Source organism: Pseudomonas sp. AF32, from assembly GCF_022342325.2.
In the GTDB taxonomy this organism is placed as follows: Bacteria; Pseudomonadota; Gammaproteobacteria; order Pseudomonadales; family Pseudomonadaceae; genus Aquipseudomonas; species Aquipseudomonas uvaldensis.
The window spans coordinates 172,348-230,018 of the sequence record NZ_RQJK02000004.1 but is presented as its reverse complement, the minus strand read 5'-3'; the positions used below and the strand labels follow the sequence as shown (position 1 = coordinate 230,018).

At 63.7% G+C, this 57,671-nt stretch carries 29 protein-coding genes (2 of these 29 only partly in view); 14 read left to right on the top strand and 15 right to left on the bottom strand.

Annotated features, from left to right (window positions below; all coding sequences use genetic code 11):
• The 5 genes from EGM97_RS05880 to EGM97_RS05860 all read left to right on the top strand — a co-directional run.
• Positions 1 to 2,061, top strand: the 3' portion of a protein-coding gene (locus EGM97_RS05880) for a non-ribosomal peptide synthetase (protein WP_238964254.1). It extends 1,002 nt beyond the left edge of the window; 2,061 of the gene's 3,063 nt are visible here — the last part of the coding sequence; its start codon lies off the left edge, out of view; the stop codon is at positions 2,059 to 2,061.
• A 55-nt stretch (positions 2,062 to 2,116) separates the two neighbouring features.
• Positions 2,117 to 16,063, top strand: coding sequence for a non-ribosomal peptide synthase/polyketide synthase (locus EGM97_RS05875; protein ID WP_477788782.1), 13,947 nt, complete (start codon positions 2,117 to 2,119; stop codon positions 16,061 to 16,063).
• Positions 16,064 to 16,152: 89 nt separating this feature from the next.
• Positions 16,153 to 26,358 carry a non-ribosomal peptide synthetase gene (locus tag EGM97_RS05870; protein WP_238963013.1) on the top strand — a complete coding sequence of 3,402 codons (10,206 nt, stop codon included), beginning with the start codon at positions 16,153 to 16,155 and terminating at the stop codon, positions 26,356 to 26,358.
• Positions 26,355 to 30,200 (top strand): non-ribosomal peptide synthetase, encoded by a 3,846-nt coding sequence (locus EGM97_RS05865; RefSeq protein WP_238963012.1) that lies wholly within the window; start codon positions 26,355 to 26,357, stop codon positions 30,198 to 30,200. Before EGM97_RS05870 ends, EGM97_RS05865 begins: the two co-directional genes overlap by 4 nt.
• Before the next feature lies 1 nt (position 30,201).
• The gene (locus EGM97_RS05860) at positions 30,202 to 31,854 is read left to right on the top strand and encodes a cyclic peptide export ABC transporter (protein ID WP_238963011.1); all 1,653 of its coding nucleotides are present in this window, start codon (positions 30,202 to 30,204) and stop codon (positions 31,852 to 31,854) included.
• Positions 31,855 to 31,876: 22 nt separating this feature from the next.
• On the opposite strand, the gene fhuF is transcribed toward EGM97_RS05860, so the two are convergent.
• A complete protein-coding gene (fhuF, locus tag EGM97_RS05855) occupies positions 31,877 to 32,566 on the bottom strand; it encodes a siderophore-iron reductase FhuF (protein WP_238963024.1) in 690 nt (229 codons plus the stop codon).
• A gap of 199 nt (positions 32,567 to 32,765) precedes the next feature.
• Between fhuF and EGM97_RS05850 the strand changes: the two genes are divergently transcribed.
• Complete coding sequence (locus tag EGM97_RS05850) at positions 32,766 to 34,469, top strand: ABC transporter ATP-binding protein/permease (RefSeq protein WP_238963010.1); 1,704 nt, start codon at positions 32,766 to 32,768, stop codon at positions 34,467 to 34,469.
• A gap of 24 nt (positions 34,470 to 34,493) precedes the next feature.
• Here the strand turns inward: EGM97_RS05850 and EGM97_RS05845 are convergent, their stop codons facing one another.
• Positions 34,494 to 35,276 carry a DeoR/GlpR family DNA-binding transcription regulator gene (locus EGM97_RS05845; RefSeq protein WP_238963009.1) on the bottom strand — a complete coding sequence of 261 codons (783 nt, stop codon included), beginning with the start codon at positions 35,274 to 35,276 and terminating at the stop codon, positions 34,494 to 34,496.
• A gap of 209 nt (positions 35,277 to 35,485) precedes the next feature.
• On the opposite strand from EGM97_RS05845, the gene EGM97_RS05840 reads away from it, so the two are divergent.
• Both EGM97_RS05840 and EGM97_RS05835 read left to right on the top strand, forming a co-directional pair.
• Positions 35,486 to 36,499 carry a response regulator gene (locus tag EGM97_RS05840; protein WP_275300652.1) on the top strand — a complete coding sequence of 338 codons (1,014 nt, stop codon included), beginning with the start codon at positions 35,486 to 35,488 and terminating at the stop codon, positions 36,497 to 36,499.
• A gap of 3 nt (positions 36,500 to 36,502) precedes the next feature.
• Entirely contained in the window at positions 36,503 to 37,456 is a 954-nt protein-coding gene (locus tag EGM97_RS05835; protein WP_238963007.1) for a GGDEF domain-containing protein, read from the top strand.
• Positions 37,457 to 37,475: 19 nt separating this feature from the next.
• Here the strand turns inward: EGM97_RS05835 and EGM97_RS05830 are convergent, their stop codons facing one another.
• On the bottom strand, positions 37,476 to 38,342 hold the full coding sequence (locus tag EGM97_RS05830; RefSeq protein WP_238963023.1) for a LysR family transcriptional regulator: 867 nt from the start codon (positions 38,340 to 38,342) through the stop codon (positions 37,476 to 37,478).
• A 115-nt stretch (positions 38,343 to 38,457) separates the two neighbouring features.
• Here EGM97_RS05830 and EGM97_RS05825 point away from each other — a divergent pair, with 115 nt between their 5' ends.
• Positions 38,458 to 39,066, top strand: a complete 609-nt coding sequence (locus EGM97_RS05825) for a LysE family translocator (protein ID WP_238963006.1) — start codon at positions 38,458 to 38,460, stop codon at positions 39,064 to 39,066.
• 82 nt (positions 39,067 to 39,148) lie between these two features.
• Positions 39,149 to 40,297, top strand: a complete 1,149-nt coding sequence (locus tag EGM97_RS05820) for a MalY/PatB family protein (RefSeq protein WP_238963005.1) — start codon at positions 39,149 to 39,151, stop codon at positions 40,295 to 40,297.
• A gap of 42 nt (positions 40,298 to 40,339) precedes the next feature.
• Here the strand turns inward: EGM97_RS05820 and EGM97_RS05815 are convergent, their stop codons facing one another.
• Positions 40,340 to 40,744 (bottom strand): VOC family protein, encoded by a 405-nt coding sequence (locus tag EGM97_RS05815; RefSeq protein WP_238963022.1) that lies wholly within the window; start codon positions 40,742 to 40,744, stop codon positions 40,340 to 40,342.
• A gap of 192 nt (positions 40,745 to 40,936) precedes the next feature.
• On the opposite strand from EGM97_RS05815, the gene EGM97_RS05810 reads away from it, so the two are divergent.
• The gene (locus tag EGM97_RS05810; protein WP_238963004.1) at positions 40,937 to 41,794 is read left to right on the top strand and encodes an SDR family oxidoreductase; all 858 of its coding nucleotides are present in this window, start codon (positions 40,937 to 40,939) and stop codon (positions 41,792 to 41,794) included.
• A gap of 178 nt (positions 41,795 to 41,972) precedes the next feature.
• On the opposite strand, the gene EGM97_RS05805 is transcribed toward EGM97_RS05810, so the two are convergent.
• Genes EGM97_RS05805 through EGM97_RS05795 form a run of 3 tightly spaced genes read right to left on the bottom strand, consistent with a single transcriptional unit; the run spans position 41,973 to position 43,452 of the window.
• Complete coding sequence (locus EGM97_RS05805; RefSeq protein ID WP_238963003.1) at positions 41,973 to 42,419, bottom strand: DUF421 domain-containing protein; 447 nt, start codon at positions 42,417 to 42,419, stop codon at positions 41,973 to 41,975.
• Positions 42,420 to 42,426: 7 nt separating this feature from the next.
• Entirely contained in the window at positions 42,427 to 42,945 is a 519-nt protein-coding gene (locus tag EGM97_RS05800; protein WP_238963002.1) for a hypothetical protein, read from the bottom strand.
• 9 nt (positions 42,946 to 42,954) lie between these two features.
• Positions 42,955 to 43,452: a CinA family protein gene (locus tag EGM97_RS05795; protein ID WP_238963001.1), complete on the bottom strand. Its 498-nt coding sequence runs from the start codon at positions 43,450 to 43,452 to the stop codon at positions 42,955 to 42,957.
• 168 nt (positions 43,453 to 43,620) lie between these two features.
• Between EGM97_RS05795 and EGM97_RS05790 the strand changes: the two genes are divergently transcribed.
• Positions 43,621 to 44,232: a Yip1 family protein gene (locus tag EGM97_RS05790; protein ID WP_238963000.1), complete on the top strand. Its 612-nt coding sequence runs from the start codon at positions 43,621 to 43,623 to the stop codon at positions 44,230 to 44,232.
• 3 nt (positions 44,233 to 44,235) lie between these two features.
• On the opposite strand, the gene ligD is transcribed toward EGM97_RS05790, so the two are convergent.
• From ligD to EGM97_RS05770, 4 genes are read right to left on the bottom strand one after another with little or no spacing between them, the layout of a single operon-like run.
• Positions 44,236 to 46,857 (bottom strand): DNA ligase D, encoded by a 2,622-nt coding sequence (gene ligD / locus EGM97_RS05785; protein WP_238962999.1) that lies wholly within the window; start codon positions 46,855 to 46,857, stop codon positions 44,236 to 44,238.
• Positions 46,854 to 48,017, bottom strand: coding sequence for a carboxylate-amine ligase (locus tag EGM97_RS05780; protein ID WP_238962998.1), 1,164 nt, complete (start codon positions 48,015 to 48,017; stop codon positions 46,854 to 46,856). Before EGM97_RS05780 ends, ligD begins: the two co-directional genes overlap by 4 nt.
• A complete protein-coding gene (locus EGM97_RS05775; protein WP_238962997.1) occupies positions 47,989 to 48,990 on the bottom strand; it encodes a methyltransferase in 1,002 nt (333 codons plus the stop codon). The genes EGM97_RS05780 and EGM97_RS05775 overlap by 29 nt, the downstream gene beginning before the upstream one ends.
• A 9-nt stretch (positions 48,991 to 48,999) precedes the next feature.
• Entirely contained in the window at positions 49,000 to 50,406 is a 1,407-nt protein-coding gene (locus tag EGM97_RS05770) for an iron-containing redox enzyme family protein (RefSeq protein ID WP_238962996.1), read from the bottom strand.
• 186 nt (positions 50,407 to 50,592) lie between these two features.
• On the opposite strand from EGM97_RS05770, the gene EGM97_RS05765 reads away from it, so the two are divergent.
• A complete protein-coding gene (locus EGM97_RS05765; RefSeq protein WP_238962995.1) occupies positions 50,593 to 51,963 on the top strand; it encodes a cation:proton antiporter in 1,371 nt (456 codons plus the stop codon).
• Here EGM97_RS05765 and EGM97_RS05760 read toward each other — a convergent pair.
• Positions 51,935 to 52,471, bottom strand: coding sequence for a hypothetical protein (locus tag EGM97_RS05760; protein WP_238962994.1), 537 nt, complete (start codon positions 52,469 to 52,471; stop codon positions 51,935 to 51,937). The genes EGM97_RS05765 and EGM97_RS05760 overlap by 29 nt on opposite strands.
• Before the next feature lie 145 nt (positions 52,472 to 52,616).
• Here EGM97_RS05760 and EGM97_RS05755 point away from each other — a divergent pair, with 145 nt between their 5' ends.
• Entirely contained in the window at positions 52,617 to 52,847 is a 231-nt protein-coding gene (locus tag EGM97_RS05755; RefSeq protein ID WP_238963021.1) for a hypothetical protein, read from the top strand.
• Positions 52,848 to 52,865: 18 nt separating this feature from the next.
• Here EGM97_RS05755 and EGM97_RS05750 read toward each other — a convergent pair whose 3' ends face one another.
• The 3 genes from EGM97_RS05750 to EGM97_RS05740 form a co-directional block, all read right to left on the bottom strand.
• Positions 52,866 to 54,797: a hybrid sensor histidine kinase/response regulator gene (locus tag EGM97_RS05750; RefSeq protein ID WP_238962993.1), complete on the bottom strand. Its 1,932-nt coding sequence runs from the start codon at positions 54,795 to 54,797 to the stop codon at positions 52,866 to 52,868.
• Between the two features lie 143 nt (positions 54,798 to 54,940).
• A complete protein-coding gene (locus tag EGM97_RS05745; protein ID WP_238962992.1) occupies positions 54,941 to 57,271 on the bottom strand; it encodes an ATP-dependent DNA helicase in 2,331 nt (776 codons plus the stop codon).
• Positions 57,268 to 57,671: the 3' end of a VRR-NUC domain-containing protein gene (locus EGM97_RS05740; RefSeq protein ID WP_238962991.1), read on the bottom strand. The gene runs 1,249 nt beyond the window's last position; only the last 404 of its 1,653 coding nucleotides appear in the window; its start codon lies beyond the right edge, outside the window; it ends in the stop codon at positions 57,268 to 57,270. Before EGM97_RS05740 ends, EGM97_RS05745 begins: the two co-directional genes overlap by 4 nt.

The following is a 57,671-nucleotide window of genomic DNA, read 5'->3' as shown; positions in this document are numbered from 1 at the left end:
GCCCCGGCAAAGGTCTGCCTGAACGTACGCCAGCTCCCCGACCGCTTGCAGGCACATCTGGTCTATGACCGCCATGTGCTCAGCGCCGAGGCCGCCGCCTGCCTGGCCGAGCAATGGCAGCAACTGCTGCTGGGGGCTCTGGCCCAGCCCCAACGGGCCTGGGCCCACCTGCCCCTTGGCGGATCGTTCCAGTCGCAGGTGGTGGACGGCGAACCGAATCTGCCGAGCGTCGAACCGCTGACGCTGGTGGAATTGATTGCCCGCCAGGTTCATCAAAAGCCGGACGCCATCGCCCTCAGCGACAAGGACGGCGACCTGACCTACAGCCGCCTCGACGCCTGCGCCACGCACCTGGCCCATCGACTGATCGCGGCCGGTATCGGCCCCGGAGTCCCCGTCGGGATTCTGTTCGCCCGCGGCAACGCGGCAATCGTCGCCATGCTCGCGGTCCTGAAAGCCGGTGGCGCCTATGTACCGATCGACCCGACTTACCCGGCCGACCGACGGGCCTACATGCTCGCCGACAGCGCCATCGACCATATCGTGGTCAGCGCCGAACTGGCCGACAGCGTGCCGGCCAGTCTGCAACGTTTCGTGCTCGATGACCTGACCGTAGAGGATGCCAGCCCCCTGCCGGCCTTGCCGCTGCCGGACGCGAACGACCTGGCCTACCTGATCTACACCTCCGGTTCCACCGGTGCGCCGAAAGCCGTGGAAATCAGCCACGGCGCCCTGAGCTTTTCGACCCAGGTGCGCATGGCCGCCTATGAGACGCCGGTGCGTGCCTATCTGCTACTGTCGTCCTATGCCTTCGACAGTTCGGTCGCCGGAATTTTCTGGACCCTGGCCCAGGGCGGACGCCTGGTGTTGCCTGCCACCGGCGAAGAGCTGGAAATGGCCCGTCTGGCCCAACTGATCGCCGACTACAAAGTCAGCCATGGGCTGTCGCTGCCATCGTTGTATCAGGCCCTGCTCGATCAGTTGCAGCGCAGCGGCGGGGCCGACAGCCTCGCATGCTGGATCGTCGCTGGCGAAGCCTGCCCGCCGCCACTGGTCGCGCAACACGGCAAGACCCTGCCACAAGCCCGCCTGGTCAACGAATACGGCCCCACCGAAGCCACGGTCTGGGCCACCTACGAAGTCCTGGAGCCCAACCGCAGCGTCAGCATCGGGCGTCCGATCGCCGGCATGGACCTGCGTCTGCTGAACGAACAGGACATTGCCTGCGGTGTCGGCGAGCCGGGTGAAATCGTCCTCGCCGGCCCCACCCTGGCCCGTGGCTACCGCAACAAGCCCGAAGAAACCGCCAAAGCCTTCGTCACCCTGGCCGACGGCACCCGCGCCTACCGCACCGGCGACCTCGCCTGCTGGCTGGCGGACGGGCGCCTGGCGTTCCTAGGTCGCAAGGACCATCAGGTCAAGGTGCGCGGCTATCGCATCGAACTGGGGGAAATCGAACGCCAACTATGCAGCCACAGCGACGTACGCGAAGCCGCGGTGATCGTCCAGGAGCATGCCGCCGGCAAGCGCCTGCTCGCCTACATCCTGGCCGCTCACGGCTATGCCCCGGATTCGGAGGCGATCAAACGCTTCCTCGGTGAACGCCTGCCCTCGTACATGGTGCCGGCCCAGGTCCTGACCCTGCCGGCCTTCCCGCGGACGCCCAATGGCAAGCTCGACATCCGCCAGTTGCCCGACCCGGACCAGTTCGACGCCAGCGCTCATGTGGCGCCGCGCAACGCCATGGAAACGACCCTGCAAGCCATTGTTGCCAAAGTCCTGAAGCTGTCGACCGTGAGCGTCACCGACAACTTCTTCGCCATCGGTGGTGACTCGATTCTCAGTCTGCAAGTGGTTGCCCAGGCCCATGAGCAAGGCATTGCGTTGTCGGCCAAGCAAGTCTTCGAACGCCAGACCATCGCGGCCATGGCCGAGGTTGCGCAACCGCTGGCCGCCGACGCCGCCGAGCCCGTGGCCATAAGTACCGAGTTCAGCGCCTCGGGCCTGTCCGATGAGGAAATGCAAGCCCTGATGGCCGAACTGAACGAGGCCGACCTGTGACCGGTTCCTTGCGCCGCCGTGCCGCCGTCGCCCCTATTTACGCAGGACGCTTTCAATGACCACCGAAAAAACCATCAACAATCCAATCGAAGACATTTACCCGCTGTCGCCGTTGCAACAGGGGATGCTCTTCCACTCCCTGCTGCACGAAGATTCCGGCGTCTACCTGATGCAGGATCGCTACCGCATCGGCGGGGCCATCGATGAAGCGGCCTTCCTCGAATCCTGGCGCCAGGTGGTGGCGCTGCACCCTTCCTTGCGTGCCAGCTTCCAATGGAAAAGCCAGAAGCAGCCGGTGCAGGTGATCCATCGGGCAGTCAAGGTCCCGCTGGACACCCTCGACCTGCGCGGGCTGGCGCCCCATGAGCAGGAAGCACGGATCCGCACGCTGTTGGAAGACGAGCAGAAGGTCGGCTTCAACCTGTCGAAGCCACCGCTTATCCGCTTCCGTCTGGTGCGCCTGGGCGACGAGTCTTATGAGTTCATCCGCAGTTTCCACCACATCCTGATGGATGCGTGGTGCATTTCCCTGGTGACCGTGGACTTCCTCAAGGCCTATGAAGCGTTGTGCAACGACCGCACGCCGGAACTGAAAAGCCCGCGGCCGTTTCGCGACTACATCCAGTGGCTGCAACGCCAGGACGCAAGCAAGGCCGAGCAGTTCTGGCGCGGCCAGTTGCAAGGCCTCAACGCCCCCACACCGCTGACCGTGGACAACGGCGTGACACGCGACCGCTACACCGATGCGGTGCTGGTGGACGATCAGCTGATCCACCTGGACGAACAGCAAACCCAGGCGCTGGCGACTTTCTGCCGCCAACGCCGCATCACCCCGAATACGTTCTTCCAGGGGGTCTGGTCGTTGCTGCTGTCGCGCTACAGCGGACAGCGGGACGTGGTGTTCGGCGTCACCGTGGCAGGCCGCCCGGCGGACCTGACCGGTGTGGCCGAAATGATCGGCCTGTTCATCAACACCCTGCCCCTGCGGGTTTCAGTGGACCCGGACGCGACCCTCGGCAGTTGGCTGCAAGCCTTGCAAGGGCTCAACGTCGACATGCGCGACTTCGAACACACGCCGCTGACCGACATCCAGGGCTGGAGCGATTTCCCTCGCGGCGAAACACTGTTCGACAGCATCCTGGTCTTCGAAAACGCGCCCATCGATGAACAGATCCTCGAGGGTGGTTTCCAGTTCAGCCTTGAAGGCATGGACCACAGCGTGCACACCCACTACGGCCTGACCGTGGTGATCCTGCCCGGCGAGCAGCTGGGTATCCGGGTGTCCTACGACCGCGAACGCTTTGACGCCGCCACCGTGCAGCGCCTGCTGGGCCATATCGCCAGCCTAGTGCGCAGCATGTTGGCCGCACCCGACGCGCTGCTGGGCAGTTTCGAACTGCTGGCCTCACAGGAGCGCCAGCAGTTGCTGGGCGAATGGGCGAGCAACCCTCACGCGTTTCCCCTGGATCAAAGCTACGCCGAGTTGTTCGCCGCCCAGGTCGCCCAGCGCGGTGATCAGGTCGCCGCAGTCTGTGCCGGCCAGTCCCTGACCTACGCCGAGCTGGACCAGCGCTCCACACGTCTGGCCCATGCCTTGCGCGAGGCCGGTGTCGGCGCGGACCAGCTGGTGGCGTTGATGGCTCCGCGGGGCCTGGCGCTGTTGACCATGATGCTGGCCGTGTTCAAGGCCGGGGCGGCGATGCTGCCGTTGGAAGTCAATCATCCGCCGGAGCGCCTTCGGGAGATCCTCGGCCTGTCCCGTGCTCCGATTCTGGTGGCCAGCGAAGGTTGCAGCGGCCTGCTCGATCAATTGCTAAGCGGCCTCGACCAGGCACCGCAGGCCCTGTTCGCCGAGACCTGCTGGGCGTCCGGCAACGACGCGCCATTGCCGGCCCTCGGGGGCCCGGACAGCCTGGCCTATGTGCTGTTCACCTCGGGTTCGACCGGTACGCCCAAGGGCGTGATGATCGAGCAACGCGGCATGCTCAATAACATCTTCGGCAAGGTGCCGGCCCTGGGGCTCGGCGCCGAGGACCGTATTCCCCAGACCGCTTCGGTGGCCTTCGACATTTCGGTGTGGCAGTTCCTCGCCGCGCCGGTGCTCGGCGCCACCGTGCATATTCTCCCGGACGAAGTCGCCCACGATCCGCAGCGCCTGCTGCACGTCCTGGCCGAAGAACGCCTGAGCGTGCTGGAAATCGTCCCGAGCCTGATGCGCACTCTGCTTGCGCTGTGTCCGTGCGACCTGCAGTTACCCGACCTGCGTTGGGTATTGCCCACCGGCGAAGCCTTGCCGCCGACCGTGGCCCGGGACTGGTTCGCGCGCTTTCCCGACATCGCCTTGATGAACGCCTACGGGCCGGCCGAATGCGCCGACGACGTGGCGTTCCAACCCATTTTCGAAGCGCCGACCGCCGACGTCAGCCACATGCCCATCGGCCGTCCGACGGCCAACAACCGCTTGTATGTGCTGGATGAAGGCCTGCGCCCGGTCCCCGTTGGCGTGGCCGGGGAAATCTGCATCGGTGGGGTCGGTGTCGGTCGTGGCTACCTGCATGACCCGCAGCGCACCGCCGACGCGTTCATCGATCATCCCCAGCTCGAAGGGCGTCTGTACCGCACCGGTGACCTGGGACGCTGGCGCGCCGATGGCGTGGTCGAATACCTCGGTCGTCGTGACCAACAGGTGAAACTGCGTGGACACCGGATCGAACTGACCGAAATCGAGCACCGCCTGGCGCAGCATCCAAACGTACGCGAAGCCGCGGTCCTGCTGCGGGAAAACACCGTCGGCGAAGCCTGGCTGGTGGCCTACTGGTCGGCCCATGACCAGACCCAGGGCAGCGACGGCCTGAGTGAACACCTGCGGGCGCAACTGCCGCCGTACATGGTACCCGCCGCGTTCGTCTGCCTGGACAAACTGCCGCTGAACAATAACGGCAAGGTCGACCGCAAGGCCCTGGCCGCGCGGGAACTGGACTGGCAGGGCGACACCCGGCAAAGCGTCGCACCACGCAATGAGCTGGAAAACAGCGTGGCGAAGATCTGGGCCGAAGTGCTTGGCCGCGACACCGTGGGGGTGGAAGACAACTTCTTCACCCTGGGGGGACATTCGTTGCTGGCAACCCAGATCGTTGCCCGTCTGCGCAGCCATTTCAAACTCGACCTGCCATTGCGGGTGCTGTTCGAACACCCCACCGTGGCCTTGCTGGCCGTGGCCATCGCAGCCCGCCAGACCCAGGCCGCCGAACCGCAAACACCGGCTATCAGCGCGCCCAAGCCCCTGCCCCGTCCGGCGCTGCTGCCGCTGTCGTTCTCTCAGCAACGGTTGTGGTTCATCGAGCAACTGACACCGGGCACTACGTTGTTCAATATCCCGTTCGCCCTGCATCTCAAGGGTGAACTCGATGTCCAGGCGCTGCATGCCAGCCTGAACGACCTGCTGGTGCGCCATGAGATCCTGCGCACCGGCATCGACAGCGTTGACGGCGTACCCTGCCAGCGCATCAGCCAGACACTGGACATCGCGTTGCCCTTCGAAGACCTGTCGGGCCTGACCGCCACCGCTCGGGCGGGTGCGCAATTCAATGCCCTGCAAGAGACTTTCGAACAGCCCTTCGACCTGGCCTGCCCGCCGCTGCTGCGTGCGCGCTTGCTGCGCCTGGCGCCGGATGAACATGTACTGGGCATTGCCCTGCACCACATGGTTTCCGATGCCTGGTCGGCCACCATCGCCCTGCGCGAACTGGCCCTGGGCTACGAAGCCCGCTGCAACGGTGCCGCCGCCGAGCTGCCCGCACTGCCCGTGCAATACGCCGACTTCGCCCTTTGGCAGCGAGAGCATCTGCAAGGCGCCGAACTCAAGCGTCAGCTGGACTACTGGACCACCACCCTGGATCGTCGCGACGGCGAAGGCAGCCCACTGTTGGCCCTGCCCACCGACCATCCCCGGCCGTCGGTGCAGAGCTACCGCGCCGGGATCGTCCAGCGTGAACTCAGCGCCGACCTCAGCGACCGCGTGCAAGCCTTTGCCAGCCGCCTCGGCACCACGCCGTTCACCGTGTTGTTCGCCGGCTTTGCAGTATTGATGCACCGCTTGAGCGGCGACGCCACCGTGCTCGTCGGCACCCCGGTCACCCATCGTGAACAACCGGGCACCGAAGGCCTGCTGGGTATTTTGCTGAACAACCTGGCGATCCGGGCCGACTTCGAACCGCAAGCGGACTTCACCGCGCTGGTCAAACAGGTGGCCGAACGGCTGCGCAGTGGTCTGCAACACCAGGACCTGCCCTTCGAGCAATTGGTGGACAGCCTGCAACTGCCCCGCAGCCTCAGCCATGCGCCGCTTTATCAGGTGATGGTCGCCCAGCAACTGGCCATGGAATCGCGGTTGCGTTTCCCCGGGCTCGAGTTCGAGGCGCTGGATACCCCGCTGCGCCATTCCGAATGCGACCTGGACCTGCACGTGCTATGCCCGGCCAACGCACCGATCCAGCTGGAACTGATGTTCGCCCTGGACCTGTTCGTCGCCGACAGCGCCCGCCAGACCCTGGCCCGCCTGGAGCATTTGCTGGAGCAGATGCTCGTCGAGCCGCAACGTCCAGTGGCGGCGTTGCCGTTGCTGATGGCGGACGAATGGCAGCGCACCGTGGTCGAGTGGAACCGCACCGAGATGGACGTGCCGCGTGATCTGACGTTCGCCCAGCTGTTCGAACAGCAGGCCGAGCGTACCCCGGAGCGCGACGCACTGACATTTGAAGGACGCAGCCTGAGCTATGGCGAACTGAACCGCCGGGCCAACCAAGTGGCGCACTACCTGCGCGGGCGTGGCGTGGTCGCCAACAGCCCGGTGGCGCTGTGTGTCGAGCGCTCGCTGGAGTTGCTGGTGGGCCTGTTGGGGATTCTCAAGTCCGGAGGCGCCTATGTGCCGCTGGATCCGACCTACCCGGCGGACCGCCTGGCCTATATGCTCGAAGACGCGCAACCGGCGCTGTTGCTCGGTCAAAAAGGGCTGCTGGAACAATTGGGTGCCGGGTTGCCACGTCTGCACCTGGACAGCGACGCGGCCCTGTTCGCCGACCAGCCGGACCATAACCCGGTCCCGCTTTCCGGCCCGCAAGACCTGGCCTACATCATGTACACCTCCGGCTCGACCGGTAAGCCCAAGGGCACCCTGGTCACCCAGGGTTCGGTGGTCAACCTGGCCTGGGCGCGTATCCATGGCCTGTATCGGCGCTACACCGACCAGCCGATGCGTACCAGCTTCAACTACTCCTTCGCCTTCGACAGTTCGGTGGCCGAGCTGATCCTGTTGCTCGACGGCCACAGCCTGTACCTGACGCCGGAAGACGTGCGCTACGACCCCGATGCACTCGCGCAATTCTTCCGCGAGACTCGCCTGGAAGCCTTCGAGTGCACCCCGGCACAGCTCAAGGCCTTGCTGGAAAGCGAAGGCGTGCGACGTGGCGAGGTGTACCTGCCGCGCTTCGTGCTGTTCGGTGGCGACGCGGTGGACGCGCAGCTGTGGCAACGCCTGCCGTCGATCGCCGGCAGCCGTTTCTTCAACACCTACGGCCCGACCGAATGCACCGTGGACGCCACCGGTTGCGCGGTGGACGACTTCCCGCAACGCCCGATCATCGGGCGCCCGATCGCCAACGTGCACACCTATGTGCTCGACGCCTTCCTCAACCCGATGCCGGTAGGCGTACCCGGCGAGCTGCACATTGGCGGTGCCGGGGTGACCCTGGGCTATCTCAACCGCGCCGAGCAGACCGCCAAGGTCTTCATCGAAGACCCGTTCGCATCCCAACCCGGTGCACGGATGTACAAATCCGGCGATCTGGTGCGCTGGCTGCCCGACGGCCAACTCGAATACCTGGGCCGCATGGACCATCAGGTGAAGATTCGTGGTTTCCGCGTCGAACTGGGAGAAATCGAAACCCTGATCGGCGCGCAACCGGGCGTGCGCCAGGCCGTGGTGCTGGCCCGCGAAGACGTCCCCGGCGACAAGCGCCTGGTAGCCTATGTCACCTGTGACGCGCAGGCCGATATCGACGCCTGGCGCAAAGCCATTGGCGCGACCCTGCCCGATTACATGGTGCCGTCGGCATTCGTTGTGCTCGATGAGCTTCCGCTGACCGATAACGGCAAACTCAACCGCAAGGCCTTGCCGGCTCCGGACATCCAGGCCGCACCGGATGCACTGGACCCGCCACGCAGTGGCGCCGAACGGCAACTGGCGGCCCTGTGGTCCGAGTTGCTGAAAGTGCCAGCGGCGCAGATCGGCCGTGACAGCCATTTCTTCTACCTTGGCGGCCACTCGCTGCTGGCGGCGACCTTGTTCGCCCGCCTGCGTCAACAGTTCGCCACGGTGCCACCGCTGCGTGCCGTATTCGAGCACCCGACCCTCGAAGCGCTGGCCGCACTGCTGGGTGCTCCCCTGCAAGACGCACAACCGTCCTTCGCCCCGGCGCCACGCCCGGCGCGGTTGCCGTTGTCGTTCGAACAGCAGCGCCTGTGGTTCCTTGAACAGTTGAGTACCGGTGGCGGCGAGTACAACGTGGTCAGCGCCGTGCAACTGGACGGTGAACTCGATACCCAAGCCCTGCAAGCAGCTCTGAACAGCGTGGTCCAACGCCACGAAATCCTGCGCAGTCGCATCGTGCGCGACACCGACGGCGAGCTGATGCTGGTCGTCGAGCCACAGGTGGATATCCCGTTGCAGGTCACTGCACTGGAGCCAGCCTCCGACGCCGTCTGGCAACACCTGACCGAGGATGCGATCCACGCAGAAACCGGCCGCCCGTTCGATCTCGCTCGGAACGTGCCGGTGCGCGCCACGCTGCTACAGCGCAGCGGCGGCGTCCAGTCGCTGTTGTTGCTTACCGTGCATCACTGCGCCATCGACGATGCGTCCAGCCAGAACCTGCTGGATGAGCTGGGCCGTTTCTACACTGCCCTCTGCCAGGGCACCGCGGCTGCGCTGCCGGACCTGGCCCTGCAATACCCGGACTACGCCCTCTGGCAACGCGAGCCCGCGCAGCAGCGCCTGTTCAGCCAGCAACTGGATTACTGGCGCAACCAACTGGAAGATGGCGATTACCTGCTGGACCTGCCAACCGAGCAAGGCCGTCCCGACCACCTCGCCCCGGCCGCCGGGGCGGTCCAACTGCAACTGCCGCCCGAACTGGTGGCGCGCTTGCGGCGGTTCGCCCAGCAACGGGGAGCCACGCTGTACATGCTGATGCTCAGCGCAGCGCAATTGCTTCTGGGCCGCTACGCCAATCAGCGCGACGTACGGATCGGCAGCCCGGTGGCCCAGCGGCCATTTGCCGAGCTGCAACCTTTGATCGGCTGCTTCGTCAACACCGTGGTCATGCGCGCCGATCTCGATCCGCGCCTGGATTTCGAAGGCTTGCTGAACCAGGTGCGCAACCGCGTACTCGACGCCCAGCAACATCAGGACGTGCCGTTCGACCAGGTCGTTGAACACCTCAAGCCTGCCCGCAACCTCGGCCAGACGCCATTGTTCCAAGTGCTGTTCGCCATGCAGAACGCCGATGCATCGGGCCAGCAATGGCCGCAATTGCAGGTCAGCGAACGTGCGGTGACCGCCCAGGCCACCAAGTACGACCTGAACTGGGAAGTGCACGACGGCGAAGTGCTGTCGGTGTTGCTGGAATATCGTGCGGCGCTGTTCAGTGAAACCACGGCTCGGCGCTGGCTGGCGCAGTGGCAGCAATTGCTGGAAACCATGCTCGAAGCCCCACAGACCCGTCTCGGGGAGTGGACGCCGTTGGCGGCGGCTGAGCGTCAGCACCAACTGGTCGAATGGAACGCCACCGACCGCCACTACAGCGGCCCGACCAACCTGCACACCGCCCTGAGCCAACAGGCGGCCCTGAGCCCCAACGCCCCGGCGCTGGTGTTCGAAGGCCAACGCCTGAGCTATGCCGAGCTGGATCAACGCGCCCAGGCCGTCGCCCGTGCCTTGCGCGCCGCCGGCATCGGCGCCGAATGCATCGTGCCGGTGTGCATGGAACGCTCCGTGGAAATGGTTGTGGCCTTGCTCGGCATCGTCCATGCCGGTGCCGCGTGGCTGCCGCTGGACCCGGAACTGCCGGCTGCACGCCTGGCGTTCCTGATCCAGGACGCCGACGCACAGGTCACCCTGACCCAGGCGCAATGGCTGTCGCGCCTGCCCGCCGGGCACCCGGCCTGGACCCTCGACGCCCTGCCCCAGGCCCCGGCGTTCGAACCGATCAGCGTCGCGGCCAATGACCTGGCCTACGTGCTGTACACCTCGGGTTCCACCGGCCAGCCAAAAGGCGTGATGAACGAACACGGCGCCTTGATGAACCGCCTGTACTGGATGCAGGACGCGTTCCCCATCGGCCCGAACGACCGGGTTCTGCAAAAGACTCCGTACAGCTTCGACGTATCGGTATGGGAGTTCTTCTGGCCGCTGATCACCGGCGCCACCCTGGTGGTGGCCCGCCCGGACGGCCACCGCGACCCGGCCTACCTCAGCCAGTTGATCCAGCAGGAACAGGTCACCACGCTGCACTTCGTGCCGTCCATGCTGCGGGCCTTTGTCGAGGAACCGAGCCTGGTGGACTGCCGCAGCCTGCGCCAGGTGTTCGCCAGTGGCGAAGCCTTGCCGGTGGACCTGGTGCGGCGCTTTATGAGCCAACACCCGGCGGCCCTGGTCAACCTGTACGGTCCGACCGAAGCGGCCATCGACGTGTCGGTCTGGCGCTGCTCGGTGAACGACGTGATCGTGCCGATTGGCAAGCCCATCGCCAACCTGCGCCTGTACATCCTCGATGAGAGCCTGCAACCGCTGCCCATCGGCAGCATCGGCGAGCTTTACATCGGCGGTGTCGGCGTGGCCCGTGGCTATTTGAAACGCCCGGACCTGACCGAGGAACGTTTCCTCGCCAGCCCGTTCGTCGAAGGCGACCGCCTGTACCGCACCGGCGACCGCTGCCGCTTCCTGGCCGACGGCAACATCGAATACCTGGGCCGCCTGGACCATCAGGTGAAGCTGCGTGGCCAGCGCATCGAGCTGGGGGAAATCGACGCCGAACTGCTGGCGCAAGCAGGTGTTCGCGACGCCGCGACCTTGCTGCTGGACCAGCGCCTGGTGAGTTTCTGGTGCGGTGAGGCCGAGGAAGCCACCCTGCGTGCTGCCTTGGGCGAAGGCCTGCCTGCGCACATGCAGCCGAGTCTTTTCGTGCAGCTCGACCGCCTGCCGCTCAACAGCAACGGCAAGCTGGACCGCAAGGCTCTGGCGGCCACGCCGCTGCCGCAAAGCCAGAGCGACCAGCCACACACAGCCCCTCGCAATGCCATGGAGGCGGCGCTCTGCGAGTTGTTCTGCGAAGTGCTCGGATGCCCGCAGGTTGGCATCGACGATCACTTCTTCCAGCTCGGCGGCCACTCCTTGCTGGCGACACGCCTGGTCAGCCGGGTGCGTGAACGCCTGGGCGTTTCCCTGCCATTGACGCAGGTGTTCGCCCAACCGACGGTGTCGGCGCTGGCCGCTCATCTACAGGCACAAGTGCCGGGTGATGGCATCACTCCACAACCACGTCCGGAACGGTTGCCGCCGGGCCTGGCCCAGCGCCGGTTCTGGATGCTCAGCCGCCTGGTGCCCGACTCCCGCGAATACCACATGCCGTTCGCCCTGACGTTGCGCGGCGAACTGCAGGTCCAGGCGTTGCGCGAGGCGTTCGAACAGCTCAGCCAGCGTCACCTGGTGCTGCGCAGCCGGATCGTCGAGGTCCAGGGCGAGCCACAGTTGCTGATCGATCCGCAGGGCCCGGCGCTCGCGGTGACCTCAGTACCGACCCAGGACTGGGCCTCGGCTTGTGCCAAGGCACAGGACGAACTGATGGCGCCGTTCAACCTGGCCGCCGCCGCGCCATGGCGCGCGCACCTGTTGCAGCGCCAGGACAGCGACGAGAACCGCCTGCTGGTCTGCCTGCACCACAGCGCCACCGATGGCTGGGCCATGCAACTGCTCATCGACGAGCTGACCCAGGCTTATGCCGCCGGCTTGCGTGGACAGGCTCCCGCCTGGACACCGCTGGAGATCGATTACGTCGATTTCGCCCTGTGGCAACAGCACCCGGATACCCAGGCACAGCGTAACGCCAGCCTGGAATACTGGAAAAACCATCTGGGCCAGGACAACTATCAACTGGACCTGCCCATCGACCATCCGCGCGGCGCCGAAGCCGACCGTCGGGCCCGACAGTTGATCGTCAGCCTGGGCACCGACCGGGCCGACGCCATCCGCCGGTTCGCCCGGCAACGCGGCACCACCACCTATGTGGTCCTGGCCACCGCCTTGAGTGCGCTGCTGGCGCGCTACAGCGGGCAACGGGACATTCGTCTTGGCACGCCGGCCGACCAGCGTGACCAGGCGCAATCCCAGGCCTTGCTGGCCTGCCTGGTCAACACCCTGGTGATCCGTAGCGAGGTCGACCAGCGTGCGCCGGCCGAGCGACTGCTTGCCAGCCTCGAAGCCGACCTGCGCGCGGCCCAGGCCCACGCCGACCTGCCTTTCGCTACGCTGGTCAGCACCGTAGCCCAGCATCGTGACCTGAACCGCACGCCACTGTTCCAGGTGCTGTTCTCCCTCAACTACGGTCGCGTGGACAGCAGCCAATGGCCGGGGCTGGAGGTCGAAGAGCAGACCTTGCCGGTGGTCGATGCCAAGTTCGAACAGAGCTGGGAAGTCCAGGACGACGGCAGCGACATGACGCTGGCGCTGGAATACCAGGCGGCATTGTTCGACGAGACGACGATGCAGCGCTGGAGTGCGCAGTGGTGCGCATTGCTCGATGCAATCGTCGCGACACCGGAGCGCACGTTGATCGAGCTGTTCCCGCAGCAGCAGGATCAGCCGCAACTGGACCGCTGGAACGCCACCGACCGTCACTACAGCGGCCCGACCAACCTGCACACGGCCCTGAGCCAACAGGCGGCCCTGAGCCCCAACGCCCCGGCGCTGGTGTTCGAAGGCCAACGCCTGAGCTATGCGGAGCTGGATCAACGCGCCCAGGCCGTCGCCCGTGCCTTGCGCGCCGCCGGCATCGGCGCCGAATGCATCGTGCCGGTGTGCATGGAACGCTCCGTGGAAATGGTTGTGGCCTTGCTCGGCATCGTCCATGCCGGTGCCGCGTGGCTGCCGCTGGACCCGGAACTGCCGGCCGCACGCCTGGCGTTCCTGATCCAGGACGCCGACGCACAGGTCACCCTGACCCAGGCGCAATGGCTGTCGCGCCTGCCCGCCGGGCACCCGGCCTGGACCCTCGACGCCCTGCCCCAGGCGCCGGCGTTCGAACCGATCAGCGTCGCGGCCAATGACCTGGCCTACGTGCTGTACACCTCGGGTTCCACCGGCCAGCCAAAAGGCGTGATGAACGAACACGGCGCCTTGATGAACCGCCTGTACTGGATGCAGGACGCGTTCCCCATCGGCCCGAACGACCGGGTTCTGCAAAAGACTCCGTACAGCTTCGACGTATCGGTATGGGAGTTCTTCTGGCCGCTGATCACCGGCGCCACCCTGGTGGTGGCCCGCCCGGACGGCCATCGCGACCCGGCCTACCTCAGCCAGTTGATCCAGCAGGAACAGGTCACCACGCTGCACTTCGTGCCGTCCATGCTGCGGGCCTTTGTCGAGGAACCGAGCCTGGTGGACTGCCGCAGCCTGCGCCAGGTGTTCGCCAGTGGCGAAGCCTTGCCGGTGGACCTGGTGCGGCGCTTCATGAGCCAACACCCGGCGGCCCTGGTCAACCTGTACGGTCCGACCGAAGCGGCCATCGACGTGTCGGTCTGGCGCTGCTCGGTGGACGATACCATCGTGCCGATTGGCAAGCCCATCGCCAACCTGCGCCTGTACATCCTCGATGAGAGCCTGCAACCGCTGCCCATCGGCAGCATCGGCGAGCTGTACATCGGCGGTGTCGGCGTGGCCCGTGGCTATTTGAAACGCCCGGACCTGACCGAGGAGCGTTTCCTCGCCAGCCCGTTCGTCGAAGGCGACCGCCTGTACCGCACCGGCGACCGCTGCCGCTTCCTGGCCGACGGCAACATCGAATACCTGGGCCGCCTGGACCATCAGGTGAAGCTGCGTGGCCAGCGCATCGAGCTGGGGGAAATCGACGCGGCCCTGCTGGACCTGCCGGCGATTACCGGCGCCTGCACGCTGGTCATCGATAACCGTTTGGTGGCGTTCTACAGCAGCCGCGCCGCGCAATCGAACCTCGACACGGTGTTGGCGGCCCAGTTGCCGGCCTACATGGTGCCTTCCGTATGGGTCCAGGTACCGGCGTTGCCCCTGAACAGCAATGGCAAGATCGACCGCAAGGCCCTTGCGGCGCTGCCTTTGCCCCAAACCCAGAAAGACTACGCGGCACCGCGCAATGACCTGGAGCGTCTGCTTTGCCAGTTGTTCGGCGAGCTGCTCGGCGAAACCTTGACCGGTGGTCAGCAGGTCGGCACCTCGGACAGCTTCTTCGCCCTGGGCGGAGATTCGATCCTTGGCTTGAAACTGATCTCCCGTCTGCGCGAGCAGGGCTATTCCCTCACGCCAAGGGACCTGTTCCGCTCGCCGACCCCGGCGGCACTGGCCCAGGTGACCACCGCCCTGCTGACCCAGGCCGAACAGGGTGACGTGACCGGCGCGATGCCGTTGATGCCGTTGCACCAGTGGTTCTTCGATCAACAGCAACCCCAGGCCGCCCACTGGAACCAATCGGTGCTGGCCGACAGCGACCGCCGTCTCGACGCGCCTGTCGTGCAGGCCACATTGGATCGCTTGGTGGCCCACCATGACGCCCTGCGCTTGCGCTTCAGGCAGGTCGAGGGGCAATGGCAAGCACAGATCGCTCCAGTCGCGCCTGCACAATTGACCTGCTGCGAGCATCCCGAACAACTGCTGGAAGTCGCCCAGAGCCTCGACCTGGAAAACGGCCCCTTGTTTGCCGCGGCGCTGCTGGAAGGCACACCGCAACGCCTCTACCTGGTGGCTCATCACTTGGTGGTCGATGCCGTCTCCTGGACGCCGTTGCTGGAGGATTTCCAGCAGTTGTACCCGGCGCTGGAGCGTGGCGAGAACCCGACGCTGCCGGCCAAGACCACCTCCTACCGCCAATGGGCGGAGCGTTTGCAAGCCCATGCCGCCAAGGTCGGGACCGAACAGCGCTACTGGAGCAGCCAGCCGGGTGCAAACCCGGCGCCTGTTGCCTCCGTGGCCGAACGGCAGACACTGTCAGCCCGTTGGGATGCCAGCCGTACCCACCAATGGCTGACCGAGGCCCACGCGGCGTATCGCACGCAACCGGAAGAACTGTTGATCGCCGCCCTCGCCGCGACGCTGGCCGAGGTCGAAAGCCGCAACGACATCGTGGTGGACCTGGAGCGCCACGGTCGGGATGCGCCGTTCGACGGCCTGGACGTCAGCCGCACCGTCGGCTGGTTCACCACGTTGTATCCACTGCGGGTGAACGCCAGCGGAGCCCCGGGCGATCAGGTGCGTAACGCCAAGGAGGCCTTGCGCGCCGTGCCGGGCCAGGGCCTGGGTTACGGGTTGCTGCGCCAGCGCGGCGAGCTGCCGGCAAGCCACGGCGACGTGCTGTTCAACTACCTGGGCCATGAGCAAGCGCCCGAGGGCTGGTTGCGCCCCAGCGGCCTGACCCCGCCAGCGGACGTGGCACCGGCCAACCGGGTGTCCCACGCCCGGGAAGTGGTGGCCTGGTTGGAGGACGGCGTGTTGCGTGTCGAGTGGCACAGCGTCACGCCTGCCGCCGACCGCCACCTGCCCGCTCGCCTGCTGGAACGTTTGCAGACGTTGGTCGAGCACTGCCTCGATCCACAGGCCGGTGCGCTGATGCCATCGGACTTCCCGCTGGCCAAGGCGCTGAACCAGAAATCCCTGGACAAGTTGCTGGGCAAGCTCAAGACCAAACCGAATTCCCAAAGCTAGCGAGCGATGCCGCCGCGGGGTCAACGACCACCGCGGCCCCCTGACTGACGCTCACTGTCTTTAAAGCCTTTGAAATGGACCAAGCAAGCATGAACAACATCGAAGACATCTATTCCCTTTCGCCGACCCAGCACGGCCTGTTGTTCCACAGCGTCTACGAACCGGATTCGCGGGTTTACTACCAGCAATTGAGCCTGGAAATGAACGGACCGCTGCAACTGAACGCGTTTCGCGGCGCCTGGCAGGCATTGATGCAGCGCCATGCCGTGCTGCGCAGCGCCTTTCTCTGGGAAGAGCTGGACGATGCCTACCAGGTGGTGCAACAGGACGTGGAGCTGCCCCTGACCGAACTGGACTGGCAAGACCGTGCCGAGCACCAGGCCGCCCTGGAGCAGCTGGCGCTGGAACAACGCGCCCAGCCCCTGGAGTTGAACGAGTCGCCACTGATGCGGGTGTGCCTGGTACGCTTGGCGCCCGAGCGCTGGCATCTGATCTGGACCTTCCACCACATCCTCATGGATGGCTGGAGCGTGGGCATTGCGGTTCAGGAGTGGCTGGCCTTCTATTACGAACAGGCTCACGGCCGCCCCGCCAACCTGGCACCGACCCGGCCTTATCGTGACTACATCGCCTGGCTTGCCGAGCAGGACATGGCCGCCACCGAAGGTTTCTGGCGCGAGCAATTGCAGGATGTCAGCGAGCCGACCCCGCTGCCGCATTTCGCCGAACGCCGGGCCGCGCCGTCGGGAGCCCCCTTCGCCGAGCGGGAAAGCCGATTGGACGCCAGCGAAACCGAGCGACTGTCGCAGTTCGCACGTCAGAATGACCTGACCGTCAACACCCTGATCCAGGGCGCCTGGGCCCTGCTGCTCGGCCAGCACGCCGGGCGTGACGACGTGGTCTATGGGGTCACTGTCGCCGGCCGTCCGGAAAATCTGGCCGCGGTGGATGGCACCGTCGGACTGTTCATCAATACCCTGCCGCTGCGGGTGCAGTGGTCCGAGGGCCCGACGTTGGTCAACTGGCTGCAACAGCTGCAGCAAAGCAACAGCGACTTGCGCCACCACGCCTATCTGCCGCTGGGCAAGCTCAAGTCGATGACGCGCATTGCCGCTGAACAGGCGCTGTTCGATTCGATCCTGGTGTTCGAGAACTTCCCGGTCACCGATGCCCTCAACCAGGACACCGGCGGCCTGAGCTTCAGTGCCCCGGCCAATGACCAGCAGGTCGATGGACTCACCCTCACCCAGGGTCGCAACCACTTCCCGCTGTCGCTGATCGTGATGCCGGACAAGCAGTTGCACTACCTGATCAGCTACGACCGCAGCCGTTTCAGCGATGCCGAGGTGGCGATACTGTCAACGCAACTGCGCAGCATCCTGTTGGCGATGACGGCGCAGCCGCAACGCCGTGTCAGCGAACTGGCGTGGCTGAGCCCCGAGGAAAGCCAGCAACTGCAGGTCCAGGGTCGCGGCGTGCAGTTGCCGGTGCCCCAGGCATGCCTGCACCAGCTTTTCGAACAACAGGCAGCCGCGCACCCTGAGGCGCAGGCAGTTCAGGATCGTCAGGTCACGCTGACCTACCGGGGGTTGGATGAACAGGCCAACCGCCTCAGCCATTATCTGCGCGCTCAGGGGATCGGCCGCGACAGCGTGGTGGCCCTGGCCCTGGAACGCAGCGTCGATTTCGTGGTGGCTCTGTTGGGCATCCTCAAGGCCGGTGCGGCCTACCTGCCGCTGGACATCAAGCAACCTGCCGGCCGCCTGGCCGATGTGCTGGTCGATAGCCGCGCCGCGCTGCTGATCGGTGCCGCGCCCTCGCCGCTGCTCACAGGCCTGGCCGAGCGCACACCGACCCTGTGGCTGACAGAACAGGCGCAAGCCATAGCCAGCCAGTCAGTAACAGCCCCCGTCGTGGACCACAACCCGGCGGATGCCGCCTACGTGATCTACACCTCGGGTTCCACCGGCACCCCCAAGGGGGTGGTGGTCGAGCATCAATCCATCGTCGACTACCTGACTGCCGTGCAGGCGGTGCTCAGCCCACCGGCGGCAGCCCGTTATGGCCTGCTGTCCAGCATCGCCGCAGACCTGGGCCACACCCAGTTGTTCGGTGCCCTGTGCACGGGTGGCAGCCTGCTGCTGGTGGATGAAGACAGCGGTTTCAGCCCGCTGGCCCTGGCCGAACTGTTCGAACGACACCCGGTGGATGTACTGAAGATCACGCCGAGCCACTTGGCCGGCCTGTTGCAGGCCCTTCCCGATGCACGCCTGCTGCCCCGCGCCCTGCTGGTGTTTGGCGGCGATGCCCTCAGCCCCGCGCTGCTGGAACAGGTGAACCGTCTGGCGCCAGGGCTCAGGGTATTCAACCACTATGGCCCGAGCGAAGCGACGGTCGGGGCAATCGCCACCGAATTGCCCGCTGGCCTGCGCAGCATCGCCCTCGGCCATCCTCTGCCCAATCGTCAATTGCGGGTGGTGGATGCCAACGGTCAGTTGGTGCCGACCGGCGTGGCCGGTGAGTTGCTGATCAACGGCGCGTTGGCCCGGGGCTATCTGCACCGGCCGGACCTCACCGCCGAACGCTTCCTCCTCGATGACGACCAGCAACGCTGGTACCGCACCGGTGACCGTGTGCGCTGGCGGGTGGACGGCCAACTGGCGTTCCTTGGCCGCGTCGACAGCCAGGTCAAGATCCGCGGCAATCGCCTGGAACTGGGCGAAGTCGAAGCGCAGCTCAAGCGCCTGTCGCCGCTGATCGAGCAAGCCCTGGTGCGTGCCGTGGAACTGGACGGCAGCCTGCGCCTGGTGGCCTATCTGGTCGCCAGCCAGTCGCTGTCGGCCACCAAGTTGCGTAACGACCTGGGCGCACGGGTACCGGACTACATGGTGCCGGCGCACTTCATCACCCTCGACGAATTGCCCCTGACCCGCAACGGCAAGGTCGACGTGCAGCGTCTGCCGATCCCCCACAAGCCTACCGACGACAGCGCCACCCACGTGGCCCCGCGCAACGAAGTCGAAGCACTGTTGGCGGAGATCTGGAAGGATGTCCTGAAGCTCGAACGCGTTGGCGTACACGATAACTTCTTCGCCCTCGGCGGCGACTCGATCATCAACCTGCAGATCATCGCCCGGGCCAACCAGCAAGGGCTGAAACTCACCCCTCGCCAGTTGTTCGAGAACCGCACCATCGCCGACATCGCCCGCGTACTGGGCGCCGACGCCAGCCATGGCGTGGCCGAAAGCAGCGCCCAAGGCTACGAGTTGCCACTGGCCGCCGGTCAACTGGCCCGCCTGCAACAGGGCCCGCTGGAAGCGACCTGGCGCTGCGTGGCGTTGAGCCAGGCGATCGATGGCGAGCTGCTGAGCCAGGCCATCAGCGCCCTGCAACATCAACACCAGGCTCTGCGCCTGGCGCTCAAGGCCCAACCGGACGGGCAATGGCAGCAACAGGTCCTGGCGACGGCCAAGGCCCCGGCCATCACCAGCGGGACCCTCCCTGACTGCGACCCGGTGCAGTTGCAGACCCTGGCCCAGGCTGGCGTCGATGCCCTGGCGCTGGAGGCTGGCCAGACCCTGCACGCCAGCCTGCTGGACGTGGCGGGCAAGCCGTTCCTGCTGCTGGCCGCTCACCCGCTGTGCCTGGACGAAGTGTCCTGGGCACTGCTGCTCAACGACCTCAACCTGGCGCTGGCACAGCTGCGTTATCAGCGGCCGGTACGCCTGTCCCATGTCGGGGGCGATTTCAGTCAGTGGACCCGCCACCAGCAGGCCCATGCCCAAAGCGACGAACTGGACGAGGTCTGGGAGCACTGGCTGCAATATGCCGGCATGGAGCCGTTGCAACTGCCTGACAGTCAGCAGCCGGCTGCCGTGGTCGAGCAGACCTTGCCAGCCGCCACCTCGACGGCGCTCAAGCGCCTGGGCGAGGTGCTGCAACTGGACTGGAACGACCTGCTGGCCAGCGCCGTGGCCGAGCAATGCCGTGAAGTGTGCGGCGAAGGCCTGCTGGCCCTGAGCGTGCAGGCGGCGCGTCCGCGTGTTGAACGCTTGCCCGCCGCCGCACCGATTGCCGTGGCCGACTTCGACCCGGCACGTATCCTGGGACCGCTGACCCTGGCGGTGCCGTACTTCCTTCAGCCCGGAGGCGATAGCCTGCTGCAACGGTTGCAGACCCTGGTCGCGCAGATGCGGGCGTATCCGCAGCACGGCGTCGACTATGGCGCCCTGCGCTACCTGTCGGACAATACCTACCTGCAAGAACCGCTACGCGACCTGCCAGCGGCCGCCGTCGCCATCCATTGGCAGGGTGACCTCGACAGCCATCGCGAAGAACGCAGCATCCTGGCTCGGGTCGAGGCGATGCCCGCAGCGGCGGCCACTTGCGCCTTCACGCTGGACGCCTGGTGGCAGGACGGCTGCCTGCACCTGCGCAGCCAGGGCGCGCTGGCGGCCGAATGGGCACCCCAGCTTGTCCAGCGGTTGACCGAGCTCGCCGAGCTGCATGACACCCCCGATGTGCGTCCCGCCAGCCAGGCGTTCCCGCTGTGCCACAAGCAAGCGGCGACATTGGCGGCCGAGCCCCTGGACTGGGCGAACATCGAAGACGTCTACCCGCTGTCGTCCATGCAACAGGGCATGTTGCTGCACACCCTGCTGCAACCTCACAGTGGTATCTACCTGATGCAGCAGCGCTACAGCTGGGATGGCGTATTGCAGCGCCCGGCAATGGAAGCGGCCTGGCAGCTGTTCCTTGAACGGCATCCCATGATGCGTACCGCGTTCTGGTGGCAGGATGACCATGAACCGCTGCAATGTGTGTATCGCCAAACCCATCGGGCATTCGACTGGCAAGACCTGCGTCATCTCGACGAAGAACAGCAGCACCTGGCGATGGACAAAGCCCTCGAAGAGCAGCGCCTGCAAGGCTTCGACATGGCTTGCGCGCCGCTGACCCACTTGCGGGTGTTCCAGTTGGATGAGCAGCGCTTTGCCGTGGTGCGCAGCTTCCACCACATCCTGACCGATGCCTGGTGCTTCGGCCTGCTGATGGAAGACCTGCTGGCGATCTACCAGGCGATCGTGCGCCAGGAGCCGGTGGCCCGCCCTCGCCTGCGCTCGTTCCGTGGCTACATGAGCTGGCTGGAACGTCACGACATGGCCGCCGCCCACGCTTTCTGGAAGGCCGAGATGGCGGGTTTCAGCGAGCCGACGCCACTGCATGTGGACAGCCCCGTGGCTCGCCCGGAGCAGGCGCCGGAACAGGTGGGCGACCTCGACCACACGCTGAGCATCGCCCAGACCCAGCGTCTGCAGCAGCTTTGCCAGCAATACCAGCTGACCCCCAACACCTGGATCCAGGGCGCCTGGGCATTGCTGCTGTCGCGCTACAGCGGTAACCGGGATGTGCTGTTCGGCGTGACCGTCGCCGGTCGTCCGACTGATCTGGCCGGGGTGGAAGAAATGGTCGGGCTGTTCATCAACAGCTTGCCGCTGCGCATCGATGTGGACCCGGACGCGGTGGTCGCCGACTGGTTGCAGGCTCTGTTGTCTCACAACGCCCAGTTGCGCGAACACGAAAGCGCCTCGCTGGTGGATATCCAGCGTTGCAGCCAGGTGCCGCGCGGCCAGCAATTGTTCGACAGCCTGGTGGTGTTCGAAAACGCCCCGCTGGACATCAGCAGCGTGCAGCTCGACGCCTTCAGCATCGATATTTATGAAGACCGGGTGCACACCAACTTCCCGATGACCGTGGTGCTGTACCCCGGCGATCGCCTGGGCATTCGCCTGTCCTACGACAGCCAGCGCTTCACCACCGCCACCGTGCAGCGCATGCTCGGGCATCTGGTGCAGCTGCTTTCGGGCATGCTGGAGGCGCCGCAAGCGCCATTGGCCAGCCTGCACATGCTGCCGGAATCGGAGCGCCAGCAGTTGCAGATCGAATGCAACCGCAGCGAAGTCCCGTTCCCGCTGGAACGCGGCTACGCGTCGCTGTTCGCCGATCAAGTGCGCCGCCACCCTCAGCACATCGCCGCCGTCTGCAAGGGCGAGTCGTTGACCTACGCCGAGCTGGACCAACGCGCCAATGCCATCGCCCATGCCCTGCAAGCGGCCGGCGCCGGCCCGGAAACCCTGGTGGCGCTGTTTGCCGAACGCGGCCTGGCCTTGCTGACCATGATGGTTGCCACGCTCAAGGCCGGTGCGGCGTTCCAGTCCCTGGATATCCAGCAGCCCGGTGCTCGCCTGGCCGAACTGCTGGACCTGGGCGAGGCCCCGCTGCTGCTGGTCTGCGAAAACGCGGCATCGACCCTGGACGGCGTCCTGCCGCACATGCACAAGCAACCGACCTGCCTGGTTGCCCAGCCTCTCTGGAACGGCGCAGCGCAAGCACCGGTCGGCTACGCCCACAACCCTGACCAACTGGCCTATGTGATCTTTACCTCGGGCTCCACCGGCACCCCCAAAGGGGTCATGGTGGAACAGCGTGGCATGCTCAACAACATGTTCGGCAAGGTCCCGAGCCTGGGCCTGGGGGAAGAGGACCGTATCGCCCAGACGGCATCGGCTGCGTTTGACATCAGTGTCTGGCAGTTCCTCGCCGCGCCCCTGTTCGGCGCCACCGTGCACATCCTTCCCGATGCCCAGGCCCACGATCCGGTGGCCTTGCTCGACGCCGTCCAGGAACACCGGCTGACCCTATTGGAAACCGTGCCGGCGGTGATTCGCGGCATGCTCCAGGAAAGCCAGGCCCATCACACCCTGACGAGCCTGCGCTGGCTGCTGCCCACCGGCGAAGCCTTGCCGCCGGCCCTGGCCCGGGACTGGTTCGCCCGCTTCCCGGCGATCCCGATGATGAACGCCTACGGCCCGGCCGAATGCTCGGACGACGTGGCCTTCTACCCCATCACCGAGGCCCCGGCGGACGACTGCCTGCACATGCCCATTGGCAAGCCGACCGCCAATAACCAGGTGTTCGTGCTCGATTCCGCGTTGCGCACCGTGCCAGTCGGCGTTCCGGGTGAACTGTGCATCGGTGGCGTGGGCGTGGGTCGCGGCTATCTGCGCGACCCGCAACGCACCCGCGAAGTGTTTGTCCCCCACCCGTTCCAGGCAGGCGCGCGCCTGTACCGAAGCGGCGACATTGGCCGCATGCGTGAGGATGGTGTGCTCGAATACCTCGGCCGTCGCGACCAGCAGGTCAAGATCCGCGGTCACCGCATCGAACTGGGCGAAATCGAAAACCGCCTGATGCAGCACCCGGCCGTGGACAGCGCGGCGGTATTGGCCCTGCCCGACGCCCGCGGCACCTTGCAACTGGTGGCCTGGTATGTGCTCGATGACGCTGCGGACCTGGGCGCCGAGCCCGCGCAGCAGGTACTGGGCGCCTACCTGGGCCAGCAACTGGCAAGCTATATGGTCCCGGCCCGCTGGCTGGCGCTTGCACAATTGCCATTGAACGCCAACGGCAAGGTCGACCGTCGCGCCCTCGCCGCCCTGGGCGTGCCCCAGGACGAGAACCCGCAGGAGCAATGCGTGGCGCCACGCACGCCGACCGAAAAAGTCCTGGCCGAACTGTGGCAAGAGATCCTCGGCCTGGATGAAGTCGGCGTGCACGACGACTTCTTCGCCATTGGTGGTCACTCGCTGCTGGCGACCCAGGTGCTGTCGCGCATCCGTCGGCGATTGAACGTGAACCTGCCGCTGCGCACGCTGTTCGAGCGTGGGACCCTGGAGCAACTGGCCACAGCGGTGGACCAACAGCTCGCCGCGCAGGCCGAACCTGACGGCGAAGCCGAAATGGCCCTGGCGCCACGCAACCAGCCGCTGCCGCTGTCCTACAGCCAGCAACGCCTGTGGTTCCTGGATCGCTTCGAAGGCCCAAGCGCTGCCTACAACATGACCACCACCGTGAGGCTGCGCGGCGCCCTCGACATCGCCGCGCTGCAAGCGGCGTTGCAATGTGTACTGGAGCGCCACGAATCCTTGCGTACCGCTTTCCAGCTCAATGGCGACCAACCTTGCCAGGTGATCTGCCCGGCGCCAGTGCTTGACCTGACGCCCACCGAGCTCGCCCACCTCGGCGGCGAGCAGCAGGCGCAAACCCTGCAACGCCTGATCGACGAACAGGCCGGGCGCCCGTTCGATCTGCAACAGGCCCCGATGTTGCGGGCCCACCTGCTGCGCCTGGGTGCGGATGATCATGTGCTGCAACTGGTACTGCATCACATCGCCACCGACGCATGGTCCATGGGCATCCTGGTGCAGGAGCTGATCACCGGCTACCAGGCATTCATGGGCGGTTCGGCACCGACTCTGCCGTCGTTGCCGGTGCAGTTCGCCGACTATGCCTACTGGCAGCGCAGCGAAGCACAGCAACGGCTGCTGGCGCGGGCCGTCGACTACTGGCGTCGTCAGTTGGACGGCGCGCCGACGCTGATCCCGCTGCCCCTCGACCGTCCGCGTCCGGCACGGCCCGACTACCAGGGCGCGGCCCTGGAGCAACGGTTCACGCCGGCCCAGACCCAGGTGCTCAAGGCCTATGCGCAACAGCAGCGGGCGACGCTGTTCATGGTCCTGCTCAATGCCTTCAACAGCCTCTTGCAGCGCGCCACCGGGGCCAACGACTTCATTGTCGGCACCGACCTGGCCAACCGTGAACACCCGGCGCTGGAAAACCTCATCGGCTTCTTCGTCAACGTGTTGCCGATCCGTGCACGCCTGAACGAGGGCGAAGGCTTCGAGGCGCGCCTGCAACATTTGCGCGAGGATTGCCTGTCAGCGTTCCAGCACCAGCAGGTGCCGTTCGACAAGCTGGTGGAAGAACTCCAACCGCCACGCACGCCAGGGGTCAACCCGCTGGTACAGGTGTTGTTTGTCATGCAGAACACCCCCAGCGGCAACGCCAGCCTGCCGGACCTGGACGTGGAACACCTGGTCTCTCCCCAGGAAAGCAGCAAGTTCGACCTTGCCGTGTTCGTCGAGGAAGACGAAGAGCTGGGCTTGAACGTACGTTGGGTGTATCGCACCAGCGTGCTGGAGCAAGCGACCATCCAGCGCTTCGAACAAGGCTTCGAAAGCCTGCTCGGACAGTTGGTCTCGGACCCCGGTCAGGCATTGGACAACTGGACCTGGGGCGTCGAGGCCGGGGGTAACAAGGCCCCTGCCGCCGAGGCCGATGTGTCGCTGGACGACGCCACGGCACGCAGCGCACGCAAACAGTCCAAGTTGAGCAAGCTCAAGCAGACCCGGGCCACGGCCGTGAGCCAGGTGGCCCACGAGCAGGTGCGGACCCGCCATCTCGATGCCGGCCAGGCGCTGCCATTGATCATCGAGCCGCTGCTCGGCGACCTCGACCCGGTGCACTGGGCACTGCAAGCACGAGAGTGGATCAATGCTCAGTTGCGTACCCACGGCGGCCTGCTGTTCCGCGGCTTCAACCTGCCGGATGCCACGGCTTTCGAGCAATTCGCCCAGGCCATCGAACCCGACCTCTACGGCACTTACGGTGACCTGCCGAAGAACACCTCCGGCAAGAACATCTACCACTCCACGCCGTACCCGGAACAGCACATGATTCTCTTCCACAACGAGAGCTCGCACCTGCCGCAGTGGCCGCGCAAGCAGTGGTTCTATTGTGAAACCCCCGCACCGCGTGGCGGCTGCACGCCCATCGTCGATTGCCGGCAGGTCCTGGCGCGGTTGCCCGAGGACATTGTCGAGCGCTTCAAGGCGCTGGGGCTGCTGTACGTGCGGCATTTCACCGACAAGCTGGATGTGCGCTGGCAGGACTTCTTCAAGACCGAGCAGCGCGAAGAAGTCGAGCGTCAATGCCTCGCCTCGGGCATGCGCTGGGAATGGCTCGGTACCGATAACCTGCGTATCGCCCAGCATTGCCCGGCCATCGTGGCCCATCCGCAAACCGGCGAGCTGTCCTTCTTCAATCAGGTGCAACTGCACCACACCGCCTGCCTGGAGCCTGAAGTGCGCGCCAATCTGATCAACCTGTTCGGCCCCGGTCACTTGCCCCGCAACGTTTACTATGGCGATGGCAGCGTGATCGAAGACGCGGTGATGGACGTGATCGGGCAAGCGTACGAAGCCTGCGCCGTCCGATTTACCTGGCAAAAGGGAGATATGGTGATGCTGGACAATATGCTGGTGGCCCACGCCCGAGACCCCTTCGAGGGCGAGCGCAAGATCTGCGTCGCCATGGGCCAGATGATGCGTCGCGAGGAACTGACGGGGCATCTGCCTGAAGCCCGGTCGGTGTCGAACGCGGAGGTGCAGGCATGACTGCTTACGAACAGCGTGAACAAGCCTTCGCCCTCTCGCCGCAGCAGCGTAGCCAATGGCTGGCGGGGCTGCCTCCGGTGCGCCTGGCGCTGGAGGTCCGCGGTGCCCTGGCGCTGGAGCGCCTGCAACAACGGCTCGCCGCGCTCGGTGCCTGCCACGAGGCGTTGCGCTTGCGTGTGCGGCCGGAGCCGGGCCTGCTGACACCGTTGCAGGTCGTGGAGCCCACGACCAGTGACGTGATTGGCGTGGACGTGCAAGCGCTCGGAGCCGACCGGCACCGGGTGACGTTGCAATTGCCCGGCTTGAGTGCGGACCGCGGGACGCTGCTGCGCCTGGCACGGGCACTGGGATCGGCGGATGCGCCGTTGCCGGATGACGAGGCCATGACCTACACCCAGTACAGCGCCTGGCTCTATGAGCTGCAATCGGATGAAGATGCCGGGCCGGGCCGGCGCTTCTGGGCCAGTCAGGCCCTGGACGAACCGGACGCCAGCGAACTGCTGTACCGCCAGGTGCGCAGCGACCGGCCGGATACCCCGCAGATCACTCGTCAGAGCGCCGGGCCGCTGGTGAACGCGGCCCTTGACAGCTTCTGCCAGCGTCACGGTGTCTCGCCCGAGCATGTCCTGATGGCCGCCTGGGGTGTCCTGTTGCAACGCCTGAGCACGAACGACAACCCGGCACTGACCTTGAACTGGGTTCACGATTGCCGTGACGACTACGAGGAGCTCGAAGACTGCTGGGGCCTGTTCGCCAAGCCGTTGCCTTTGCGCTGGCAACCGGCCGCGGACAGCGGTTACGCCCAGGCGCTGGCCAACCTTCAGGCATTGTGCGAACAAGCCACCGAATGGCAGGAATACTGCGGGGTCAGCACCGCGCTTGCGACCGAAACCCTGCACTACGGTTTCCAGTGGGGCGGGCACTTGCCCGATAGGCTCGACACCCTGGGCAACCCTGCCTCGACGCTCACCGTGCTGGATGCAGAGGCCATCCCGGCAGGCATTGAGTTGCTGCTGATTGCAGAAACGACCGGCAACGAATCCGCCGGACACGGCTACCGTCTGAACCTGTGCCACCTGCCGGGCCGCTATAGCGAACAGGCCGCCCAGACGCTTCTGGAGCAGTTCCAGTCGCTACTGCTCGATGCTCTGGCCAACCCAAGCAAGTCCCTGGCTGAGCTGTCGTTGCAGGCGCCGGGGTTCAAGGCGACACTGGCGGCCTTGCACCGCGAGGTCGCGACCCCGTCGTTTGCCAGCGTGCCGGCGCGTTTCGACGAGTGCGCCACGCGCCTCCCCGACAATCTGGCGCTGCGCGACCGCAACGGGTACCTGAACTACGCCCAGTTGCAAGCCCGCAGTAACCAGCTGGCCCGTTACCTGCGTGCCCAGGGCGTCGGCCGCGAAGACCGCGTGGCGCTGTACCTGGATCGCTCCTCGCAGATGATCCTGGCCCTGCTCGCCGTGCTCAAGAGCGGCGCGGCGTTCGTTCCCCTGGATGTGCACCAGCCCGCGCAACGGTCCCTGGCGATCCTGCAACAGGCCCAGCCCACGTTCGTGCTCAGTGGATCGGCCGGCAGCGCGCCCGCGTTGCCCTCGGCCGGCAGCCTCGACCTGGGCGACGAAGCGACCTGGCAACAAGCGTCGCCGACCGCTGTCGACGCGCAGATCAACCCGCAGGATGCCGCCTATGTGCTGTTCACTTCCGGCAGCACCGGCACGCCGAAAGGCGTCATCGTCGAGCACGGTCAATTGACCAGTTACGTCGACAGCGTGTCCCGGCGCCTGCAACTGGCCCCTGGCGAACGCAGCGCCGTGGTCACCTCCCTGGCGGCGGATCTGGGTTATACCCTGCTGTTCCCGGCGTTGCTGAGCGGGGGCGAACTGCACCTGCTGGACAAGGACACCGCGATGGATGCCCAGGCCTGGGCAGCCTGGCAGGCCGAGCATCCCATCGACCATTTGAAAGTCGTGCCCTCGCTGCTCGACGCCTGGTTGATGCACGCCCAAAGCGCTGCCGTACTGCCCCGCAAACAATTGGTGCTCGGTGGCGAAAGCTGCTCGCGTCGCCTGCTGCAAGGCATTCGCGAGCTCGCGCCGGACCTGAGCGTCTTCAACCACTATGGACCGACCGAAACGACGGTTGGCGTGGTGATGCACAAGACCGAGCCGGCCATCGACTATCGCCGCCTGCCGCTGGACGATCGTCTCGACGGCATGCGCCTGTATCTGCTCGACGACCAGCTTCGACCGGTCGGCCCCGGGCAAAACGCTGAGCTTTATATCGCAGGCCCACAGTTGGCACGCGGTTACCTGGACGCACAACAAAACATCGATCGCTTTATCGAACCGGCGCAGCCAGGCGCAGAACGCCTCTACCGCACCGGCGACATGGCGCGGTATCTCCATGACGGCAGCGTGGAAATCACCGGGCGCGCCGACCGCCAGGTCAAAATCCGCGGCTTTCGCGTGGAACTCGACGAGATACAGGCGCAATTGGTTCGTCTTCCAGGTGTCGCCCAGGCGGCGGTGGAATGCCTCTCCCGAGGCGAACTCGGCCAGCAACTGTTTGCCTTCCTGACCCTCGCGCCCGGGCATTCGACCACGGTCGCGCGGCTGCATGGCCAAGCCCAGGATTGCCTGCCCGATTACATGTTGCCCGCCTTGCGGATCGTCGAAGCCTTGCCACTGATGGCCAACGGCAAGCTGGACCGCAAGACCTTGCAGCAATGGGCCGACAAGGTCCTCGACACCGTAGGCAGCGCCTTGCCGCGCACCCCGCTGGAAGCCCTGCTCGCCGAGGTCTGGGCGCAAGTGCTGGGCCTGGAGCGGGTGGGGATCGATGATGATTTCTTTGAGCTGGGCGGTCACTCCCTGGCGGCGGTAACGCTTGCCAGCCGCTTGCAGAGCGCGTTGTCGGCTCCGGTGACGGTCAATGCGGTGTTCAACGCTCCCAGCGTCTCGGCGTTTGCGGCACTGGTCCAGGCCGAGCTCAAGCTCTCGCCCCTGGTCAGGCTGTCCGCACCGAATGCCTCTGCTGTCGAGGCCGCCAAGCTGTTCTGCTTCCACCCTTCCACCGGCCACGTGCAGGACTACCGCACACTGCTGGCACCGCTGTCGGGCTGGCAGTTGTGGGGGCTGCAGGCCGCCTACCTCACCGACGACAGCACGACACTGGGCGGTGACATCGAACACCTCGCGGCCATCTACGTCGAGCATTTGCGCCAGCAGCAGCCGCACGGTCCGTATCACCTGCTGGGCTTCTCTCTGGGCGGCCTGCTTGCGATCGCCGCTGCCGCTCGCCTGGAAAGTCTGGGCGAAACAGTCGCATTTCTCGGCATCATCGACTCGCAATACCAGCACCGGGAAGCCGATGACAGTGTCGAAGCGCTCTGGGAGTCAGCGGTTCCATCGCTGACCGTCGACAGTCAGGCCGTCCTGCGTCAGCTTCCTCCACCCGTCCTGACAAGCCTGATGCAGCAACTGGCCGCCCTGCCTGCGGCACAGCGTCTGGCGGAGCTGGCCCAGTGGGCCCGTCAGCAAGGCCTGCAATTGGACGGCGACAGTTGGGACCACCTGCAAACGCGGCTGCGCTACCAGCAGCATACCGAGCATTTGCTGTCGACTTTCGAGCCACCGCGGTTAAGCTGTCCGGTGCACGTCTGGTGGGCCAGCGATACCCTGGCCGAGGCAGCCTTCGCCGACCCGCATTGGGAAGGTTTGAGCAGTGGGCCGTTCACTCGCCAGGTCATCGCTGCGCAACACCTGACTATCCTCGAGCAACCCGCCTTGCATGAGCAACTGGCTGCGCGCCTCGAACCCCTCATCCCTGACGGAGCTGTTTGAAATGGATTTGTTGTTACTCATGGCCAAACGCTCCTGGCGTGCGCTGTCGGTCGCGACCCTGACGGGGCTGGTCTGCGGGCTGGCGGCAGCGGGTCTGATCGCCTACATCAACCACAGCCTGGAAGTGTTTGACCAACTACGCCCCGTAGATGGCCTGTACTTCGGGGCGCTGGTGGTGCTGGTGGCGATTTCACGGGTGATTTCCGATGTCAGCCTGCTGCGCCTGGGCCAGGGCGCCGTCCACGACATGCGGCTGCACTTGAGCGCCAAGCTGATCGATACCCCCTACGCACAATTGCAACGCCTGGGCAAACATCGCCTGCTGGCGATGCTGACCGACGATACGCAGACGATCAGCCAGGCGGTCGAGCTGGTCCCGATCCTGCTGGTCAACGCGGGGATCATTGCCGCCTGCCTGGGGTACCTGGGCTGGCTCAGCCTGCCCCTGCTGGGCCTGACGCTGGTGCTGATCATTCTGGGCAGCCTCAGTTTCAACTGGCCACAACGGCGGGCCCTGACGTCGATCTCCCGTGCCCGGGAACTCAAGGATCAATTGTTCGACCAGTACCGCCTGCTCACCGAGGGCAGCAAGGAACTGCAGCTCAACCATCCGCGCCGACAGCACTTCTTCTCTCGCCTGCTGCTTCCGGTGAGTCTGCAGTACCGCAAGGACTTCGTCCGTGGCATGAGCATCTATGCCCTGGTCATGAACTGGGGCAATGCGGTGTTCTACATGCTGATCGGTGTGGTGCTGTTTGCCGCGCCACACTTCATCGAACTGAGCGCCAGCCTGGTCACCGGTTACATCCTGGCCATTCTCTACATGATCACCCCGCTGTCGGAGCTGATGCATGCCTTGCCCACCCTGGGCCGGGCCAGCGTCGCGCTGAACAAGATCCGGGCCCTGGAAAGCGAGATGCATGCCGACGGCCAGGTCATCGAAACGATCCCGCCCACCCGGGTCCGCCATCTGGTCTGCCGGCAGGTCACCCATACCTACTACCGCGAGCGTGAAGACGGGCATTTCACCCTGGGGCCCATCGACCTCACGCTCAATGCCGGTGAGGTCGTGTTCATCACCGGTGGCAACGGCAGTGGCAAGACCACCCTGGCACTGTTGCTGACAGGCTTGTACCGCCCGGAAAGCGGCGACATCGTCCTCGACGAACAGGTGTCTTCGAGCAACGACAATCACCATTACCGGCAACATTTCTCGGCGATCTTCACCGACTTCTGCCTGTTCGAAAACCTGTTCGACCGTGACGATCCGCACCTGGTGCAACAGGCACAGGACTATCTGGTCCAGCTGCAACTGGACCATAAAGTGCAGATCGAGGAAGGAAGGCTGACGACGCTGGCGCTCTCCACCGGGCAACGCAAACGATTGGCCCTGCTCAGTGCCTATCTGGACGACCGCCCCTGCTACCTCTTCGACGAATGGGCGGCCGACCAGGACCCGGTGTTCAAGCACTTCTTCTACACCCGGATCCTGCCGGACCTGCGCGAACGCGGCAAATTGCTGATCGTCATTTCCCATGACGATGTCTATTTCGGGCTGGCCGATCGCCTGATTCGCATCGAGCACGGCAAGCTCAGCGAAATCGAGCCCCATGCCGAAAGGGGCTCGACGCCGCTGGCCAAGGCCTATTCCTGACGAAACGAAGCTGCAACGCCCCTCAGGCGTCCTCGTAGATGGCGTGCAGGTAACTCACCTGCTCTGCCAGGGGCAGGCGATGCAGCTTGGGGCAGGACTCGCAGAGCACCGGTGTCTGGCCTTCGACGGGCTCGTGCAGTTGGTAGTGCAGGCAACAATGCCGACGCAAAGGCAAACAAGGGCAGATCTGCGGCGCAGGTGATTCGACCATGCGCTGCAGGCCCCGAAGTTTCAGCCGTCCATCGTTCACCGTGGCCTGTTCCAGCCACCGGTGTGCTTCGGCGAACCCGTCGCGGGACAGGTCGGGGTCCATTCTGGCGAAGGCGCCATCCCAGATGGCGACCAGGTTGCCCCACAGAATCTTCGGCGCCAGGCCACCGGCCGCGGCCAGGGTAGCGAACAGCGGCGCCATGTGTTGATGAATCAGCTGCGACCAATAGTCGGCACGTTCGCTGGCGAGCAGGGTCGGCAGTGAGTCGGGCAGGCCAAGGGCCTGAGGCTGGCCCTGCTCATGGAACAACACCGCCTCTTCGCCCCAAAAGTCGATCCGGCCATGGCGTGTCAGCACACAAGCGAACGTAGCAGGCAGCACGATGCTCATGTAGTTCATCGACCACTGAGAAACCACGGCCGCGCGATTGACCCCCGGGTACTGCAAGGCGAACGTGGCCAGCACCGGGTTCAGTACGGCGGGGTCGGCAAGCTGGCTCAAGGCGATGGACGTTTGTTCGCCAGACACAGGCCGGACCACCCGTTTTATCGGCGGCCACGCCTGTTCAAGCCATTCTGGAAATTCGATGACAGGGCTCCCGTGGCTTTCCCAAATGAATGCAAACGATTAGCATTGGCCGATCCTATCCTCCCTCCTTAGCAAACTCAACGTCGTCAGCGACCGGGCTCACCAAAACCACATGCACACACTTCGCAATTTCTGGCGTCTCGCGCGGCCTTTCTGGGCATCCGAAGAGAAGTATCCGGCCCTGCTGTTGCTGGCGGCCACCGTGCTGATGACCTTGTGCCTGGTGGGTGTCAACATTCTCACCAACTTCTGGAACCTGCATTTCTACAACGCTCTGCAAGCGCTGGATTACCACGGCTTTCTGGTTGGCAGCCTGCAATTCATCCTCCTGCAGGTCGGAACCGCCGCCTTCACCGTCGGTGCGTTTCATTTCCAGCAAAAGTTGACGTTGCGCTGGCGCCGCTGGGCCACGCGCAACCTGCTCGATCAATGGTTGGGAGGCCAGCGTTATCAGAAACTGAAGCTGACCGAGACCGAGGTCGACAACCCTGACCAGCGGATCGCCGAAGACGTCGACCTGTTTATCGTCAAGTCGCTCAAATTGAGCCTGGGGTTGATGACGTCGGTGGTGTCGCTGTTCTCCTTTCTGCATATCCTCTGGCAAGCCTCCAGCCTGGTCAGCATCCCGTTCGCCGGCGACTCCGTGGTGATCCCGGGTTTGCTCGTGTGGATTGCCCTGGTCTATGCGTTACTGGGCACCGGCCTGGCATTCTGGTTGGGACGCGCATTGCCTGGCCTCAATTTCATGCAACAACGGCGTGAAGCGGATTTTCGCTTTTCGCTCATCCGCCTGCGGGAAAACGCCGACTCGGTCGCGCAGTACCGGGGCGAAGCGGTGGAAAACGAACGCTTCAACCGACGGCTGGAAGCGGCATTGGAAAACTTCTGGGCGCTGGTAAAGAAACAGAAGTTGATCATGGGCTACTCGACCTTCTATCTGCGCAGCGCTACGGTCATCCCGATGTTCATCATGGCTCCGCAGTTTTTCTCCGGCGCCTTTCCCCTCGGCCGCTTGACTCAGATCAGCGCAGCCTTTGGCGAGGTCCACGCGGCCATTGCCTATCTGGTGGGTGTCTTCCCGGAGCTGTCGGAGTGGAAATCGGTCATCGACCGGCTGGTCGGGTTCCAGGATCGCCTGGACAACGTCGAGGTCAAGTCCAGGGTCACCCTCGGACACCAGACCAAAGGGCTTCATGTCAAAGACCTGGATGTCTGGCTCCCTAATGGCCGGCGCCTGCTCAAGGGCTTCAACCTCTCGCTCGAACCTGGCGACAGCCTGTTGATCAGTGCGCCGTCGGGCTACGGCAAGTCGACGTTGATTCGCAGCGTCACCGGGCTCTGGCACCACGCCTGCGGTTCGAGTTCCTATGATCGCGAACGCGCCCTGACCCTTTCGCAAAAGCCTTATCTACCGTTGGGCAGCCTGCGCGAGGCACTGTGGTATCCCCACCCGCCCCGACACGAAGAAGATGCCAGCCTGCGCCGGGCCATGGAGCAAGTCGGCTTGCAACACCTGAGCGATCAACTGGATGAGGACCGGGACTGGTCACAAACCCTGAGCATCGGCGAACAGCAACGCTGCGCCTTTGTGCGGGCGCTGATGGCTCGTCCTGCGGTACTGTTTCTGGATGAAAGCAGCTCAGCGCTGGACGCGGAGAACGAAGCGCGCTGCTATGAGTTGCTCAGACAGGCTTTGCCGGAAACCATCATGATCAGCGTCGGCCACAACGCCTCGCTGGAGCGCTTCCACTGGCAAGTGCTGGAATTGCAGAACGAAGCGCAATGGGCCTGTCGCAAAGTCAAGCAGGCGGTTTGAACCACTGCCCGCCCTCACACTGCATCACTCGCGGGCTCCGGTCAGGACATTGGAGATCCTGCTGAAAAAAGGCTCCAACCGCTCCCGCGGAGCATCGTGCTCCACCACCAAGGCCGTGACCTCCTCGCAGGACGCCACCTGGTAGTGAGCAATGCTGGATAATTTCTGATTGGTCACCGCAACCACCACCTGACCACTCGCCGCCACCACCGCCCGCTTGAATTCAGCGTCATCCAGCCCGAACGCCGTGATGCCATTGTCCGGATCGATGGCGCAGGCACCCAGAAAACACAGGTCGAAACTGAACTGCTGCAATTGCCGTACGGCAGTCAACCCGATGACGCCGCCGGCCACGGGGTCCAATTGGCCACCCAGCAAAATGACCTTGGCGCGGGGAAGCTTCATCAATTGCACCGCGATCAACGGTGAATTGGTGCCAACGGTCAATGACAGTTTCGGGTCGATGGCGCTGGCGATGGCCAGGTTGGTCGAGCCGGCATCCATGAAGACATGTTGGCCTGCACTCAACAGCGAAGCCGCCGCCTGGGCAAGGCGCCCTTTGCGCGCAGTGTCCTGGTGTATCCGCACGTCTATCGGCCCTTCGGCCGCGGGCAACAGGATGGCGCCGCCGTAGACGCGCTTGCACAGCCCCGCCGCCGCCAAGGCGCTCAGGTCACGCCGTATCGAATGTTCGGACACCTTGAACTCGCTGGCCAGATCGGCCGCGATCACTCGGCCGTACAAGGCCAGGCGATCTCTGATCAGTTGCTGGCGTTCGCCGGGAAACGCTTCAGAGGATGTATTCATGAATCAACAAACCCGCATAAACAAGCACAAACAATCATAAGCGAGCAATATGCCGATTATTCGGCATGACGTCAAAGCTGTTCATTTATCGAACTTCCCGGGACAACGACGCTTCAAAATAAAACCACCTGAGGGATTTGACGTTCGATAACCCTGCTCGTTAGGTGGTTTTACCAGGCCTATGGCATGATGCCCTAGTACTTACCCTGATGAGAGCCGTGTCTGTGTCAGTGATTCCCCTAGTGGTATGTGACGACTCCAACATGGCCCGTAAGCAAGTATTACGGGCGTTACCGGCGGACTGGCCAGTCTCCATCACTGAGGCCAGCCATGGTCGCGAGGCCATGGACGCCATACGCAAGGGGTTGGGCCAGGTGGTGTTGCTCGACCTGACCATGCCCGAGATGGACGGCTATCAGGTGCTGAGCGCCTTGCGCAGCGAAGGATTGAAGGCGCAGGTCATCGTGATCTCCGGCGACGTCCAGGAAGAAGCGGTACGCCGTGTCCATGAGCTGGGTGCCCTCGCCTTCCTGAAAAAACCCTTCGACGAAAATGAACTGCGCCAGACCCTCGGCCGCCTGGGGTTGCTGAACGGCCCGGGCCTGACGTCGACGCAAAATCGCTCGACCGCCAGCACCGCCATCAATTTCCACGATGCCTTTCGCGAAACGGTCAACGTGGCCATCGGCCGTGCGGCCGCGCTGATCGCCAAGGTGCTGGGGGTCTTCGTGCAGTTGCCGGTGCCGAACGTGAATATCCTCGAAGTGGGCGAGCTGCACATGGCGCTCGCCGATGCGGGCAGTTCCCGGCAACTGACCGCCATCTGCCAGGGATTCATCGGCAGTGGCATTGCCGGCGAAGCATTGCTGATATTCCACGATTCGGAGATCGCCGATATTGCCCAGTTGATGCAGCGCCAGAGCGCCGACTATTCGGACCTGGAAATGCTCCTGGATCTTTCCAGCGTGCTGATCGGCGCCTGCCTGAGCAGCATCGCCGAGCAGATCGATGTGGTGTTTTCCCAAGGCCATCCGCAAGTGCTCGGTCAGCACGCGGCCATCGAAGAGTTGATCCGGGCCAATCGCACCCATTGGAAAAAGACCCTGGCGGTGGAAATCAGCTACAGCCTGGAAGGCCACGATATTCGCTTCGACCTGTTATTGCTGTTCACGGAAGATTCCATCGAGCGGTTGACCCACAAACTCGCCTACTTGATGAGTTGAGCCATGAACAATCCTGTCGATTTGAATGAATTCCATTGGTTGCTGGCGATTGTCCAGAGCATCGATGTCGGCGTGGTGGTGCTCGACCGCGAGTACCGGGTGCAGGTCTGGAACACCTTTATGGAGAACCGTTCCGGGATACAGCCCAAGGACGCTCACAACCAGCACTTCTTCAGTCTGTTTCCTGAGGTCGACCGTCAATGGTTCATACGCAAGGTTGAAAGTGTCGCCGCCCTGGGCACGCCGGCGTTCACGGTCTGGGAGCAGCGTCCGTACCTGGTGCGGTTCAAGAGTTACCAGCCGATCACCGGCCAGGAAGAATTCATGTACCAGAACACCACGCTGCTGCCCCTACGCTCCCCCGACAGCCACATCAACCATATCTGCCTGGTGATCTACGACGTCACGGACGTTGCCACCAACCGGCATCAGCTCCAGGCCGCCAATGCACAGCTGCAGTTGCTCTCCAGCACCGACCGGTTGACCGGCCTCTACAACCGGGGGCATTGGGAAGAAAACCTGAGAGCCACCTATGCGCGCTACCAGCGCTATGGCAATACATCCAGCCTGGTGATGTTCGACATCGATCATTTCAAGCGGATCAACGACACCTACGGGCACCAGGCCGGTGACAAAGTGCTCGAACAGATCGCCGCGATGGTTCGCGAGCATGTGCGCGAGTCCGATGTGGCCGGGCGCTATGGCGGTGAAGAGTTCGGTGTGGTGCTTTCGGACACCGACAAGGTCGGTGCCCGGATGTTCGCCGAACGCCTGCGCAAGGCAGTCGAGGAAATGGACGTGCCGTACGGCGACCAGGTCATCCGTTTTACCATCAGCCTGGGCGTGGCCGACCTGAGCCAACCCTCGACCAGCCACGCCGACCTGATCGCTCGGGCGGACCAGGCGTTGTACACGTCGAAAAAGACGGGGCGCAATCGGGTGACCGTCCATGAATAGCGCGATGGCGTAGTGCTTTTTACTGCACCACGCCCCTCAACGCGCTGACGATGAAGGCATGAAGGCTATCCACTGCCTTCGAGCCGCGAGAAGTCCGGCTACGCAGGACCGATACCTCCATCGGCTCGATAACACCCAGACCTTGTTCGAGGCCAAGCACCTGCAATGAGGGGGGAACGGTGCAATGAGTGATCGCGGCAATCGCAATTCCTCCCTCCACCGCCGCGAATTGCCCCGCGAGGCTGGAACTGTTGTAGACCACCTTGTACCGGCGTCCCCGAAGGGCCAATGAGTTCACCGCGTTGCGCCGGGCCAGGCTGGCACTTTCATAAACGGCAATAGGTATGGGGTCGCGCCGCCAGAGTTCGAACTGAGGCGAGCCCACCCAAACCATGGGCTCCTTGAACAGAAAAGTACCTCGACGGGGTGAATCCCGGGATATCAGGGCCAGATCCAGGTCGCCCGCCACGACACGCGGAATCAGCGTGGTCGACTGCTCGCAATCGAGCTCGATTTCAACCCCTCCATATCGAGGAGCGAAGCGTTTGAGTACAGGCGTCAGGTACTTGGCCGCATAATCTTCTGCCACACCAAGGCGAATACGTCCGGTCAGTTGTTCGCCGTGGAACGCCGCTTGTGTCTCGGCATGCAGTGCAACCATGCGCCGCGCATAGCCCAGCAGTGTCTGCCCGTCAGCGGTGAGTTGAAGGTGCCTGGGCCCACGACTCAACAGTGGGCGCCCCAACGCTGCTTCCAGTTTTTTCATCTGCATGCTGACGGCGGACTGGGACCTATGCACTTCAAGCGCCGCGCCTGAAAGCGATCCTGCGTCCACCACCGCGACAAAGCATTTGAGCCAGTCTATCTGCAAATCGCCACTCGGCATATTCATGCTCTCTATTCGATAATCGAATACCTGAAGCGCGAATTATGCGCTTCCATTGAACTGGTTTCATCTCCAGGATAAGGGGTATACATGTTTCGCCTTTCTGGAGAACACCATGCCCTTCGAGACCTGGCTGCTTTATCTGGTGACCTGCTGCGGCATCGCGGTGGTGCCGGGCCCCAACGCCTTGCTGGTGTTGACCCATGGTGCGATCCATGGCAATCGCAAGACTCTGTTTACCATCAGCGGCGGCGTATTGGGTTTCGCAGGCGTGCTGTCGTTGTGCGCCCTGGGATTGGGGGCATTGATCCAGGCCTCCGCAACCGGTTTCATGGTCTTGAAGGTCGCCGGCGGGTTCTATCTCATCTGGCTGGGCCTGGGGCTCTGGCGGTCGCCGCCAGTGTCCCTGGAAGTGGACGCCATAAAGGGGGGCGCACCGTGGACGCTTTTCCGCCAGGGGCTATTGTCAGCCGTCTCGAACCCCAAGGCGCTGCTGTTATTCACCGCTTTCATTCCACCGTTTCTCGATCCCGCCAGGAATTTGCTCGCGCAGACGGCAGCCATTGCGCTGACCTACGCAGCCGTAGAGTTCGTCGTCGAGTACCTGGTGGCAACCGCAGCGTACCGGGTCCGGCCATGGCTGGCCCGGACCGGCCGGCGATTCAACAAGGTCTGCGGTGGCTTTTTCGTCGCGTTTGGCCTGGCGTTGCCTGCTCACTCCTGACCCACAATGCCAGGCGTCCCAGCACAAGACCTGATTGCTTTATCATGACCGCCATCTCATTCCCCGACCCGATGGAACGATCATGACTTTCGATTTCGACCCTGTATTCGACCGCCACGGCACCGGCAGTACCAAATGGAGCCGCTACCCGGCCGACGTGCTGCCGATGTGGGTGGCCGACATGGACTTCCCCGCCCCGCCGGTGGTCATCGACGCCCTGCGCAAACGCCTGGAACATCCGATGCTGGGCTACAGCGTGGCCCAGGACAATCTGCGCGCAGCCATCGTGGCGGACCTCTGGAACAAGTACGCCTGGCGCGTGGAGCCCCAGCAGATCGTGTTCCTGCCCGGCGTAGAGCCAGGCTTCAACATGGCGCTGCATGCCCTGGTGGAACCGGAGCAGAACGTGGTGGTGCAGGTGCCCAACTACCCGCCGCTGCGCAATGCCCCAGGCCACTGGAAGTTGAACAAGGTCGAGTTGCCGTTCAACGCGCTCAATGGTGAGTTCCACACGCCGCTGGCGGCGTTGCGCGAAGCGCTGAACGGCGGCGGCGCGCTGTTGTTGAGCAACCCTCACAACCCGTTGGGCAAGGTGTTCGCCCGCGAAGAGCTCAAGGCCGTGGCGGACATCTGCCTGGAACAGAATGCCTGGATCATCTCCGATGAAATCCATGCCGAACTCTGTTTCGACGGTCGCGTGCACATCCCCACTGCATCCCTGAGCCCGGAAATCGCCGAGCGCACCATCACGCTGATGTCCGCCAGCAAGGCCTTTAACATTGCCGGTCTGAAAACCTCATTCGCGATCATCCAGAACGCCAAGGTCCGCGAGCGGGTCAACAATGCCCGTGCCGGCATGGTCGACAGCGTTAACGCCCTGGGCCTGGAGGCAACGCGAGCGGCCTACAGCGAAGCCGGCCCCTGGCTCGACGCCTTGAAGAGGTACTTGCAAGCCAACCGTGATTACCTGGTCGAAGCCGTCAAGACCCGCCTGCCTGGCATCACCATGACCGTTCCACAGGGCACCTACCTGGCGTGGCTGGACTGTTCGGGACTGGGGCTTGAGGATCCGCAGGCGTTCTTCCTCGACGAGGCCAGGGTGGGACTCAGCGCCGGCCTGGATTTCGGAGACGATGCCAGGCACTTCGTGCGCCTGAATTTTGGCTGTCCCCGGGCGCTGCTGGAGGAAGGCATCGCACGGATGGAACGCGGCCTGAAAGCCAGGCGCTGAGCGGTGGCAGGTGGGCGCGCTTTTGCTCCCACCTGCCCGGCTTCACTCATGCATATCCGGCGTGTACACGAAACACAGCTTGTTTCCCTCCGGATCCCGGCAGTACGCCCCGAAGTACCCTTCTGAATAACGCGGACGCAGCCCTGGCGGGCCTTCGTCGTGCCCCCCCATGGCGATTGCCAGCTCCCAGGCAGCGCGCACCGTTTGCGGTGAATCCGCGGCGAAACTGATCTGCATGCCGTTGCCCCAGGTCGCCGGCAGGCCATTGAACGGTAACTGTACGAATACCTGCGGCCAACGCTTGCCGGGTTGATGCCAGCCTTCTCCAGGGGGGCCCGAATCGTCTTCGCTTTCCATGCGCACCAACCCCAGGCAGCCGAGGACTGCATCGTAGAACGCGATCATTTTCGGCAGGTCGCGCGCGCCGATCTGTATATGGCTGAACACTTCCATCTCCTTGTCGAATGCGCATAGCCATTGGATGACGCCCATTCCTGAGACGTTCATCCCCATGGATTATTGGTCGATAAGACGCCTCGCGCCACGCTCATCGACCGGCGAAATGATTCGACCGAACTCTGGCCGAGGACACGCAGTCCACCCTCCATCGCCCCTTCAATGCCTCAGGAGAACACGACGATGGTCGACTACCCCGTGCCACCTTTCCCGAAACAAAGCCAACCCGTACCTGGCACCCAACGCAAGATGGAGCCCTATCCCGACTGCGGCGAACAGAGCTACACCGGTTCCGGGCGCCTGGCGAACAGGATCGCCCTGATCACCGGGGCCGACAGCGGCATCGGTCGGGCCGTGGCGATTGCGTTTGCTCGCGAAGGCGCCGATGTGGCGATTTCTTATCTGGATGAACATGACGACGCCAGGGAGACCGCTCGCTGGGTCGAACAGGCCGGTCGCCAATGCCTGCTCTTGCCGGGCGATCTGGCGGACAAGACGCAATGCCGCAGGATTGTCGACGAGACCGTGGCCCGCTTTGGGCGCATCGATGTGCTGGTCAACAACGCCGCCTTCCAGATGACCCACGAGAACCTTGAAGACATCCCGGATGAAGAATGGGTGCGCACGTTCGATATCAACATCACTTCGATGTTCAGGATCTGCCAGGCTGCCGTACCGCACATGAAGGCCGGCGGCTCGATCATCAATACCACTTCAGTCAACTCCGACATGCCCAAGCCGACCCTGCTGGCCTACGCCGCGACCAAAGGTGCCATCGCCAACTTCACCGCCGGCCTGGCGCAGATGCTCGGGCCCAAGGGCATCCGAGTGAACAGCGTCGCGCCGGGACCGATCTGGACCCCGCTGATCGTCGCGACCATGCCCGAGGAAGAAGTGCAGAACTTTGGCTCACAGACTCCCCTGGGTCGCCCGGGGCAACCCGTGGAAGTGGCGCCGATCTATGTGCTGCTGGCATCGGATGAGTCCAGCTACATCTCCGGGTCCCGCTATGGGGTTACGGGTGGCAAGCCGATTCTTTGAGAGCACCCAGGCTAAGCAAACATTGTGGGAGCGAGCCTGCTCGCGATAGCGGTGGATCATCCACTGCAGTGTTGAATGACAGAACGCTATCGCGAGCAGGCTCGCTGCCACAACGTAAGTCGCCGTCAGGGCGAAACCATAGGCAGCCGTTGCAGAACAAGCACCCACAACCACTGCGTCATGACTCCTTGGCAATCACCGATATCTTCCCGTTGCGCTCGATGATCGCGAACTTGATCTGTTCCAGGGTCTCGATGCCCTGGCTGGAACGCGCCGCTTCCATGATGTCGTCTTCCACCAGCCGTGCATGGCGCATTCGGCCTTTCAGGATCCGGCCATCCTCGACAATCACGGTCGGTCCTCCGTCGATCAGTTGCGACACCCATCTGGACCGCTGCTTGAGCAATGACAACCCCACGTCGATGGCGATCAGCGTGACGATCACCATCAACGCGTTGGTCAAGGAAAAGTCATCGCCCAGCAGCGCTTGTTGAGTGGCCTCACCGATGATCATCAACAGCACGAAATCGAAGGTGGTGATGTCGGCCAGCGAACGACGTCCGGCGACCTTGAACAGCACCATCAATGCCAAGTACATCACGGCCGCCCGCAACACCGAGTCCATACGTCACCTAAGGAAAAATGAATTGATCGAAACTGACCGAGCCGCCACCGGGCAGGGTGATATGGCTGTGGTAAGTGCCCAATCCTTCACTGAGCAGGGACAGATACAGGCTCGCCTCTCCCTGGGCATCAGCCTGGACCCAAAGTTTCAATCCCTGCCCCGCGCTCGCCGAACGCAGCGGTTGAGGTTGCAGCGCCTGAACGTCGAAACCTTCGAGCCAGTCACCGCCCAACTCCACTTCAAGCACTGCCTGGGGCGGGCCTTTGAGGTGCAGGATCATAGGGCTGGTGGAGCCGTTTCGATGAAACAGCTCGTACTCCACCGCCAACCGACCGTCGCTGGTTTGTACGTCACGGCCACTCAAAGGCCCCCGTGAAAACAGCCCCAACAACGTCAGGATCACCAGCAGCACCAACACATACCAACCCACCCGCTCGAAACGCCAGACCTTGAGCTGATAAGCCATGTCTTCGCGTACCGGAAACGCGCGGCTGTGAAAGTCTTCGGACTCTGCGGGATCGCTCATGACAGTGTCCTATCGCTCTCCCGCCAGGGCGCGCTGATGAAAGTATCGAAGTTGCAGGAGCGCATGCTCGGCGGCCCATAGCTGCACCTGGCTACGCGTCCCGAAAAAGCGTTCCCGGCGACTGAAAAGCGCCCGCCGCCCCTCGATGTCGAAGGCCCAGGCAAAGCACACGGTGCCGGCGGGAATCCCGTCCATGTCATCGGGGCCGAGGATGCCCGTGGTCGCCACCGCGACATTGGCATTGGCGTCATGCAGGGCGCCCAAGGCCATTTCTTCCGCCACTTCGCGACTGGTGAGGTTGAAAGTCTCGATCGTGCGGTGCCTGACCCCCAGCAGCCGTTGTTTCGCCTCCGGGGAATAGACCACATAACCGCTTTCGATCAGCGAGCCGCTGCCTGGCACCTCGGCCAACAGCGTCACGATCTGGCCGGCGGTACAGGATTCGGCGGTGGTCAGGCGCAAGTCATGATCACGCAGGTAATCCACCAGGGAATGGGCAACAGTCATAGCGCAGAGTCCTTCAGGGATGCTGAAGGGTTGACCGCTCGCACCGGCATTCATTCCCTCCGATCGCACCGGCGCAGATGCTGCGCAAATAAATGAAACCCCGGCGGGCCGCCACGTCTCCAAACCATACGGGCCTCACGCAGAGGCTGTCCTGATCAGGAGGTCGTCATGTCCGCACCCTTCGTCAAACTGTTCACCCACCCTGAGTTCGCCTGGAAAGACATTCGCGAGCAGGAACAAGCCCACCCGACCCATTACCTCGGCCATCTGCTGCTGTTGGCCCTGATCCCGACGGTGTGCCTGTTCATCGGGACCACCTGGACAGGCTGGAGCCTGGCCGAGAACGAAACGGTACGGCTCAACAGCGCCAGCGCTTTTCAATTGTGCGTATTGCTGTACCTGACCATCGTGGCCGGTGTGGTGCTCATGGGGCTGTTCATTCGTTGGATGTCGCGCACCTTCGAAGCCCGCCCTACGCTGAACCAGTGCATCGGTTTTGCAGCCTATACCGCCACGCCTTACTTCCTGGCCGGGCTGCTGGGGCTGTACCCCAACCGGTGGCTGGCCGCGGTGGTGCTGCTGGCGGCCTCGGCCTATGCGACGTTCCTGTTGTTTGTCGGCCTGCCCAAGTTCATGAACCTCAAGAAAGAACAAGGGCTGCTGTACTCGGCCAGCGTATGGGGCGTGGGATTGCTGGTATTGGTCACCATCCTGGTGGAAATGATTCTGTTCTGGTTCAACGTCTTGCAGCCCGAATACCTGCGATTCCCGGCAAGCTGAAGCTCACTTGCCGGTCGTCTTCATGCCTATACGCCGCCGCATGTCGGCGGTGATGCTCTGGCGGGTTTTCTTCAGGTCGGCCCAGGGTTCATGGCCGACCTCCGCGAGGCGCTCATGGACATTGTGAACATTCCACAGGTTCGCCCCCTTGAGTTCGGCCACTTCCTCGCGATAGATCGGCACGGACACCGGTAGGCCTTCCCGGGTCCGGGCCGCGTAGGCGCAGATGGTGGTGGCACCCAGGCCGTTGCGCAGGTAGTCGATGAAGATCCGCCCTACCCGGTTTTTCGGCCCGGACACCGCAGAGAAACGGTCCGGCAGCAACTTGGCCATGTGACTGACGATGGCATGGCTGAAGCCCTTGACCTCGTCCCAACCCAACTTGCGTGTCAAAGGCACCACCACATGGATGCCTTTGCCACCGCTGGTCTTGAGAAATGCCTTGAGCCCCAGCTCATCAAGCACCGACAAGGTCAGTTGAGTGGCTTCCACCATGCTTTTCCAGGGCAGCGCCGGGTCCGGGTCGAGGTCGAGGACGAAGCGATCGGGCTTGTCCAGATCCACCGTCGTGGCGTTCCAGGTGTGCAGTTCCACGGTGCTCATCTGCACCGCGCCGATCAGCGCCTCGGGATTGTTGATCATCATCACCGGGTGCCCGGTGACGGACTTGTCCAGGCTGGTGATGCCCGGGATGGCCAGGCGCTCGGCGTTTTTCTGGAAGAACAGCTCACCGGCAATACCCTCCGGCGCTCGCACCAGCGCCACCGGGCGGTCGGCCAGTTCCGGCAGGATGAACTCGGCGACGCTGGCGTAATACTCCGCCAGTTGTAACTTGGTGGTGCCGCTGCTGGCGTCGATGATCCGGTCCGGATGGGTAATGCGCACCTTACCGTCCATGGCCGGCGCCGTCTTGGCTTTGCCTTTCGCCTTGGCTTTTTCCGGCGCGGCCTCAGATTTTTCCTTGGAAGGCTTCTGGGTAGCGGCAGTCTTTTTGCCCGGTTTGGCAAGCTCTTCGGTAATGTCCCTGGCCGGTTTGTCGTTACGCAAGCCATGGAACACCGCATGACGCACCGAGCCTTCCTTGGTCATCTCGGCGAAGGCGACCTCCGCCAGCAACGTCGGCTCCAGCCAGTGCACGCCTTTGGCTTCATAACCCGTGGGTGGATTGACCACCGCGGCCTTTTTCGTCTCCAGAGGCAACAATTGCTGGTAGATGCTCTTGAGGGTGGTTTCGTTGAAACCGGTACCGACCTTGCCGGCATAGCGCAGCTCGCCACTGTCTGCATCGTGCAAACCCAGCAGCAACGCGCCGAAGGCGCTGCGGGCCCCTTTGGGCTCGCTGAATCCGACCACCACGAACTCCTGGCGACGTTTGCACTTGAGCTTGATCCAGTCATTGCTGCGCCGGGAAACGTAGGCACTGCCCATGCGTTTGCCAATTAATCCTTCCATTTGCATCTGGCAGGCGCTGTTGAGCAAGGCCTCCGGCGTTTCCTCGAAGGCATCGGAAAACCGCAGCAGCGGATCTTCATTGCCTTCAAGCACTGCCGCCAACGCTGCCCGCCGTTCCTCCACCGGGACTTTGCGCAGGTCCATGCCGTTGAGATACGGCAGGTCGAACAAGTAATACGCGATCTGGCCGCTGCTCCCGGCATCGAAGGCATTCTGCAGGGCCTGGAAATCCGGCACGCCCTGTTCGTTGGCCACCACCATTTCGCCGTCGAACCAGGCCGACTCAAGCCCCAGTCCGGCCAGCGCCTCGGCCTGCCTGGGCAGCTTGTGAGTCCAGTCATGGCCGTTGCGAGTGATCAGCCGGACATCGCCGCCCTCGATACGGGCCATGACCCGGTAGCCGTCGAACTTGATCTCGTAGAGCCATTCACCGTCGGGCGCGCTGTCCACCAGGGTCGCGAGTTCCGGCTTGAGCGCGTCTGGAATCGGCCCGGCGACGGCGCCGCTCAGGGTCGTTCTTGCCTTTTTCCTCGATGAGGTTGCCTTGGCGGCTTTCTCCGGCTGCTTCACGGCTTTGGCGGCAGCGGCCTTGCCACGACGCTTGGGCACGAGCGTGCGGTCGCTGAGTACGCTGTCCGGTTCGGCCTGCACCACGTCGTATTCGCTTTCGGGTCGAGCCGCTTCGTCCTGGTGTTTGATCAGGAACCACTGTTCCTGCTTGCCGGGCATGTGGGTGCGTACCAGGTTCCACAGGCCGGCAAGCTTCTCACCTTGCAGCTCGAATTTGAGCCGTCCCTTTTCGTAGGCTTCGTGGGGATCGCCCTGGGGGATCCACACGCCACGGTCCCAGACGATCACATCACCGGCGCCATAATGCCCCTGCGGAATGCTGCCCTCGAACGTCGCGTAATCCAGCGGATGATCCTCGACATGCACCGCCAGGCGCTTGACCTTGGGGTCCAGGGACGGCCCCTTGGGCACCGCCCAGCTCTTGAGTGCGCCATCCAGTTCCAGGCGGAAGTCATAATGCAACCGCGTGGCATCGTGTTTCTGGATACAGAACTGCAAGGCGTGGGCGGTCTTCGTCGATTTGCGCGAACGCTTGCCCGCCGGCTCCGGCGTGGCAGCGAAATCACGCATGCGGTTGTAGTCATCGAGGGTCTTGCTGGTCATCTGGCACCTGCGACTTGCGGCAACATCGGACTGGCCGCCGGCAACCCGACAGTTTCCGACAGCAGTTGGTCGACGACCCGGCCCAAGGCCTGTTCTGTAGAGTCGCCCAGCAACAGCCCTTGCTCATACAGGACAACCTGCCGGTCGGCACTGGCGCCTTCCTGGACGATCCGTCGCGCCTGCTTGAAGACATCCTGAACGCCCAGGGACGCCGCCGTCTCGCCGAAGGTCTGTTCGGCCAGGGCCAGCCATTCGCCGATGAGCAGCGGCTCATCCTGCCCTTCGATGATGAACTCCGCCAGGATGCCGTGACGCTTGGCCCGCCAGCGATTTTGCTTGAGGATCCACTGGGACGTCAGGCTGTAGTTCGCGCCGGGCCGGGGCAGCGCGACGGCATGGGCGACCATCAGGCGAAACAGCGAAACCAGGCACAGGGCATCCTCGACCCGGGGACAGGCATCGCAGATACGCATTTCCAGGGTGGGATAATGCGATGACGGGCGAATCACCCACCAGCAATCGCTGGGCTGGTGAATCGAGCCGGTGCGCATGAGCAGGTCGACGTAGTCGGCGAAAGCCGATTCGTTTTCAAAGAATTCGGGAACGCCCATGCGCGGCCATTCATCGCAAGCGACCTGGCGATAACTGTTGAACCCGCTGTAGGCCCCATTCCAGAACGGTGACGACGCGCTCAAGGCCAGGAACATCGGCAGCCAGGGCAGGACTTCGTTCATCACCTGCACCCGGTCCTTGTCAGCCGGCACCTCCACATGCACATGCAGACCTGACAGGACGCTGCGCCGCGCCACCCGCTGGTAATCATCGAACAACTGCTGGAAATGCAGCTCATCGGTGGGCTGCAACCCCTGCGCGGCCATCGGGTGCGAGCCGGCGCTGAGCAGCCCCAGGCCAAAGGGCGCGAGGCGTTGCGTCAGTCCCGCACGGACCTGGCCCAGGTAATCAGCCGCCTCGGGCAGGCTGCGAAAGATCGGTGATGCCACCTCGATCTGGCTCTGGAACATCTCATGGGCGAAATGCTTGCCCAGCTCGGCCCGGCATGCCGCGACCGCAGCCGCGGGCGGTTGACCGGGCATGCAGCGGGTTTGCAGGTCGGTGATGAAATATTCTTCCTCAATGCCGAACTTCAGACGCCTTTTCATCGATGCTCCCTCCGATACCCGCGCCGATGCGGGTTACCACCAACGCCACCACGGCGATCCGTTCCACGTCCTGATAACCCGGCGTCAGCAGTTCCTCGCCGAAAACATCCGGGTCCAGTTCCTTGTAGGTCCAGCCAAACTCAGGAGAATCGCGCCATGCGCCCAACGCCTCCAGGAAAGGGTCACGACCGTCGACCATCGCCACGCCGGTGTAGAGCACCAGCGAGCCGCCGGGCGTGAGCCGAGGCAAGGCCTGCTCGACGATGCGCAGCGACAGCCCGGCACCCAGGGCCCCGCCACCGTGGCGATAGGCGCGCTCGGCCGGATCAGCCATGTACGGCGGATTGGCGACAATCAGGTCGAACTGGCCTTCCACGTTCTGAAGCAGATCGCTGTGGGCGATCTCGACATTGCTCACCTCCGCCAACGCGGCGTTGACCGCGCTAAGGCGCAAGGCCAGCGGGTTGATATCCAGGGCCAGCACCTGAGCCTCACGTCGGGAACGGGCGATCACGATTGCGCCGACACCGGCACCGCACCCGATGTCCACGGCCCGGTGCACGGCGGTGAAGTTCTCTTGCAGATGGGCATGGATCAGTTGGGCGAAGCGGTAGGTGTCCGGGCCGAAAAACACCGCGTCGGCGGCTTGGGTGGGAAACCGTGAATGAGCGAACAGCAGGCCGTCCAGACTCGACCAGCGCACTCGGCTGCTGAGCAGGCCATCGCGCTCTTCCAACACCTCGGCCTCTTGCAACTGGCGTTGCTCGTCGGCGGAGATCAGCCCCGGCGCGAACGGGCGCGACCAGCCGAACACGTCCCGCAACGTTCTGGACCGTTCGTTGCCGGGGCGCGAATTGACCCGCTCATGGGTCAAGGGCGTCGGGGTGACGAAGCGATAACCGTCGGCTTGCAGGCGACGGCCCAGCTGCAGCAGCGCCAGGTCGGGTTCGGACAGGCGTTCTTCCTGATTCATGCAGGGCTCCTAGCGAAGTACGGATTTGAGTTCGATGAACCGGCGGGTGGCCAGCAATCCCGCCGGATGGCTGTGGCAGCGGGCCGAGAGCCAGGGCATGAGAGTCTGCATCTGCTCATCGGGCGCGTTGCCACGCAGGGCCTGTTGCAGGTTGCGAACATCGGGATCCTCCACCGGCATCTGAGGTTCGCACGCAGCCCCTTGATTGCGCCGCGGCGCGCTGCGGCTGCGCTCGTTCAGCCAATCTCCGGCGATCCAGTCGTGCAGCAGCTGCTTTTCGTAGGGGCTGAACACCCCGAACATGGCGGCGCCCGCCCCTTCAATCAGGTTCCAGAAGCGACTGTTCTGCGGGTCTTCGTGGCGCTTGATCCAACCTTTGTCCTGCAGCGCCTGAAGGAAACCTTCCAGTTGACCGGGCTCTGCGAGCCACTGGTTGACAGTCTTGCCCTGGAACTTGCAGTAGTCTGAATGCATATGCTGGCCGAACGGACGTTTGCGTTCGAGCATGTCGAGCACTTCGCGCTCCAGGTCGAACGCCTCGATGATCGCCCGGCTGCCCTGCCCCAGATCATTGAGGCGATAACCCAGGGTGACCCGCCGCCAGAAGGCCTCGCGATCGGCTTCCATCGGCATCAATTGCAGCAGCGACTGCACGGCCTTGTGAGCGTGGCCGGTGCTGGCGTTGTCGATGGTGACGTGCAGGGTGAAGTAATACGGGTCGATGGCCAGTTCGCTCAGCTCATAGGCGCTGATCAGCAGGTGCAAGGGCAATTGTTCATAGCCCAGGTTGTAACCGATCACCTCTGGCAAGTATTCATCGCCGGCATACCCCAGGGCCAGTTGCACCGCGCCTTGCAGGTAGCGCTCGTCATCGATGTCCGGAGTGTCCGGCAGGCCATGCTCGGCGAGCAACTTGCGATAGATCACCACATGGTTCTGCGCCGGATTACCGTCCCCCAGTTCTTCCAGGTAGGTGCACAGCAACCCTTCGAAGCGATGGTCGTGCCAGTGCTTGAGCACGCCGTACAACCAGGCACCGTCGACCAGTTTGGTCGGTGCGACGGCTTGCAGGAAGTACAGCGCATGGGCTTTGCTGCTGAAAAACTCACGGGGCCCGCCGTTTTTGCGACGTTCCAGATAATCGGCATACTGCCGGGCCACACCGGCGCTGTGCTCTTCGACCCAGGCTTGCAGCGCTGCCGGGTCATCGGGGGTTTCCTGGGGCAAGGCAGCGGCTTTTTCCAGGCAAGACTGGAGGAACGCCTGGGCCATGGATTGTTTGTCGGTATCGTCAGGGCCCTGGAGCAGGCGCTCGTAGCATTGGCGCACGTTACCGGCCTCGGTAAACGGTGCATCTGTAAACGGTCCTGCGGTGGCAGGGGTGGCAGGCTGGTGCAGGGAGGTCAGCGCAGTCATAAGGGCCTCTTCAGTTCTCGGCAGGACGCTGAATCAACACGTCTCTTCCATTGCAGAGCCCTGCGCGGGAATAAAAATTCCCTCGGATTGAACGGCAGCCGGATAAACGGAACCGTATCGACTCGCCATGCCTCGAACGAATAACCAGAGGCAAATTCCCCGCGGCACATGGATCAAGGAGCACCGATGACTTTTTCAGTGTGGGTAGCCGTGCTCGGTGCCGTCTTGTTGACCCTGGCCCTGACCTCGTCTTACCTGCGCTGGATGCCGGTAACCACCTCGGCCGTGTGTCTGGTGCTGGGTGTTGTCATCGGCCCGTTGGGGCTCGGCTTGCTGAGACTGGACATCGACGATTCTTCGGTATGGATGGAACACCTCACCGAAATCGCCGTGGTGTTTTCGCTGTTCGTCAGCGGCCTCAAGTTGCGCCTGCCTTTCAAGAATCGCACCTGGCGCGTGGCCTATGGGCTGGCCGGTCCCGTGATGATCCTGACCATCGGCGGCCTGTGCCTGGCACTGCACTATCTGTTCGGCCTCGGATGGGGTGTGTCGCTATTGATCGGCGCGATGCTGGCGCCCACTGATCCGGTGCTGGCGGCACTGGTGCAAGTCAACGATGCCCGTGATGACGACCGGGTGCGTTTCGGTCTGTCCGGCGAGGCCGGGTTGAATGATGGGACGGCGTTCCCCTTCGTGATCCTGGGCCTTTTGATGCTGCGCGAAGACAACAGCAGTGGCTTGCTGATGGAATGGACCTTGCGCAATGTTCTGTGGGCCGTACCAGCCGGTTTACTGGTGGGCTACTGGATGGGCCGCGGCATCGGCAAGCTGACGCTATCGATGCGTATCCGCAACGCCGATAGCACCCTCTCGCCCAACGACTACCTGGCCCTGGCCCTGATCGCCCTGGCTTACGTCGCCGCCGAGTCGGTCCAGGGCTATGGCTTCCTCTCGGTATTCGCCGCCGGGCTGGGGCTGCGTCAAGCCGAAGTCGAATCCACCGACGAAGAATCACCACCGGCCGAGCATCTGGTACAACCGGTGGTCGGGCACGAAACCGTCGCGCCACGACAAGCGCTGCTGGGGGATACCGAGTCCCTGGATGACGGTCAAGTGGCCGCCGGGGTGATGATGGGCGACATGCTGGCCTTCGGCAGTCTGGTAGAACGCGCCATGGAGGTGTTTTTGGTGACCCTGTTGGGGGTGGTGCTGGTCAACCATTGGGATTGGCGTGCCGTCGTCATCGGTGGCCTGCTGTTTGCCGTGATTCGCCCCCTGAGCGTCCTGGCGATCCCTTGGGGGCCATTGCTGGACAGACACCAGCGGCTGCTGATTGGCTGGTTCGGCATACGAGGCATCGGCAGCCTGTTCTATCTGTTTTTTGCCTTGAACCATCAGTTACAACCACACGTGGCGCAACTGGGTATCGACCTCACGTTGTCGGTGGTGGCCCTGAGCATCCTGGTCCACGGCCTGAGCACCCAACCCATCCTGGCCTGGTATGAGCGTCACCAGCAGCGAGCACAGGCTAACCCCCGGGATCGGTCACCTGGATAAGCACCGAATACGCCCCCAGCAGCACCCAGAACGCTGCGAAGATCCAGGGGGTTCGCAGCGAGAACAACAGCGACTTGCGGTAGCCCTTGTGGGTCGCTTCCTGCTCGCTGAACAGCGGCGACTCGTCATAGACCAGTCCCATCATCGGCTCGGCACGCAGCAGCTCGCTTTGCTTGAAATGCCAGTGATCGATGATCTCGTAGGCTGCGCGGATGCCCGGCCAGGCGTTGAGGGAGCTGAGAAAACCCAGCAGCGCCAGAAATGGCGGCACGACCAGGGTGAACAACTTGCCCCACTCGGGGTTCAAGTTGGCCATGCACGAAGCAAAAGCGATCACGAGGAAGGACTGGGCGGCCAGGTACGCATCGGTTCGATTGGCCAGGATACTGGTCTCGTACTGGATCTCCCGACGGTAGAAATCCAAGCGCTCCTTGGGGGATCCAAACAGCTTGGCCTTGTGTTCCGTCAGTTCTTCTTCCTGGGTCTGGCTGGTCAGGATTCGGGGCATTGCGCAGGTCTATTCCTCAAAGATGATTCAGCTTCGTTGGAGGAACGCACCGTCGGGCAAGTTCAAGTCGATGGACCGCCGGTCCAACGAAACGCCGGGCCGCCGCCTGCGGTCTGTAGATCATCGCAAGCACGAGGAGCAAGCGGTGGATTATGTTGGATGGGTGCAATGGCCCGCGATGATGGTGACGGTGTTGGCCGCCTGGCTGATCGGCTCGCGCCAGCCGCGCCGTCGGGTGGCCGGGTTCAGTTGCTTCATTGCAAGCAACATCCTATGGGTGATCTGGGGGCTGCATACGAACGCTTACGCCTTGATCGTCCTGCAGTTCTGCCTGTGTGCGATGAACCTTCGGGGCTTCAGGAAGAACACCACGTAGCGGCCGCGGAAACGATGTTCATCCCATCGTTTGTCCAATGACCTTCACCAGGTCGATCTGCTTGAACGGCTTGGTCAGCCGCGGCAGTTGCGTGGCGAAGCCTTCCAGGCGTTCGGCGTAGCCGGTGGCCAGGACGATGGGCAAGGTGGGCCGGCGGTCGCGTAGCAATTGCGCCAACTGAGCGCCGTCCATCTGCGGCATGGCCATGTCGGTGATCACCAGGTCGATGTCCTGGTTGGATTCGAACAACTCCAGGGCCTGGATCCCGGAAGATGCGCAAAGCACCCGGTGTCCGAGGTCTTCGATCAGCAGCCGGGTACTGGTCAGCACCAGACTGTCGTCGTCGACCACCAGCACCCGCAATTCCTGGGTCACCAATGAGGTCGATTCCCGTACCGGTATTTTCTCCGAGATCGGGTCCCGAGCCACCGGGAGCCACAATTCGGCGCAGGTGCCGACCCCCTTCTTGCTGCGAAGCAACAATTGTCCCCCCAACTGCTCCGCCAGGCCATGGACCATGGACAACCCCAGGCCAGTCCCCTTGCCGACGCCCTTGGTGGTGAAGAACGGCTCGACAGCCGACGCCAGGGTCGCCTCGTCCATGCCCTCGCCTTCGTCGACGATCGACAGGCAAACGTAGCGTCCTGGCTTCATGGCTGTCTGTGGCGAGGCCTGAGTCTCCCGTCGCTCATCGGCTGTGATCAGGATGCGACCGCCGCTGGGCATGGCATCCCGGGCGTTGGTCGCCAGGTTGAGGATGGCCAGTTCCAGTTGATTGACATCCACCAGCACGGGTGAAAGTCCTGGGGCAAAGGAGGTCTGGATATGGAACGAGGGGCCCAGAGAGCTCTGCAGCAAGCCGCTGATACCCTGCACCAGGGCCGACAACTGGACCGATTCGGACGTCAGCTTCTGCCGTCGGGCAAATGCCAGCATCCGCTGGGTCAGCGAAACGCCACGCAACGCGCCCTGGGTGGCGTTTTCCAGCAGTTGGGTGAGTTTCGGATCGCCGGGCATGCGCTTGCGCACGATCTCCAGGTTACCGAGGATCACGGTCAACAAGTTGTTGAAGTCGTGGGCGATACCACCGGTGAGCTGGCCGACGGCTTGCAGCTTCTGGGACTGGAACAGCGCTTCACGGGCCTGTTCGAGGGCCAATTGCGCCTGGGTGGCATCGGTGATGTCGCGGGTGATCTTGGCAAAACCCAACAGCGTACCGGTATCGCTGCGGATCGCATCGATGACCACGTGGGCCATGAACCGCGTGCCGTCCTTGCGCACGCGCCAGCCCTTTTTCTCGAAGCGCCCCTCGCCGGCAGCGATGCGCAGCGCCCGCTGGGGCTCGCCGGCTTCTCGGTCCTCAGGGGTGTAGAACATCGAGAAGTGCTGGCCGATGGCTTCCGCTGGAAGATAGCCTTTGATCCGTTGTGCCCCCTGGTTCCAGTTGGTGACCTGGCCGTCAGGGTCGAGCATGTAGATGGCGTAGTCGGTGACGCTTTGCACCAACAGGCGGAACTGTTGCTCGCTTTGCTTGAGGGTTTCCTCGGCCATTTTGCGATCGGTCAGGTCACGGGTGATCTTGGCGAAACCGAGCAAGGCACCGCTATGGCTGTCGATGATCGGATCGATGACGACGTGGGACCAGAACAGCGTACCGTCCTTGCGTACCCGCCAGCCCTCGCCTTCGAAGCGGCCTTCGCGCACCGCCGTATCCAGTGCCTGTTGCGGCAAGCCAGCGGCCCGGTCCTGATCGGTATAGAAACGGGAAAAATGCTGGCCGATGATCTCCGCTTCCTCATAACCCTTGAAACGCCGGGCGCCGGAGTTCCAGCTGGTGATGATGCCCGTGGGATCGGTCATGTAGATGGCATAGTCGACCACGGCATCGATGAGCAGGCGAAAACGCTGCTCTTCGTTGATGCGGGTGATCGAGGGCTCATTCTCAGGCATTTTGGCCGTAACATCCGTCTGGATTTTTTTGCGAATTATGGAACAGTTGGTGTCTCGGGAAAAAGTACCGCACACCCAACGGTATTCTGAGCGCCCCTGGGTGGGAGCGAGCCTGCTCGCGATAGCGGTGGGTCAGTGGAGACTCAAATGACTGACAAAGTGCTTTCGCAAGCAAGCTCGCTCCCACAGGGGGATTTGTCGCCCTCTTGCCTCACTGACCACCACCGCGGCAATAAGTGCTGCACCCGGGCTTCGCCGAAGCGGTCGTCGATCAACATCACCACACCACGATCCTGCTGGGTACGGATGACCCGGCCCGCGGCCTGAACGACTTTCTGCAATCCCGGATACAGATAGGTGTAGTCATAACCGTCGCCGAAAATAGCGGTCATGCGCTGCTTGATCTGCTCGTTGACCGGGTTGAATTGCGCCAGGCCCAAGGTGGCGATGAATGCTCCGATCAGACGCGAGCCCGGCAGGTCGATGCCCTCACCGAACGCCCCGCCCAGCACCGCGAACCCGATGCCCTGGCTATGCGCCTCGAAGCGCTCGATAAAGGCTTGCCGGGGCACTTCCCCCATGCCTCGCGATTGAGCCCAAGTGGCAATGTCCGGGTGTCGCTCGGCAAACAGCCCGGCCACCTGCTGCAAGTAATCGAAACTGCTGAAGAACGCCAGGTAGTTACCCGGCCGTTCGCGGAACTGACGGGCCATCAAGGCGACGATCGGTTCCAGGGAGGCCTGGCGATGGGCAAAACGGGTGGAAATCCGACTGATCACGTGGACGTCCAGCTGTTCGGCCTGGAACGGCGACTCGACATCGATCCATACCGTGTCCGCCGGGGTGCCCAGCAGATCGGCGTAATAGTGCCGGGGGCTCAGGGTCGCAGAGAACAGCACACTGCTACGAGACGCGGTGAACCTTGGCCGCAGGAAGCCGGCCGGTACTACGTTGCGCAGGCACAGGGTGGACCGGCTGCGCGTGCTTTGCGGCTCGCGCTTGTGAATGTCGAACAGGAAATGCTCATCGAACGACTCCGCTACCCGACCAAACTGCAACGCATCGAAGTAGAACGCCTGCAATCCGCTGTCCAGGCCCTGGGGATGGTCATTGAGGTAGTCGCCGATAGCGCCAGTGCATTGCGCCAACGCCTGGAGGAGTTTGTCCGGCGCCTGGTCATAAGCCTGGTATGCCGCCACTTGCGGCCCATGCAAGGCGTTCCATTGCCGATTGACCCGCTGCAGGGCTTTCTTCAAGGGCTCAGGAGCGGTTTTGCGCACGGCGGCCAGGGTCGACTGGTCGAGTGTCGCGCTGTACATCTGACGTCCCCGCTCCACCAGGTTATGGGCTTCGTCCACCAGGGTCGCGACGGTCCAGCCATTGACCTGGACCAGGCCGAAGAGCAAGGCGCTGAAATCGAAATAGTAATTGTAGTCGGCCACCACCACATCGGCCCAGCGCGCCATCTCCTGACTAAGGTAGTACGGGCATATCTCGTGGGCCAGTGCGACCCCCCGCAACGCAGCCTGGTCGAGCAGCTTGATCCGGCTGGCGGCCTGACGGGCAGCCGGCAACCGGTCATAGAACCCACGGGCCAGTGGGCAAGACTCGCCGTGGCAAGCTTTATCCGGATGCTCGCAGGCCTTGTCCCGAGCGATCATTTCCAACACCCGTAGCGGCATTGAAGGTGCGCTGTGGATCATCACGCGGGCCGCATCCAGGGCCAGCTTGCGGCCGGGGGTCTTTGCGGTGAGGAAAAACACCTTGTCCAGCTTCTGCGGTGCCAGGGCCTTGAGCATTGGAAACAAGGTTGCGATGGTCTTGCCGATGCCGGTGGGTGCCTGTGCCATCAAACATCGACCGGTGCTGACGGCCTTGAACACCGACTCGGCCAGGTGCCGCTGGCCCGGCCTGAAACCGGCATGCGGAAACGCCAGGGCCTGGGCGCCGTCATTACGCGCCTGTCGGTGGACAACCTCCTGCCCGGCCCAGGCCAGGAACAGCGTGCACTCTTCCTGGAAAAAAGTCTGGAGCAGTGGCGCCTCGAAGCTTTGCGTCAAGCGGGTTTCCTTTTCGCTGACGATGTCGAAATACACCAGCGCCACGTCGATGCGCGGCAATTGCAACCTGTCGCACATCAGCCAGCCATAGATTTTCGCCTGGGCCCAATGCAGCTGACGGTGATTGGCCGGTTGCCGCGCCAGATCGCCCCGGTAGGTCTTCACCTCTTCGAGGCAATTGCGCTGCGGGTCATAACCGTCGGCCCGGCCCCTGACCTTCACCCCTCGGTAAACCCCTTCCAGGCTGACTTCGACCTGATACCCCTCGCTGCGCCGTGACGCCACGGTGCGATGGCCGACGATGCCTTCCATGGCCGTGGGCGACGGGGTAAAACGCAGGTCCAGATCACCTGTCTTGGCGGTGAACTCACACAGCGCCCGCACGGCGATGCCATACACCGGTTCCTGGCTCATGCGCTCTGCTCCACCCACTGCACGTAGCACACGGCGACGGGCATGCAATGCTCATGGCAGAACTCCAGCCAGCGCAACTGATTGTCTTGCAGCCGATCGCCAGGGCCTTTGACTTCGATCATGCGGTAGGTCTTGTGCTGCGGCCAGAACTGGATCAGGTCCGGCATCCCGGCGCGGTTGGCCTTGATGTCCAGCAGCAGGCGGTTGAACCAGTGTTTGAGGTGTTCGGCCGGCAGGCAGTCGAGCGCCTGATTCAACAGCGCTTCGGACAAGGAACCCCAGAACACGAAAGGCGACTGGATACCCCACTTTTCCACGTAACGGCGAGCAATGGTGTCGCGATAGCGCCCGTCCTCCAGCTCGGCGAAACAGGCTGCGAACAGCTCGGCGCGGCGAGCGT

Excerpts from the sequence above, each read along its gene's own strand:
- EGM97_RS05870 (WP_238963013.1), top strand. The coding sequence starts at position 16,153 with ATGAACAACATCGAAGACATCTATTCCCTTTCGCCGACCCAGCACGGC.
- EGM97_RS05810 (WP_238963004.1), top strand. The coding sequence starts at position 40,937 with ATGGTCGACTACCCCGTGCCACCTTTCCCGAAACAAAGCCAACCCGTA.
- EGM97_RS05790 (WP_238963000.1), top strand. The coding sequence starts at position 43,621 with ATGTCCGCACCCTTCGTCAAACTGTTCACCCACCCTGAGTTCGCCTGG.
- EGM97_RS05845 (WP_238963009.1), bottom strand. The coding sequence starts at position 35,276 with ATGAATACATCCTCTGAAGCGTTTCCCGGCGAACGCCAGCAACTGATC.
- EGM97_RS05805 (WP_238963003.1), bottom strand. The coding sequence starts at position 42,419 with ATGGACTCGGTGTTGCGGGCGGCCGTGATGTACTTGGCATTGATGGTG.
- EGM97_RS05745 (WP_238962992.1), bottom strand. The coding sequence starts at position 57,271 with ATGAGCCAGGAACCGGTGTATGGCATCGCCGTGCGGGCGCTGTGTGAG.
- EGM97_RS05750 (WP_238962993.1), bottom strand. The coding sequence starts at position 54,797 with ATGCCTGAGAATGAGCCCTCGATCACCCGCATCAACGAAGAGCAGCGT.
- EGM97_RS05795 (WP_238963001.1), bottom strand. The coding sequence starts at position 43,452 with ATGACTGTTGCCCATTCCCTGGTGGATTACCTGCGTGATCATGACTTG.
- EGM97_RS05780 (WP_238962998.1), bottom strand. The coding sequence starts at position 48,017 with ATGAAAAGGCGTCTGAAGTTCGGCATTGAGGAAGAATATTTCATCACC.
- EGM97_RS05875 (WP_477788782.1), top strand. The coding sequence starts at position 2,117 with ATGACCACCGAAAAAACCATCAACAATCCAATCGAAGACATTTACCCG.
- EGM97_RS05775 (WP_238962997.1), bottom strand. The coding sequence starts at position 48,990 with ATGAATCAGGAAGAACGCCTGTCCGAACCCGACCTGGCGCTGCTGCAG.
- EGM97_RS05765 (WP_238962995.1), top strand. The coding sequence starts at position 50,593 with ATGACTTTTTCAGTGTGGGTAGCCGTGCTCGGTGCCGTCTTGTTGACC.
- EGM97_RS05825 (WP_238963006.1), top strand. The coding sequence starts at position 38,458 with ATGCCCTTCGAGACCTGGCTGCTTTATCTGGTGACCTGCTGCGGCATC.
- EGM97_RS05835 (WP_238963007.1), top strand. The coding sequence starts at position 36,503 with ATGAACAATCCTGTCGATTTGAATGAATTCCATTGGTTGCTGGCGATT.
- EGM97_RS05865 (WP_238963012.1), top strand. The coding sequence starts at position 26,355 with ATGACTGCTTACGAACAGCGTGAACAAGCCTTCGCCCTCTCGCCGCAG.
- EGM97_RS05850 (WP_238963010.1), top strand. The coding sequence starts at position 32,766 with ATGCACACACTTCGCAATTTCTGGCGTCTCGCGCGGCCTTTCTGGGCA.
- EGM97_RS05800 (WP_238963002.1), bottom strand. The coding sequence starts at position 42,945 with ATGAGCGATCCCGCAGAGTCCGAAGACTTTCACAGCCGCGCGTTTCCG.
- EGM97_RS05770 (WP_238962996.1), bottom strand. The coding sequence starts at position 50,406 with ATGACTGCGCTGACCTCCCTGCACCAGCCTGCCACCCCTGCCACCGCA.
- ligD (WP_238962999.1), bottom strand. The coding sequence starts at position 46,857 with ATGACCAGCAAGACCCTCGATGACTACAACCGCATGCGTGATTTCGCT.
- EGM97_RS05820 (WP_238963005.1), top strand. The coding sequence starts at position 39,149 with ATGACTTTCGATTTCGACCCTGTATTCGACCGCCACGGCACCGGCAGT.
- EGM97_RS05760 (WP_238962994.1), bottom strand. The coding sequence starts at position 52,471 with ATGCCCCGAATCCTGACCAGCCAGACCCAGGAAGAAGAACTGACGGAA.
- EGM97_RS05830 (WP_238963023.1), bottom strand. The coding sequence starts at position 38,342 with ATGCCGAGTGGCGATTTGCAGATAGACTGGCTCAAATGCTTTGTCGCG.
- EGM97_RS05860 (WP_238963011.1), top strand. The coding sequence starts at position 30,202 with ATGGATTTGTTGTTACTCATGGCCAAACGCTCCTGGCGTGCGCTGTCG.
- EGM97_RS05840 (WP_275300652.1), top strand. The coding sequence starts at position 35,486 with ATGAGAGCCGTGTCTGTGTCAGTGATTCCCCTAGTGGTATGTGACGAC.